The 55,720-nt window shown below is 73.2% G+C and carries 50 protein-coding genes and 1 pseudogene (1 of these 51 running past the window's edge); 23 read left to right on the plus strand and 28 right to left on the minus strand.

Annotated elements, in window-relative coordinates; translation table 11 throughout:
• Nucleotides 1–248 precede the first annotated feature (248 nt).
• The 10 genes and pseudogenes from IEJ02_RS18960 to IEJ02_RS19000 all read left to right on the plus strand — a co-directional run bounded on the left by IEJ02_RS18960 (nt 249) and on the right by IEJ02_RS19000 (nt 12,967).
• A complete protein-coding gene (locus IEJ02_RS18960; protein WP_191065960.1) occupies nt 249–2,783 on the plus strand; it encodes a SpoIIE family protein phosphatase in 2,535 nt (844 codons plus the stop codon).
• Nucleotides 2,783–3,502 carry a class I SAM-dependent methyltransferase gene (locus tag IEJ02_RS18965; protein ID WP_191065961.1) on the plus strand — a complete coding sequence of 240 codons (720 nt, stop codon included), beginning with the start codon at nt 2,783–2,785 and terminating at the stop codon, nt 3,500–3,502. The genes IEJ02_RS18960 and IEJ02_RS18965 overlap by 1 nt, the downstream gene beginning before the upstream one ends.
• 106 nt (nt 3,503–3,608) lie before the next feature.
• On the plus strand, nt 3,609–4,442 hold the full coding sequence (locus tag IEJ02_RS18970) for a M55 family metallopeptidase (protein WP_137980054.1): 834 nt from the start codon (nt 3,609–3,611) through the stop codon (nt 4,440–4,442).
• A complete protein-coding gene (locus IEJ02_RS18975) occupies nt 4,435–5,775 on the plus strand; it encodes a M20/M25/M40 family metallo-hydrolase (protein WP_191065962.1) in 1,341 nt (446 codons plus the stop codon). The genes IEJ02_RS18970 and IEJ02_RS18975 overlap by 8 nt, the downstream gene beginning before the upstream one ends.
• 22 nt (nt 5,776–5,797) lie before the next feature.
• Nucleotides 5,798–5,980: pseudogene (locus tag IEJ02_RS48640) on the plus strand (M20/M25/M40 family metallo-hydrolase); the annotation flags it as partial.
• A gap of 8 nt (nt 5,981–5,988) precedes the next feature.
• Nucleotides 5,989–8,055: a S9 family peptidase gene (locus IEJ02_RS18980; protein ID WP_191065963.1), complete on the plus strand. Its 2,067-nt coding sequence runs from the start codon at nt 5,989–5,991 to the stop codon at nt 8,053–8,055.
• Nucleotides 8,052–8,795 carry a 4'-phosphopantetheinyl transferase family protein gene (locus IEJ02_RS18985; RefSeq protein WP_191065964.1) on the plus strand — a complete coding sequence of 248 codons (744 nt, stop codon included), beginning with the start codon at nt 8,052–8,054 and terminating at the stop codon, nt 8,793–8,795. The genes IEJ02_RS18980 and IEJ02_RS18985 overlap by 4 nt, the downstream gene beginning before the upstream one ends.
• The gene (locus tag IEJ02_RS18990; RefSeq protein ID WP_191065965.1) at nt 8,788–9,345 is read left to right on the plus strand and encodes a GNAT family N-acetyltransferase; all 558 of its coding nucleotides are present in this window, start codon (nt 8,788–8,790) and stop codon (nt 9,343–9,345) included. The genes IEJ02_RS18985 and IEJ02_RS18990 overlap by 8 nt, the downstream gene beginning before the upstream one ends.
• 223 nt (nt 9,346–9,568) lie before the next feature.
• Nucleotides 9,569–11,770, plus strand: a complete 2,202-nt coding sequence (locus IEJ02_RS18995) for a DUF5107 domain-containing protein (RefSeq protein ID WP_191065966.1) — start codon at nt 9,569–9,571, stop codon at nt 11,768–11,770.
• 753 nt (nt 11,771–12,523) lie between these two features.
• Nucleotides 12,524–12,967, plus strand: coding sequence for a hypothetical protein (locus IEJ02_RS19000; protein WP_191065967.1), 444 nt, complete (start codon nt 12,524–12,526; stop codon nt 12,965–12,967).
• Between the two features lie 32 nt (nt 12,968–12,999).
• Here IEJ02_RS19000 and IEJ02_RS19005 read toward each other — a convergent pair whose 3' ends face one another.
• From IEJ02_RS19005 to IEJ02_RS19025, 5 genes are all read right to left on the minus strand, one after another.
• Nucleotides 13,000–13,353 (minus strand): VOC family protein, encoded by a 354-nt coding sequence (locus IEJ02_RS19005; RefSeq protein WP_137980058.1) that lies wholly within the window; start codon nt 13,351–13,353, stop codon nt 13,000–13,002.
• Between the two features lie 23 nt (nt 13,354–13,376).
• A complete protein-coding gene (locus IEJ02_RS19010; RefSeq protein ID WP_191065968.1) occupies nt 13,377–14,186 on the minus strand; it encodes a class I SAM-dependent methyltransferase in 810 nt (269 codons plus the stop codon).
• A 212-nt stretch (nt 14,187–14,398) separates the two neighbouring features.
• Nucleotides 14,399–14,746, minus strand: coding sequence for a CBS domain-containing protein (locus tag IEJ02_RS19015; RefSeq protein WP_223864064.1), 348 nt, complete (start codon nt 14,744–14,746; stop codon nt 14,399–14,401).
• A gap of 171 nt (nt 14,747–14,917) precedes the next feature.
• Nucleotides 14,918–15,301 (minus strand): DUF2795 domain-containing protein, encoded by a 384-nt coding sequence (locus IEJ02_RS19020; RefSeq protein WP_137980061.1) that lies wholly within the window; start codon nt 15,299–15,301, stop codon nt 14,918–14,920.
• A gap of 100 nt (nt 15,302–15,401) precedes the next feature.
• Nucleotides 15,402–16,583: a baeRF2 domain-containing protein gene (locus IEJ02_RS19025; protein ID WP_191065970.1), complete on the minus strand. Its 1,182-nt coding sequence runs from the start codon at nt 16,581–16,583 to the stop codon at nt 15,402–15,404.
• Between the two features lie 347 nt (nt 16,584–16,930).
• Between IEJ02_RS19025 and IEJ02_RS50780 the strand changes: the two genes are divergently transcribed.
• On the plus strand, nt 16,931–17,593 hold the full coding sequence (locus IEJ02_RS50780) for a phage holin family protein (protein ID WP_191065971.1): 663 nt from the start codon (nt 16,931–16,933) through the stop codon (nt 17,591–17,593).
• A gap of 6 nt (nt 17,594–17,599) precedes the next feature.
• A complete protein-coding gene (locus IEJ02_RS19035) occupies nt 17,600–18,175 on the plus strand; it encodes a TIGR03086 family metal-binding protein (protein WP_191065972.1) in 576 nt (191 codons plus the stop codon).
• Between the two features lie 1,526 nt (nt 18,176–19,701).
• Here the strand turns inward: IEJ02_RS19035 and IEJ02_RS19040 are convergent.
• The 4 genes from IEJ02_RS19040 to IEJ02_RS19055 form a co-directional block, all read right to left on the minus strand.
• Nucleotides 19,702–21,801: a catalase gene (locus IEJ02_RS19040; RefSeq protein WP_191065973.1), complete on the minus strand. Its 2,100-nt coding sequence runs from the start codon at nt 21,799–21,801 to the stop codon at nt 19,702–19,704.
• Nucleotides 21,798–22,352 (minus strand): type 1 glutamine amidotransferase domain-containing protein, encoded by a 555-nt coding sequence (locus tag IEJ02_RS19045; RefSeq protein ID WP_191065974.1) that lies wholly within the window; start codon nt 22,350–22,352, stop codon nt 21,798–21,800. The genes IEJ02_RS19040 and IEJ02_RS19045 overlap by 4 nt, the downstream gene beginning before the upstream one ends.
• Nucleotides 22,353–22,478: 126 nt before the next feature.
• Nucleotides 22,479–24,284, minus strand: coding sequence for a thiamine pyrophosphate-requiring protein (locus IEJ02_RS19050; RefSeq protein ID WP_191065975.1), 1,806 nt, complete (start codon nt 24,282–24,284; stop codon nt 22,479–22,481).
• A gap of 74 nt (nt 24,285–24,358) precedes the next feature.
• Nucleotides 24,359–25,324 (minus strand): TIGR03557 family F420-dependent LLM class oxidoreductase, encoded by a 966-nt coding sequence (locus tag IEJ02_RS19055; RefSeq protein ID WP_191065976.1) that lies wholly within the window; start codon nt 25,322–25,324, stop codon nt 24,359–24,361.
• A 228-nt stretch (nt 25,325–25,552) separates the two neighbouring features.
• Between IEJ02_RS19055 and IEJ02_RS48645 the strand changes: the two genes are divergently transcribed.
• Nucleotides 25,553–25,735: a hypothetical protein gene (locus tag IEJ02_RS48645; protein ID WP_223864065.1), complete on the plus strand. Its 183-nt coding sequence runs from the start codon at nt 25,553–25,555 to the stop codon at nt 25,733–25,735.
• Nucleotides 25,736–25,747: 12 nt separating this feature from the next.
• Here IEJ02_RS48645 and IEJ02_RS19065 read toward each other — a convergent pair whose 3' ends face one another.
• Nucleotides 25,748–26,941: a PAS domain-containing protein gene (locus IEJ02_RS19065; RefSeq protein WP_191065977.1), complete on the minus strand. Its 1,194-nt coding sequence runs from the start codon at nt 26,939–26,941 to the stop codon at nt 25,748–25,750.
• Between the two features lie 144 nt (nt 26,942–27,085).
• Here IEJ02_RS19065 and IEJ02_RS19070 point away from each other — a divergent pair, with 144 nt between their 5' ends.
• Nucleotides 27,086–27,874, plus strand: coding sequence for an ANTAR domain-containing response regulator (locus IEJ02_RS19070; protein ID WP_191065978.1), 789 nt, complete (start codon nt 27,086–27,088; stop codon nt 27,872–27,874).
• Here the strand turns inward: IEJ02_RS19070 and IEJ02_RS19075 are convergent.
• Nucleotides 27,798–28,340: a hemerythrin domain-containing protein gene (locus IEJ02_RS19075; RefSeq protein WP_191065979.1), complete on the minus strand. Its 543-nt coding sequence runs from the start codon at nt 28,338–28,340 to the stop codon at nt 27,798–27,800. The two genes, IEJ02_RS19070 and IEJ02_RS19075, sit on opposite strands and share 77 nt — an antisense overlap.
• Nucleotides 28,341–28,554: 214 nt before the next feature.
• On the opposite strand from IEJ02_RS19075, the gene IEJ02_RS19080 reads away from it, so the two are divergent.
• From IEJ02_RS19080 to IEJ02_RS19095, 4 genes are all read left to right on the plus strand, one after another.
• A complete protein-coding gene (locus tag IEJ02_RS19080) occupies nt 28,555–29,778 on the plus strand; it encodes an aminotransferase class I/II-fold pyridoxal phosphate-dependent enzyme (RefSeq protein WP_191065980.1) in 1,224 nt (407 codons plus the stop codon).
• A 78-nt stretch (nt 29,779–29,856) separates the two neighbouring features.
• A complete protein-coding gene (locus IEJ02_RS19085; protein ID WP_223864066.1) occupies nt 29,857–31,095 on the plus strand; it encodes an MBL fold metallo-hydrolase in 1,239 nt (412 codons plus the stop codon).
• A gap of 231 nt (nt 31,096–31,326) precedes the next feature.
• The gene (locus IEJ02_RS19090) at nt 31,327–32,403 is read left to right on the plus strand and encodes a right-handed parallel beta-helix repeat-containing protein (protein ID WP_191065981.1); all 1,077 of its coding nucleotides are present in this window, start codon (nt 31,327–31,329) and stop codon (nt 32,401–32,403) included.
• A gap of 11 nt (nt 32,404–32,414) precedes the next feature.
• Nucleotides 32,415–33,485 carry a methyltransferase gene (locus IEJ02_RS19095; RefSeq protein WP_191065982.1) on the plus strand — a complete coding sequence of 357 codons (1,071 nt, stop codon included), beginning with the start codon at nt 32,415–32,417 and terminating at the stop codon, nt 33,483–33,485.
• Between the two features lie 1,078 nt (nt 33,486–34,563).
• Here IEJ02_RS19095 and IEJ02_RS19100 read toward each other — a convergent pair.
• The 9 genes from IEJ02_RS19100 to IEJ02_RS19140 all read right to left on the minus strand — a co-directional run bounded on the left by IEJ02_RS19100 (nt 34,564) and on the right by IEJ02_RS19140 (nt 41,649).
• Entirely contained in the window at nt 34,564–35,286 is a 723-nt protein-coding gene (locus IEJ02_RS19100) for a class F sortase (protein WP_191065983.1), read from the minus strand.
• A gap of 153 nt (nt 35,287–35,439) precedes the next feature.
• On the minus strand, nt 35,440–36,015 hold the full coding sequence (locus tag IEJ02_RS19105) for a hypothetical protein (RefSeq protein ID WP_191065984.1): 576 nt from the start codon (nt 36,013–36,015) through the stop codon (nt 35,440–35,442).
• 408 nt (nt 36,016–36,423) lie between these two features.
• Nucleotides 36,424–36,753, minus strand: coding sequence for a TcmI family type II polyketide cyclase (locus tag IEJ02_RS19110; protein WP_137981005.1), 330 nt, complete (start codon nt 36,751–36,753; stop codon nt 36,424–36,426).
• A 2-nt stretch (nt 36,754–36,755) separates the two neighbouring features.
• Nucleotides 36,756–37,220: an SRPBCC family protein gene (locus IEJ02_RS19115; RefSeq protein ID WP_137980071.1), complete on the minus strand. Its 465-nt coding sequence runs from the start codon at nt 37,218–37,220 to the stop codon at nt 36,756–36,758.
• Nucleotides 37,221–37,222: 2 nt separating this feature from the next.
• A complete protein-coding gene (locus IEJ02_RS19120) occupies nt 37,223–37,480 on the minus strand; it encodes an acyl carrier protein (protein ID WP_191065985.1) in 258 nt (85 codons plus the stop codon).
• Nucleotides 37,480–38,730 carry a ketosynthase chain-length factor gene (locus tag IEJ02_RS19125; protein WP_191065986.1) on the minus strand — a complete coding sequence of 417 codons (1,251 nt, stop codon included), beginning with the start codon at nt 38,728–38,730 and terminating at the stop codon, nt 37,480–37,482. Before IEJ02_RS19125 ends, IEJ02_RS19120 begins: the two co-directional genes overlap by 1 nt.
• Nucleotides 38,727–39,995 carry a beta-ketoacyl-[acyl-carrier-protein] synthase family protein gene (locus IEJ02_RS19130; RefSeq protein WP_191065987.1) on the minus strand — a complete coding sequence of 423 codons (1,269 nt, stop codon included), beginning with the start codon at nt 39,993–39,995 and terminating at the stop codon, nt 38,727–38,729. Before IEJ02_RS19130 ends, IEJ02_RS19125 begins: the two co-directional genes overlap by 4 nt.
• Nucleotides 39,992–40,399: a cupin domain-containing protein gene (locus IEJ02_RS19135; protein ID WP_137980075.1), complete on the minus strand. Its 408-nt coding sequence runs from the start codon at nt 40,397–40,399 to the stop codon at nt 39,992–39,994. Before IEJ02_RS19135 ends, IEJ02_RS19130 begins: the two co-directional genes overlap by 4 nt.
• 71 nt (nt 40,400–40,470) lie before the next feature.
• The gene (locus IEJ02_RS19140; protein ID WP_191065988.1) at nt 40,471–41,649 is read right to left on the minus strand and encodes a SchA/CurD-like domain-containing protein; all 1,179 of its coding nucleotides are present in this window, start codon (nt 41,647–41,649) and stop codon (nt 40,471–40,473) included.
• Nucleotides 41,650–41,814: 165 nt separating this feature from the next.
• Between IEJ02_RS19140 and IEJ02_RS19145 the strand changes: the two genes are divergently transcribed.
• On the plus strand, nt 41,815–43,458 hold the full coding sequence (locus IEJ02_RS19145; RefSeq protein WP_191065989.1) for an FAD-dependent oxidoreductase: 1,644 nt from the start codon (nt 41,815–41,817) through the stop codon (nt 43,456–43,458).
• Nucleotides 43,459–44,496: 1,038 nt separating this feature from the next.
• On the opposite strand, the gene IEJ02_RS19150 is transcribed toward IEJ02_RS19145, so the two are convergent.
• Together IEJ02_RS19150 and IEJ02_RS19155 are read right to left on the minus strand one after the other, a co-directional pair.
• A complete protein-coding gene (locus IEJ02_RS19150; RefSeq protein WP_191066047.1) occupies nt 44,497–45,159 on the minus strand; it encodes a DedA family protein in 663 nt (220 codons plus the stop codon).
• Nucleotides 45,159–45,941, minus strand: coding sequence for an MBL fold metallo-hydrolase (locus tag IEJ02_RS19155; protein WP_191065990.1), 783 nt, complete (start codon nt 45,939–45,941; stop codon nt 45,159–45,161). Before IEJ02_RS19155 ends, IEJ02_RS19150 begins: the two co-directional genes overlap by 1 nt.
• Before the next feature lie 91 nt (nt 45,942–46,032).
• Between IEJ02_RS19155 and IEJ02_RS19160 the strand changes: the two genes are divergently transcribed.
• The 3 genes from IEJ02_RS19160 (at nt 46,033) to IEJ02_RS19170 (ending at nt 49,928) form a co-directional block, all read left to right on the plus strand.
• On the plus strand, nt 46,033–46,626 hold the full coding sequence (locus IEJ02_RS19160) for a MarR family winged helix-turn-helix transcriptional regulator (RefSeq protein WP_191065991.1): 594 nt from the start codon (nt 46,033–46,035) through the stop codon (nt 46,624–46,626).
• A complete protein-coding gene (locus tag IEJ02_RS19165; protein WP_191065992.1) occupies nt 46,619–47,524 on the plus strand; it encodes a DMT family transporter in 906 nt (301 codons plus the stop codon). The genes IEJ02_RS19160 and IEJ02_RS19165 overlap by 8 nt, the downstream gene beginning before the upstream one ends.
• 1,378 nt (nt 47,525–48,902) lie before the next feature.
• On the plus strand, nt 48,903–49,928 hold the full coding sequence (locus tag IEJ02_RS19170; RefSeq protein ID WP_191065993.1) for a dipeptidase: 1,026 nt from the start codon (nt 48,903–48,905) through the stop codon (nt 49,926–49,928).
• Nucleotides 49,929–49,931: 3 nt separating this feature from the next.
• On the opposite strand, the gene IEJ02_RS19175 is transcribed toward IEJ02_RS19170, so the two are convergent.
• A complete protein-coding gene (locus IEJ02_RS19175; RefSeq protein WP_191065994.1) occupies nt 49,932–50,897 on the minus strand; it encodes an alpha/beta fold hydrolase in 966 nt (321 codons plus the stop codon).
• Entirely contained in the window at nt 50,894–52,102 is a 1,209-nt protein-coding gene (locus IEJ02_RS19180; RefSeq protein WP_191065995.1) for an FAD-dependent oxidoreductase, read from the minus strand. Before IEJ02_RS19180 ends, IEJ02_RS19175 begins: the two co-directional genes overlap by 4 nt.
• Before the next feature lie 140 nt (nt 52,103–52,242).
• Between IEJ02_RS19180 and IEJ02_RS19185 the strand changes: the two genes are divergently transcribed.
• Nucleotides 52,243–53,088 (plus strand): TetR/AcrR family transcriptional regulator, encoded by an 846-nt coding sequence (locus IEJ02_RS19185; protein ID WP_317985840.1) that lies wholly within the window; start codon nt 52,243–52,245, stop codon nt 53,086–53,088.
• 11 nt (nt 53,089–53,099) lie between these two features.
• Here IEJ02_RS19185 and IEJ02_RS19190 read toward each other — a convergent pair whose 3' ends face one another.
• The 4 genes from IEJ02_RS19190 to IEJ02_RS19205 form a co-directional block, all read right to left on the minus strand.
• Entirely contained in the window at nt 53,100–53,861 is a 762-nt protein-coding gene (locus IEJ02_RS19190; protein ID WP_317985841.1) for a fibronectin type III domain-containing protein, read from the minus strand.
• A complete protein-coding gene (locus IEJ02_RS19195) occupies nt 53,858–54,466 on the minus strand; it encodes a hypothetical protein (protein WP_191065996.1) in 609 nt (202 codons plus the stop codon). Before IEJ02_RS19195 ends, IEJ02_RS19190 begins: the two co-directional genes overlap by 4 nt.
• Before the next feature lie 12 nt (nt 54,467–54,478).
• Nucleotides 54,479–55,192: a polysaccharide lyase family protein gene (locus IEJ02_RS19200; RefSeq protein ID WP_191065997.1), complete on the minus strand. Its 714-nt coding sequence runs from the start codon at nt 55,190–55,192 to the stop codon at nt 54,479–54,481.
• A 169-nt stretch (nt 55,193–55,361) separates the two neighbouring features.
• Nucleotides 55,362–55,720, minus strand: partial view of a GNAT family N-acetyltransferase gene (locus IEJ02_RS19205; RefSeq protein WP_191065998.1) — the 3' portion only. The gene runs 160 nt beyond the window's last position; 359 of the gene's 519 nt are visible here — the last part of the coding sequence; the start codon falls outside the window, past its right edge; it ends in the stop codon at nt 55,362–55,364.

Here is a 55,720-nt window from a genome sequence, read left to right on the forward strand (position 1 = left end):
ATGGCGATCAGCCCGTTGGTGCGGGTGTTCACGGCGGCGATGGTCGGCTCCCGGGGTCCGGGGGCGGAGCCCCTGGTAGCGGGAAGGGGCGGGGAGGGGAAAGATCCGCCGGGAGGCGCGCTGCGGCGACTCCCTCGCACGTACCCGCACATGACACCTATTCGGGTATTGCCTCCCGCAGCCGCCCGCAACAGCCGTACCGTGGGTAGCGCTGTCGCAGATCCTGCGTGCGAAGGAGTCTTCCGCCTATGGAGTACGGCACGTCGCGCTGCGACGACGGCCGGGGCGTGCCGCCCGCGGTGCCGGAGCAGCGCAGGGGTGTCCACGGGAGGATGCCGCTCGCGGTCGTCGTCATCGATGCCGAGGGGCGGGTCACGCACTGGAGTTCGGGGGCGCGCAGGCTCTTCGGGCCCACGCGCCAACAGGCCATCGGCCGTCCCGCCGTCGACCTGATGCCGGTCTCGGGGGCGTTACGCGGCGCCGAGGTGCGCACCGACGCGACGGGCAGCCCGGAGCTCGACGACTCACCGCTCGGCACCGTGTACTACCCCACCGCGGGGCGGGCCCGTATGGCGGAGCCGGGCCACGGCCGGGTGGACGTCCTGTGGTGGGCGTATCCGCTGGTGGGCCCCGGGCCGGAGCGGCTGCTGGTGCTGGCGGCGGACGCCCAGGGGGTGGGCGGCGACGCGCTGGGGCGCGACGAGCGGATCGGGCCCGGATTCGCGCTGCACACCGAGTTCCCCGGCGCCGAGCGGCTGGCCGGCCGACTGCCGGACATCCTGCCCAACATGGGCCCGGCCACGGCCGGCCGGATCGTCGCCCAGGTGCTGGAACTGGGCTACCCGGTCCTGGAGATCAGCCACCACGAGCGCGTCCCGGTGACGCCGGACTGGGGGATGCCCCGCTACCGCGAGCGCCGGGCGCGCCAGGAGGCCGTACGCCGGCGCGCGATCGCGACGGACGGCGCACCGGATCGGGCGGCGCACGCCCCGGAGCGTTCGCCGGACCCCGATGAGGTGGACCTGGAGTACGCGGCGGTCCGTGAGCGGCTGGAGTTCCTCAATGAGGTCAGCGGCCGCATCGGCACCTCCCTGGACCTCGCCCGTACCATCCGCGAGGTGACCAGCGCCGCCGTCCCGCGCTTCGCGGACTTCGCCGGGACCCATCTGCGCGCCCAGGTCCTGGCGGGCGAGGGGTTCCCCGACGGCCCGCCCGACGTCACCACCGTCTGGCACCGCGTCTGGGTCGAGCACAACGACGAACCGGGCCGCTGGGACGACACCGTGCCGGTCGGGGAGAGCATCGCGTTCCCCGAGCACACCCCGTTCTTCCAGTGCATGGTCACGGGCGAGCCGGTGCTGATCCCGCACATCAGCGACGAGGTGGGCGACCGGATCGCCGGGCAGTTCGAGAAGCGCGACCTCAGACCGCTGATCAACGGCCGGTCGATCCTGATCGTGCCGCTCAAGGCGCGCGATGTGGTGCTGGGCTTCATGGTGCTGCTGCGGCGCCCGGGGCGGGAGCCGTTCGACGACATGGACCGGACGACCGGCGCCGAACTGGCCGCCCGCGCCGGGCTCGTGCTCGACAACGCCCGGATGTACACCTACCAGGAGAACGTCGCCGAGACGCTCCAGGACAGCATGCTGCCCCAGGTGACCCCGCGCATGGCGGGCTGCGACACCGCCACCCGCTATCTGCCCGGGACGCGGCTGGGCCGGGTCGGCGGGGACTGGTTCGACACCATCAAGCTGCCCGGGTCGCGCACCGCGCTGGTGGTCGGCGACGTCATGGGGCACGGGCTCACCTCGGCGGCGATGATGGGGCAGCTGCGCACCGCCGTGCAGACCATGGCCGCGCTCGATCTGCCGCCCGCCCAACTGCTGCGCAACCTCGACGATCTGGCCCAGCGGCTCGGCGAGCACTATCTGGCCACCTGTCTGTACGCCGTCTACGACCCCGTCTCCTCCGAGCTGGTGGTCTCCAACGCGGGCCACATCCCACCCGTGCTGGTGCGCGCCCGGGACGGCCGCAGCGAGCTGCTGGACCTGCCGACCGGGGCGCCGATCGGGGTGGGCGGGGTGCCCTTCGAGACGGTGACGGTACGGGTGGCACCCGGCGACCGGCTGGTGCTGTGCACGGACGGCCTGGTCGAGGTGCGGGGCCAGGACATCGGCGCCGGGATCGCCGCGCTGTGCGAATCGGCGGCGCATCCGGCGGCGTCCATGGACGACGCGTGCGACACCATCATCCAGGCGCTGGCCGCCGCCTCCCGGGACACGGACGGCCGTGGCGGCCGTAAGGACGACGTGGCGCTTTTGATGGCGCGGCTGAACGGCCTACCGGCCGAGCATGTCGCCCAGTGGCGGCTCGCGTTGGACCCCAGCGAGGTCGGGCGGGCGCGCCGGCTCGTCCGCGAGCGGCTGCTGCGGTGGGGGCTGCCGGAGTCCGTGGAGACCGCCGAGCTCCTGGTGAGCGAGGCGGTGACCAATGCGATACGGCACGCCCACACCCACCATGTGCGGCTGCGCCTGGTGCGCACCGACGCCCTGCTGTGCGAGGTCACCGACGACGACCACGAACTGCCGACGCTGCTGAGCGCGGACCGCGACGACGAGAGCGGGCGCGGGCTGCGGGTGATCAGCGAACTGGCGCGCGAGTGGGGGACGAGCCGCACGGGGCGCGGTAAAACGGTGTGGTTCGAGCAGGCGTTGGCACATCCGGCAGCCCAGGCGTTGGCACATTCGGCCGATCACGCAGTGGCACACCCAGGGGAGCGGTGATGAGCGTCTCGGAGCGCTACCGGCAGGCGTGGGAGAGCTACTGGCGGGAGACCTCGGACGCCCCGGGGGAGGCCATCTGGGACGCGGACCCCTCGCTGAGCGCCGCCCCGCACCTGGACCTGCTCGCCCCGCACGCCGACACCTCGCTGCCGATAGCCGACCTGGGCTGTGGCAACGGCACCCAGACCCGCTATCTGGCCGCCCGCTTCCGACAGGCGGTGGGCGTCGACCTGTCCCAGGCAGCGGTGGAGCACGCGCGGCGCGCCGACCCGGCGGGCGCGGCGGAATACCGGCGGCTGAGCCTGACGGACGCGGCCGCGGTGGCGGACCTGGCCCGGCGGCTCGGCGACGCCAACGTGTACATGCGGGCCGTCCTCCACCAGAGCGACGCCGCCGACCGGCGTCCGGTCGCGGAGGCGGTGGCCACGCTGCTGGGGCGGCGCGGGCGGGGTTTCGTCGTGGAGCTGACGGCCCGGTCCAAGGCCGTGCTGGGGGAGTTGGCGGCGGGCCCGGGCGGTCCGCCGCCGAAGCTGCGCCGGGTCCTGGACCACGGGCTGCGGCCCGCCGACGCGGCGGACAAGGAGGTTCCGCAGGCGCTGGCGGAGGCCGGTCTTGAGATCCTGGCCGACGGCCCGACGGCGCTGGCCCAAACGGAGCAGTGGCCGGACGGCTCCCGGGTCGAGCTGCCGGCCCGCTGGTTCGTGGTCTCGCGGGCGTAGTCCGGCGCGGCGGACGCACCCCGCGCCCCGCAGGCCGGAACGGTGGACTGGACCAGTTATCCACAGGGGTGGTTCGGGTCGGTCGCGGCGCGTAACGTGACGAGGCATGAAGATCCTCATCAGCGCCGACATGGAGGGCGCCACCGGCGTGACCTGGCCGGCTGATGTGCTGCCCGGCACGCCGCAGTGGGAGCGCTGCCGCCGTCTGTTCACCTCCGATGTGAGCGCGGCCGTCGCCGGGTTCCTCGACGGCGGCGCCGACGAGGTGCTCATCAACGAGGCGCATTGGAGCATGCGCAATCTGCTGCTGGAGGAGCTGGACGATCGCGCGCAGATGCTCACCGGGCGGCACAAGAGCCTGAGCATGGTCGAGGGCGTGCAGCACGGTGATGTGGACGGGGTGGCGTTCGTCGGCTATCACACCGGCGCGGGCACCGAGGGCGTCCTCGCCCACACCTACCTGGCCAACTCCATCACCGGCGTGTGGGTGAACGGCGCGCGGGCGAGCGAAGGCCGGCTCAACGCACTGGTGGTCGCCGAGTACGGGGTGCCGGTGGTGCTGGTCACCGGGGACGACAAGACCTGCGAGGACGCCAGGGACTATGTGCCCGACGCCCGGTGCGTCGCGGTCAAGGACTATGTCTCGCGCTATGCGGCGGTGTGCCGCACCCCCGCCCGCACGGCCGCGGACATCCGGGAGGCGGCGCGGGAGGCGGCGGTGCTGGCGGTGCGCCACGAGCCCACCAGCGGCGGGCCGTTCACGGTGGAGCTGGAATTCGACGCCGAGCATCTGGTGGGGGCGGCGAGCGTCGTGCCGGGCGTGGAGCGCAGCGGCGAGCGTCGCGTCGCGTACACCTCACCGACCATGTACGAGGGGATCCGCTGCTTCAAGGCCGTCACGACGGTCGTCTCGGCCGCGGTGGAGGAGCAATATGGCTGACACGGACCGCCCCGAGGCGATCGACGCCCAGGCGCTGGAGGAGGTGGTGCGGTTCACCTCCGATCTGATCAGGATCGACACCACCAACCGCGGCGGCGGCGACTGCTCGGAGCGCCCGGCCGCCGAGTACGTGGCGGAGATGCTCGGCGACGTGGAGATCGAGCCCACCCTGCTGGAGCGGTCGCCGGGGCGCACCAATGTCGTGGCCCGGATCGAGGGCACCGATCCGTCCGCGCCCGCGCTGCTGGTCCACGGCCACCTGGACGTGGTGCCCGCCGAGCCCGCCGACTGGACCGTGCACCCCTTCTCCGGGGAGGTGCGCGACGGGGTCGTCTGGGGCCGGGGCGCCATCGACATGAAGGACATGGACGCGATGGTGCTCGCCGTCGTCCGGGCCTGGGCGCGGACGGGCGTGCGGCCGCGCCGGGACATCGTGCTGGCCTTCACCGCCGACGAGGAGGACAGCGCCGCCTGGGGCGCCGGCTTCCTCGCCGACCGTCACGCCGAGCTCTTCGAGGGCTGCACCGAGGGCATCAGCGAGTCCGGAGCCTTCACCTTCCACGCCGGGTCCGGGACGCGGATCTACCCGATCGCGGCGGGGGAGCGCGGCACGGCCTGGCTGAAGCTCACCGCACACGGCCGCGCCGGACACGGTTCCAAGGTCAACCGGGACAACGCGGTCAGCCGGCTGGCCGCCGCCGTCGCCCGCATCGGTGAGCACAGCTGGCCGGTCCGGCTGACGCCCACGGTGAAGTCCGCGCTCACCGAACTGGCCGCGCTCCAGGGCGTCCCGGCCGAGGTGGACGCCCCGGACTTCGACGTCGACGCCCTGCTGGCCAAGCTGGGGCCCGCCGCCGCCCTGGTCGAGCCCACCGTGCGCAACAGCGCCAACCCCACGGTGCTGGAGGCCGGTTACAAGGTCAATGTGATCCCCGGCAGCGCGACCGCCTATGTGGACGGACGGATGCTGCCCGGCGGCGAGGAGGAGTTCCACGACACCCTCGACCGGCTCACCGGCCCGGATGTGGAGTGGGAGTTCCACCACCGGGAGCGTCCGCTGGAGGCGCCGATCGACACGCCCACGTACCGGGCTATGCGCGCCGCCGTCGAGCACTTCGACCCGGGCGCCCGCGCCGTGCCGTACTGCATGTCGGGCGGCACCGACGCCAAGCAGTTCTCCCGGCTCGGCATCGCCGGATACGGCTTCTCGCCGCTGCGCCTGCCCGAGGGCTTCGACTATCAGGCGCTCTACCACGCCGTGGACGAGCGGGTGCCGGTGGAGGCACTGCACTTCGGCGTCCGCGTGCTCGACCACTTCCTGCAGAGGGCGTGAGGAACACGGTGCAGCAGCAGNGTCGGGCGGCACCGACGCCAAGCAGTTCTCCCGGCTCGGCATCGCCGGATACGGCTTCTCGCCGCTGCGCCTGCCCGAGGGCTTCGACTATCAGGCGCTCTACCACGCCGTGGACGAGCGGGTGCCGGTGGAGGCACTGCACTTCGGCGTCCGCGTGCTCGACCACTTCCTGCAGAGGGCGTGAGGAACACGGTGCAGCAGCAGACGGCCGTCACGGCCTCTTACGGCCACTGGCCCTCTCCGATCGACGCCGCGCTCGTCGCCTCCCACGACGGCCATCCGGAGTATGTGGGCACGGTCGGCGAGGAGGTGTGGTGGACCGCGCCGCGCCCCGGCGAGGGCGGCCGCCGCGCCCTGATCCGGCGGCGTACCGACGGCGCCGAGGTCCCGGTGCTGGCCCCGCCGTGGAACGTGCGCAGCAAGCTGATGGGGTACGGCGGAATGCCCTGGGCCGCGGTGGACCGCGCGAGCGGCAGCCCGCTGGTGGTCTTCGTCCACTTCGCCGACCAGCGGCTGTACGTCCATGAGCCGGACGCCCCGGCCGGGGCCGCGCCGCGCCCGCTGACCCCGCTGTCGGCGGTGGGGGAGGGGCTGCGCTGGGCCGACCCGGTGCTCCACCCGGAGCGCGGCGAGGTGTGGTGTGTGCTGGAGGAGTTCACCGGCGCGGGGCCGACGGATGTGCGGCGGGTGATCGCCGCCGTGCCGCTGGACGGTTCGGCCGCCGGGGACCGTGCGGCGGTGCGCGAGCTGACCGACGACCGCCATCGCTTCCTCACCGGGCCCCGGCTCTCGCCCGACGGCCGGCGGGCCGCCTGGATCGTCTGGGACCACCCCCGGATGCCCTGGGACGGCACGGAGGTGATGCTGGCCGATGTCGCGGAGGACGGCTCCCTCACCGGCGCTCGGGCGGTGCTGGGCGGGCCCGAGGAGTCGGTCGCCCAGATCGAGTGGGCCGAGGACGGCGCGCTGCTCGCGGCCACCGACCGCACCGGCTGGTGGAATCTGCACCGTCTCCAGCCGCCGGAGGAGGCGTCCGGTGCGCGGGAACGGACCACGGCCGGGCGGCCGGTGGAGCTGTGCCCGCGCCAGGAGGAGTTCGCCGGGCCGCTGTGGAAGCTGGGCCACCGCTGGTTCGCCCCGCTGACCGGCGGTCTGATCGCGGTGCTGCACGGCCGGGGCGCGGCGGCCCTCGGCATCCTCGACCCACGGACCGGCGAACTGGCCGATGTGCCCGGCCCCTGGACCGAATGGGAGCCCACGCTGGCCGTGAACGGCACCCGCGTGGTCGGCGTCGCGGCCGGCCCGCACAGCGGCCATGAGGTGGTGGAGCTGGACGTGTGCACCGGGCGCTCCCGGGTCATCGGCAGCGCCCACAGCGACCCCGTGGACCCCGCGTACTACCCCCGGCCGGAGGCCCGCACCTTCACCGGACCGGACGGCCGGGAGATCCACGCCCAGCTCTACCCACCGCACCATCCCGGCCACACCGCACCGGATGGTGAGCTTCCGCCGTATGTCATCTGGGCCCACGGCGGGCCCACCGGCCGTGCCCCGCTCGTGCTCGACCTGGAGATCGCCTACTTCACCTCGCGCGGCATCGGCGTCGCCGAGGTCAACTACGGGGGCTCCACCGGCTATGGCCGCGCCTACCGCGAGCGGCTGCGTGAGCGATGGGGCGTGGTCGACGTCCAGGACTGCGCCGCCGTCGCGGAGGCGCTCGCCGACGAGGGCATCGCCGACCGCGCCCGGCTCGCGATCCGCGGCGGCAGCGCGGGCGGCTGGACGGCGGCGGCCTCCCTCACCGCCACGGACCTCTACGCCTGCGCCACCGTCAGCTACCCCATCCTCGACCTGGTCTCCTGGGCCACCGGCGGCACCCATGACTTCGAGTCGCGCTACACCGAATCGCTGGTCGGCCCGCTCGATGAGGTGGCCGACCGCTACCGCGAGCGCTCCCCGCTGCACCGGGCCGACCGCGTCGGCTCGCCCTTCGTACTGCTCCAGGGGCTGGACGACACCATCTGCCCGCCCGAGCAGTGCGAGCGGTTCCTGGAGGCGGTCGCCGGGCGCGGCGTCCCGCACGCGTATCTCACCTTCGAGGGCGAGGGCCATGGATTCCGCCGCGCCGATACGATGATCCGCGCCCTGGAGGCCGAATTGTCGCTGTACATCCAGACCTTCGGGCTGATCAGATCCGATGTGCCCACCCTGGAGCTGCTGAAGTCAGCGGCTCCTGACTCCACTGGAGGAGCGAGTTGACACCCCCACCGGCCCCGCGCATCGTCGGCCGTGACCCGCTGCCCACCGCCGTCGCCGATGCCTGGCCGCAGGGCGGCGAGCCCGAGACCTGGCTGCTCAGCGTCTCGCGGTACACCGCGGCCATGGACGCGGGCGCGCCCGGCACGATCCTGGACGCCGAGGAGCGGGAGCGGGCCTCGAAGTTCCTGCGGGCGGAGGACCGCGAGCGCTATACGGCGGCCCACCTGGGGCTGCGGGAGCTGCTCGGCGCCTATCTGGGCATGGCCCCGGCCGATGTGCCGTTCACCCGCGAGGCGTGCCCCGGCTGCGGCGGCCCGCACGGCCGCCCCGCCGTGTCCGGCACCCCGCTGCACTTCAACATGTCGCACGCGGGTGATCTGGTGCTCTTCGCCTTCGCGGGCTCCCCGGTCGGCGTGGACGTGGAGAAGCTCCAGCCCGCCTCGGTGGTCGAGCAGGTCGCCGAGAGCCTGCATCCCAAGGAGCGCGCCGAGCTGGACGCGCTGACGGCGGCCGACCGGCCCGCCGCCTTCGCCCGCTGCTGGACCCGCAAGGAGGCCTACCTCAAGGGCCTGGGCACCGGCCTGTCGCGGGACCCGGCGGTCAACTATGTCGGCACCGGGCTCTCCGCCGTGCCGGTCGGCCCGTGGGCGATGACCGACATCCCCGTGGACGGGGCCATATCCGGCGGTTCCGGCTATGCGGCGGCCATGGCGCTGCTGACATCATTGCCGCATGCCTGACGTCCGGTATGTCGCCGAGGGAACCCGGGCCGCCATCCGCCACACCCGCCGCGAGGACGGTGCGGAGTTCACCAGGCGTGCCCGGGAGAGCATGGCGTTCCACCGCCCCTGGCTCACCCTCCCCACCACCGAGTCGGCCTTCCAGCACTACATCGCCCAGCTGGAGCGCGAGGACCGCGAGGGCTTCCTGGTCTGTGTCAGGGAGACCGGTGACATGGCCGGATTCATCAACATCAACAACATCGTGCGCGGCGCCTTCCAGTGCGGCTCGATCGGCTACGGCGCCTTTCCGCCCGGCGCCGGGCAGGGCTATATGTCCGAGGGGCTCGGGCTCGTGCTGCGCCATGCCTTCGGGCCGCTGGGGCTGCACCGCGTCGAGGTCAACATCCAGCCGGGCAACAAGGCGTCGATCGGGCTGGTGAAGCGTCATGGCTTCCGGCTGGAGGGGTTCTCCCCCGACTTCCTCTACATCGAGGGAGCCTGGCGCGACCACGAGCGATGGGCCATGACCAGCGACATGCTGAACCAGCAGCGGACCGACCCCGGCTGACGGTGCGGGGTGTCGTCCGACGGTGCGGGGTGTCGTCCGACGGTGCCGGGGGCCGGGTGCCAGGGGCCGGACGACGGTGCCGGGCGCAGGCCGACGGTGCGGCTGACGGGCCACCATGATCGGTCCGAAGCCGCTCTGTTCAGCGGGCCCGTCGGCGTTGTTCCATGGTCACCGGACGGTCGCCGCACCGAGGTGACCCAAGGCAGTCGGAACGAGGCAGCCCGTGGCCACGAGCCTGCGACGTACCACTCTGACCCTCCCCACCGCCCCCGTGGGGCCCGACAACCCCCTGCCCGCGCTGCGCCCCCTCGACGAGGTGCACCGCGTGGACGACCACACCCGGGCCACCCTCCCCGCCGACATGGCCCGTCAGGTCGCCTACGCACCCCTGCGGTCGGTGCTGCCGGTGCGGCTGCGCGACGGCTACGGCCGCGACCGGGCCCCCGCCGCGCTCGACGCCATCGTCCTGGAGAACGACCAGCTGCGCGCCACCGTGCTGCCCGGGCTCGGCGGCCGGGTCCACTCACTGGTCCACAAGCCGACCGGCCGCGAGCTGCTGTACCGCAACCCGGTGCTCCAGCCCGCCGACTTCGCCCTCAACGGCGCCTGGTTCTCCGGCGGGATCGAGTGGAACATCGGCGCCACCGGCCACACCACGCTCTCCTGCGCGCCCCTGCACGCCGCCCGCGTCCCCGCGCCCGACGCCGCCGACGGGGGCGCGATGGTGCGGCTGTGGGAGTGGGAGCGGCTGCGCGATCTGCCCTTCCAGGTGGATCTGTGGCTGCCCGCCGACTCCGCGTTCCTCTACGTGGGCGTCCGGATCCGCAACCCCCACCACCTCCCCGCCCCCGTCTACTGGTGGTCCAACATCGCCGTCCCCGAGGACGAGCACACCCGCGTCCTCGCCCCCGCCGACGAGGCCTGGCACTTCGGCTACGCCCGCACCCTCAGCAAGGTGCCGGTCCCGGAGTGGGACGGCGCCGACCGCACCTATCCGCTGCGCGGCGCCTATCCCGCCGACTACTTCTACGAGGTGCCCGACGGCGCCCGCCGCTGGATCGCCTCGCTTGACGCCGACGGGGGCGGTCTCGTCCAGACCTCGACCGATCTGCTGCGCGGCCGCAAGCTCTTCGTCTGGGGCGCGGGCCCCGGCGGACGGCGCTGGCAGGAGTGGCTGACCGAGCCCGGCACCGGCGGCTACGCCGAGATCCAGGCCGGGCTCGCCCGCACCCAGCTGGAGCACATCCCGCTGGAGGCGGGGGAGGAGTTCGCCTGGCTGGAGGCGTACGGCCCGCTCACCGCCGACCCGGCGGCCGTCCACGGCGCGGACTGGGCCGCCGCCCGCCGCGAGACCGAGACCCGGCTGGAGGCGGCGCTGCCGCGCGCCGCCGTCGACGCGGCCTACGCCGCCTGGCGCCCGTACGCCGACGCGGAACCGGTGGAGCGGCTCGCGACCGGCTCCGGCTGGGGCGCGCTGGAGATCGAGCGCGGCGGATTCCAGTTGCCCGGGACGCCGTTCGACCCGGACACGCTGGGGGAGGAGCAGGAGCCATGGCGCCGGTTGCTGCGCACCGGCGCCCTCCCCGACTGGGAGCCGGGCTCCTCCCAGGCCGACCCCGGCTCCTCCGTGGTCGCGCCCGCCTGGCGCGACCTCCTCGAAGCGGCGCCCTCGACCGCCGCCGCCGAGTACCACCTGGGCGTCGCCCAGTGGCACGCGGGCGACCGCGCCCAGGCCGAGCGCAGCTGGGAGCGGTCGCTGCGGTGCGCGGAGACGCCCTGGGCGCTGCGCTGTCTGGCCGTCGCCGACGCCACCTCCGGCCATCCGGCGCGCGCGGCGGAACGGCTGCTGCGCGCCGTACGGCTCCTCCTCGCTTCGGCCGCCGCCCCGGAGCCCGAGGCGCCCCCGGTCCTCGAAGCGGCGGGTACGGGGCAGGGCGTGGCGCCGCGGAGGGAGGGCGCTGGGCAGGGGGCGGCCGTCTCGCCGGCCGAGGGCGTTGGGCAGGGGGTGGCCGTCTCGCTGGCCGCGCCGCCCGTCGCCGCCGATCCGGCCGCCCTGGAGACGGCCGAGGCGGCGCTCGGCCGGGAGGCGATCCTCGCGCTGCTCGCGGCCGACCGCGCCGACGACGCACGAGCGGTCCTCGACGGGCTCCGCCCCGCCATCCGCGCGCGCGGCCGCTTCCGGCTGCTGCGCGCCCAGGTCCTGCTGGCCCAGGGCGACGCCCTGGCCGCGCGCGCCGTCTTCGACGAGGGCTTCGAGGTCTGCGATCTGCGCGAGGGCGACGAGGCGTTGAGCGACACCTGGTACGCGATCGTGGAACGGCTGGCGACCGGCAGCGAGGACCCACTCACCGAGGAGGCCCGCGCCCGGACGCACGCCGAGCACCCCCTCCCCGCCCAGTACGAATTCCGCATGCGCCCCGCCTAGCGGACCCACGGCCCGCAGGTGGCCTGCCGGGTCGCGTCCACCTAAGCGCTCCGCTGGAAGTGCCGCGATGCGTCGTCGGCCGTCTGCGGCGCCGTCGTAGCTGGTCGCGCCCGCGTGGGCGCGGCGGAGCCGCACATCGACACAGCCCCGCGCCCCTTCGGGGTGCTGCCGAACCAGAGCGGACTTCCTCCGACCTGCTCAGTGCCGCGTCAGCCAAGGTTTGCCCCGCTCGCCGCCCTGGCACGGCCGCCCCCGGCTACCGCTGGGAGATGCCCCCGGCGGCGTTGCCGAACCGGCCGAGTGGGCCCCCCGGACTTCGTCCGGGGGGTGCCCCTCGAGGCCGGTTCGGCGCCTTGCGGCTGACCGCACCAGGGCGCCTCGCTACCGGGCAATCCTTGACTGACGCGGCACTGGCGAGCGGTTTGACCGGGGTGCGCCGCATACGCCCCGCGTCCAGCAAGTGGCCTGGCTTGTGCGGCGGCTTGACCGGGGTGCGCCCGCAGGTGGCCTCGTACGGAGGCGGGCCGACCCGGGGCGCGCCCGCTGCGTCCTGCGGCCTGCACGTGCTCTGCGGCCCGCATCACTGACCGCTGTGCGCCCGCGTAGCGGGCCCGGTTGCGCCGTCGGCGGCCTGCGTTCTGCCGGGCGTCGCGGCCTGATCGGCATGGCGGTGCCCCATGGCGGGCACCCGGGCACGGGCATGGCGCGTCAATGGCGCATCAGTGGCGCATCAGCGGAAAGGAGCCGCGTACCGTGAAGAGACCGCATGATCCTGGGGCGGATCCGGAGGATGAGGGGATTCCCGATCTGCAGGACGGGACGCCCGAGCAGCAGTGGGCCGAGGATCCTGAGCAGTTGCCCGTGGCCGGGGACGAGCCGACGATCGCCGAGTACCGGGACACCACGAGCGCGGAGACGCGTGAGCGGGAGTCGCTCGACGAGCGGTTGACGGACGAGGAGCCGGAGGCGGGGGAGCCGGTCGGCAGCGTGCCGGAACCGGCGGGGCTGCTGTACGACGAGCCGGACCCCGACCTCCCACGTGAGCAGGACGTCTACTCCCAGGAGGGCTCGACCAGCGGGCTCTCCGCCGAGGAGGAGGCGGTCCGGATCAAGAGCGATGAGCTCCGGGATGTGGACGATCTCTACGAGGAGGTCGACGACGAGGAGGTCATCGTGGATCCGGGACCGCCCTCCTGACGGGTCTGCCGGACGGTGTGTTCACGGGCGGGTCACGCGGTCGGGTTCCGGTCGACGTACTCGAAGATCGAGCCGTCGGGGTGGCGCGCCACCAGGGTGCGGCCCACGGGGGCGGGCAGCGGACCGGCGACGATCTGCCCGCCGACCGCCGTGAGATCGGCGATCGCCTCGTCCACGTCCTGCACCGCGATCGTCGCCGTGATCTTGCGGAGGATCGACATCTCCGACTCCGGCCCGCTCATCAGGAAGAAGCAGCCGACCGCCGCGACCGCGACGGGACCGCGCTGGAAGCGCACCGCCTCGGCTCCCGTCAGCTTCTCGTAGACGGCGATCGCCGAGTCCAGGTCGTCGACGCACACGCGGAGTGAAGTCCCCAGAATATCCATGTGGGCGAGCCTAGTTGAACTGCTCAGACGCGGCAGAGGATCTCACCGTGCAGGACGGCGAACCAACCGTCCGGGGCCTCGCCCCACGTCCGCCACGCCTCCGCGATCGACCGCAGCTCCTCCTCCGTGGCGTGGCCGCCGTCCACCGCGAGCCGGGCGTAGGAGGAGGCGACCGTGCGTTCCGCCCACAGACCGCTCCACCACGCCCGCTCCTCCTCGGTGGCGTAAGCCCACGCCGTGGCGGTCGAGGTAATGTCGGTGAACCCCGCCTCCAGGGCCCAGGAGCGCAGCCTGCGACCGGCGTCCGGCTCACCGCCGTTGGCCCGTGCGACCCGGCGGTAGAGGTCCAGCCAGCCGTCCAGTCCTGGGACGGACGGATACCAGGTCATGGTGGCGTAGTCGGAGTCGCGCACCGCCACGATGCCGCCCGGCGCGCACACCCGTCGCATCTCGCGCAGCGCCCCCACCGGGTCGCCGACGTGCTGCAGCACCTGATGGGCGTGGACCACGCAGAAGGAGTCGTCGGGGTGGTCCAGCGCGTGGACGTCGGCGACCGCGAAGGAGACGTTGGTCAGCCCGCGCTCGTCGGCCACCGCCCGGGCCCGCTCCAGGATGGCGCCCTCCGCGTCGACGCCCGTGACCTGCCCCTGGGGGACCAGCTCCGCCAGGTCCGCGGTGATGGTGCCGGGGCCGCAGCCGATGTCCAGGATCCGCATATGGGGCCGCAGATGGCCGGTCAGATACGCGGCGGAGTTGGCCGCCGTGCGCCAGGTGTGCGAGCGCAGCACCGACTCGTGGTGGCCGTGGGTGTAGACGGCGGTGTCCTTCGGCATGGCGGAACTCCCCCTTCGGGACCGGTGAACGGGTGGCTCCACCGTAGAAAACATCTCGCATCACGAGAAGAACCGTCTCGACATGCGAACGATCGGCATCGCGGCGAAGGGGCGGTGGGAGACGAACCCCACCGCCCCTTCGGGGGACCGTGATGCGGACCTTCGACGGACTGTGATGCGGAACGGTGATGCGGGAACCGTGTCGCGGCAATTCAGGGCGGCCCCGTCACATCGCCCCGGCTGATCACGCCCAGCGTGCGCCCCGCCTCGACCACCGGGAGCCGCCCCACCGCATGCCGCCGCATCAGCGCCAGCGCCTCGGCCACCTCCTCGTCCGGTCCGATCGTCACCGGATCCGGGGTGCATATGGCATGGCAGGTGACGGCGAGCGGGTCGACGCCCTCGGCGACCGCGCGGAGGGTGATGTCGCGGTCGGTGAGGACGCCGAGTACCTCCCCGTCGCTGGCGACCAGCACATCGCCGATGTCCTGTGCGCGCATCAGCTGAGCGGCCTCCACCAGCGAGGCGTCGGGGCGCACCCAGATCGCGGGCCGCGTCATGACCTCCCGCACGGGACGCGTCGGGTCGTGAGGTGGGTCGTGGGGCATCTGTCCACCTCCCCTTCGTGGGTTGACGTGCTGCCCGCAGTACCCAGGCGGGGCGGGACATATGCGCGACGATACGCGCCGTCCGCGATCCCTGAGCGATCCCCTACCTGCTCGGGCGCGGCCCTACGTGCTCGGGCGCAGCCCCAGCGCCGAGACCACCTCCTGCACCGTGTGGAACGTCCGGTCCGCGGGCAGTTCCTCGGCCAGAGCGATCAGCCCGTCCGGCGCGTGCCGGTCCTCCAGGACGCGCAGCAGCTCCTCACGATCGGCCGGGAACGACGTACGTCCCAGCCGGCGGGCGAACTCGAACCGCACCGCCTCGGCCTCACCGGTCGTCCCCCGCGCCGGGACCGGCCCCAGGGCGACGTCCGGGTCGTCGTCGGCGGCCGGCTCCGGGTCGTGCCACTCCTCGGCACGGGTCGGGTGCCCGGAGCGGATCAGCCCCTGGAGCTCGTGCTTCATCTCATCGTCCTTGTGGACGCTCAGCCGGTCGCTGCCTCGCTGCATGTCGGTCCCCTTCCTCAGCGGGTCCGTATGTCTCCGGGTCGGTCATCTCCCGGGATATGTCCATCGGCTCCCGGGACGGCCACTTCCGCTCCCGGGATGTTCAGTCCGCGCCGCCGTCCGCGCCGCCCTCGTACGGCCAGCGCAGCAGTGCGCCGAGGCCGCCCACCGGGATGTCGTCGCCGTTCGGCTCCCCCTCGGCCGGTGCCACCGTCAGCGCTTCGGCGCCGGTGGCCACGACCGAACGGATCAGCGCGTCGTCGGCGCGGGCCGGGAACGGCCGGGTGTCGCCCAGGTACTGGACATCGGTACGGCGCAATGCCAGCTGGTCGGGTTCGGTGCCCACCCATACCTCGCGGTACAGATCGGGCCCGTCCGGACGTATCAGCAACGAGCCTATGCGGTGCTCACGCGCCGCGTCGACCAGCGCCGGAACTCCCTCGGCGGCCTCCACGCGCCCGCCGGAGGGCATCCGGCCGGCCCGGAACCGCTCCAGCGCCTCCTCGCCGCGCTCATGGGCGTACCGGGCGCGCGCCTCGTCCAGCTCCTGGTCCAGCAGCCGGGCGGCGTGGCTGCCCGGCGGGGTGGAACCGGGGGCGCGGCCCCCGCGCGAGGTCTCCACCGCCGCCGAGCGCAGCTCCTTGGGCAGCCGCTCGTGGACCGCGCGCCGCTCGCGCGGGTCCCCGGCCAGCACCACCAGGTCCGCGCCGGTCTCCTTCTGGCAGGTGCCCAGCTCATCGGCGATCAGCGCCGCGTTCTGATCCCAGGTGTTCTCGGTCTTGAGCTGGAAGTGGCGCTCCGACCAGTCGGCGGTGGCGGTCCGGTGCACCGGCCACTGCCGGCCCTCCATGGAGCCGACCCGGTCGCCGCCGCGCGCGTCGCGCAGCTCGACGTCCGCGCCGGTGCGGTCGATGTACGCCACCAGGCAGGACGGGTCCTCGCCGGTCAGCTCCAGCAGCGGTCCCACATGCGGAAGCGCCGACCAGCACGGGGGCTCGCCCATCGGCGGCGGCGTCAGCAGCGGGGTGTCGAGGACCACCTCACCGGCCGTGGCGAAGACGGCCCACCCGGCCGGGCCGGCGGCGGGCGGCAGCGCGGTCAGCCTCTCGTACACCGCACGGCAGGTGGCCTGATCGGCGCCCTGCCCTTCCAGCCGGCGGCTCGCCTCGCGGGCGGCGCGTTCCTGCTCCTCGGCCGCGGACTCGTCGGGGTGCGAGGTGTCGAAGTAGACGCTGGCCCAGGGGCCCGGGCGGTCGTAGAGCGGTTGGAGATGTGCGAGTCGCATGTACTCCCTCCAGGTTTCGCGTCCCCCACGCGTACCCATGACGGCGGCATCGACACGAGGTCGTCGGGGTGATCGGGGCCGAGGTTCTCAGCCGATGTTTGGGGCTCGTGGGGGAGGGGGACCCGTCGATCGGCCGAGCGGCCCGTAGGGAGTGAGGAGCGGCGTCGGACGCGGGATATCAGGGGCCGGGTCCGGCGTCGTGCCCTGCGGAAACGCGGTTGCGCAACGCGTTGCGGAAACGCGCTGAAATGCCCTGCGGAAGTGCCCGCGTACCCGTGGTCTGTCCGTGTTGACGAGGACGGTGTGCGGACTGTTAACGAGGGTGGGGCACGGGTACCCGGCGGCACATGACTGATAAATCGGCCTATCCGAAGGCGGGCATCCCCTCGGCCGGTGACCTGGCGGAGCCGGTCGCACGGGCCGTCCGCGAAGAAGTCCGCCGGGAGCTGCGGGAGCAGTCCGGGCGGCGCGCGGTCCGCCTCTACGGTGGCGCGGCGGCGGCCGCGCTCTACGCGGGGGGTGCGCTGACGGCGTGCCTGGTGCTGCTGTTCGCGCTGGCGCTTCCGGGGTGGGCGGCGGCGCTGGTCGTCTTCGCGCTGTTGCTGGTGGTGGCGGGGTGGCTGAGGAACGCGGCGGGGCAGGGGGTGGGGTGGCGGTCCGGTGCGCCTTCTGGGCCGACCGCGCCCTCGGCGCCATCGGCCCCTTCGGGGCCCGCGGCTCCTCCTGGTCCCGGTGGTCCTGCCGGGCCTGCTGCTCCTCCCGGTCCCGGTGATTCTGCTGGGCCCGCTGCTCCTCCCGGTCCCGGTGATTCTGCTGGGCCCGCTGCTCCTCCCGGTCCCGGTGGTTCTGCTGGGCCCGCTGCTCCTCCTGGGACTTCTGGTGGTCCTGCCGGTCCTAGTAGTCCCGCCGGTCCCGCGGGTCCTGCCGGGCCCGGCGCGCCTCCGACGCCCCCGGGGACGCCGGGGCCCGGGGCGCCTCCTCAGCCCCCTCATCCTCCTCACACGGGGTGATCGCCCATGGCGGAGAATCCTCTGCTGGCCAGGCACGGCGAGGCGCTGGACCTCTTCACCGAACGGGTGCACGCGATCCGGCCCGATCAGTGGGACGACCCGACGCCCTGCACCGAGTGGACCGTACGCGACCTGGTGAACCATCTCGCGGTCGAGCAGATGTGGGTGCCGCCGCTGGTCCGGGAGGGGGCGAGCGTCGGCGACCAGAGCGATGTGCTGGAGGGCGATCTGCTGGGTGACGACCCTGTCGCCACATGGGACGTGGTGGCGGCCGCGGCGCGGGAGGCCTTCCGCGAGCCGGGGGCGCTCGACCGGACGGTCGACCTCTCGTACGGGGAGAGCCCCGCGACGCACTACTGCGCGCAGATGACGGCTGACGCGGCGGTGCACGCGTGGGATCTGGCCCGGGCGATCGGGGCGGATGAGCGCATTCCCAAGCCGCTGGTGGACTTTTCGGTGCGGGAGGTCGCGCCGTATGCGGCGGACTTGGAGGAGAGTGGGCTGTTTGCGGCGCCGGTTGAGCCGCCGGCGGGGGCGGATGCGCAGGCGCGGCTCCTGGCTCTGCTGGGGCGTGAGCCGTAGGCGGTTTCCCCACCCCGCCCCTTCCCGAAAGAGGGGGCTCCGCCCCCTCACCCCCACCGGGGCTCCGCCCCGAACCCCGCTCCTCAAACTCCCCCAGCTACCGCTGGGAGGTGCTTCCTGGAGGGGGCTGGATTGGTGGCACCGCCCGGGCGGCCACTACCCGGACGGGTCCCCAGACCGGACGCGCCGAACGCCACGTAACCCGCGCTCGAGTGCGCCCACGCGCGGGCGGGCCCCAGACACGCGCGAACGCGGCCCGGGCGTGCCGACTCACGGGGGACCGCAGGGTTGGACGTGCTTGCGTGGGGGCGAGGCCTGGCCCGGATGGGGCCCAACACGCGAGCGTGGCCCGGGCCTGGGCGTGCCGACTCACGGGGGACCGCAGGGCTGGACGTGCTTGCGTGGGGGGCGAGGCCTGGCCCGGATGGGGCCCAACACGCGAGCGTGGCCCGGGCCTGGGCGTGCCGACTCACGGGGGACCGCAGGGCTGGACGTGCTTGCGTGGGGGGCGAGGCCTGGCCCGGATGGGGCCCAACACGCGAGCGTGGCCCGGGCCTGGGCGTGCCGACTCACGGGGGACCGCAGGGCTGGACGTGCTTGCGTGGGGGGCGAGGCCTGGCCCGGATGGGGCCCAACACGCGAGCGTGGCCCGGGCCTGGGCGTGCCGACTCACGGGGGACCGCAGGGCTGGACGTGCTTGCGTGGGGGGCGAGGCCTGGCCCGGATGGGGCCCAACACGCGAGCGTGGCCCGGGCCTGGGCGTGCCGACTCACGGGGGACCGCAGGGCTGGACGTGCTTGCGTGGGGGGCGAGGCCTGGCCCGGATGGGGCCCAACACGCGAGCGTGGCCCGGGCCTGGGCGTGCCGACTCACGGGGGACCGCAGGGCTGGACGTGCTTGCGTGGGGGGCGAGGCCTGGCCCGGATGGGGCCCAACGCGCGAGCGTGGCCCGGGCCCGGGCGTACCGGAAACGAGCGAACGCGATCCGAGCTCGGGCGGGCCCACACGCGAGCGCGGCCCGGCCGGGCGTGCCCGAATGCGCGGACATGACCCCAATGCGGGTGTGCCCACGCGGCGGGCGGGGTCCCGCCCCGACGGCCCCGCCCGGGCAAGCCCTGCCGTCCCCGACGGCCCCCGCGCGCGAGCGCTGCCCGGGCCCACCCGTGCTAACGGCCCGGGCCCACCCCTACCAACGACCCGGACCGACACGTACCAACGGCCCGGGCCACCCGTACCAACGACCCAGACCGACACGTGTCAACGGCCTGGACTCACCCGTGTCAACAGCCCGGGCGCTCCCCACCCGTGCCCACGACCCTGGCGCCGCCCACCCGTACCAACAGCCCGGGCGCCGCCCACCCGTGCCCACGGCCCGGGCGCCGCCCACCCGTGCCCACGGCCCGGGCGCCGCCCACCCGCGCCCACGGCCCGGGCCCACCCGTGCCAACGGGTGGGGGGTTGCGGGCGGAGGCGAACTCCGCCCGCAACCCCCCACCCGCATATCGGCCCACCGCGCCCCGCGGAATTCAGCAGCGGATTCGTGGGCGGTCCCAGTGGCGGTGGGCGGCTATGGCTTCGGTGAAGGCTTGGGTGAATTCCTCGCTCGCCGCACCCGTCGTGGTGTCCGTGACGACGCCGCGGTCGGTGCAGACGTGGCCGTGGCCGGAGGCGATGTGGAGGCCCTCCGGGTCCAGGGAGGAGAGGATGCCGACGCCGGAGCCGAGGGCCGCGATGGGTTTGCCGTGGCGGTAGGCGTCACGGACGAAGCGCATGGCCTCGCTGTCGGAGGCCAGGCCGGGGGTGCCGGTGGGGCCGCCGGGAAGGAGGACGGCGTCGTAGAGGACGGAGGCGACCGTGGGGAGGGCGCGGTCCACCGCGTAGCCGTTGCCGTCGGCGCCGAGCACCTTGCCGTCGTGCGGGGCGAGGGCCTCGACGACGGCGCCCTGGGCGGTGAGGGCCTCCTGGGCCTGGGTGAGCTGGCCGGTGTCCACGCCGTCCATGACCAGTACCGCGATCTGGCGGGTGCGGATCGAGCCGTCGCCCTGGAGGTTGTCCAGGCTCAGGGCGGGTGAGGCCTGCGGCTTGTGGTTGTTGGCGCCCGGCTCCGGCAGTGCCACGCCGATGCCCTGGGCCACCTGCGAGGCCAGGTCGTAGTCGACGTGGGCCAGTTGCTCGACCGTGCGCTCCCGTACGTGCACCGCGCCGACCTTGCCCAGCTCGAAGCGGAAGGCGTCCACGATGTGGCGCTTCTCCCAGTCGCTCATGCTGTTCCAGAACAGCGCGGCCTGGCTGTAGAAGTCCTTGAAGGACTCGCTCCGCTTGCGGATCTTGTGGCCGTCGACCCGCTCCGCGTAGTGGGAGAAGGCATAGCCGTCCGCCCCCGCGAGGGCCGGGCAGCCGCCGCCGAGGGAGTTGGGGGAGTAGTTGGTGCCGCGGTGGATCGCGGTCTGGTGGTAGCCGTCCCGGTGGTTGGTCCGGGCCGGGGCGACCGGCTGGTTGACCGGGAGCTGCGAGAAGTTGGGGCCGCCCAGCCGGATCAGCTGGGTGTCCAGGTACGAGAAGTTCCGGGCCTGGAGCAGCGGGTCATTGGTGAAGTCGATCCCGGGGACCACGTTCGCGGTGTGGAAGGCCACCTGCTCGGTCTCCGCGAAGAAGTTGTCCGGGTTGCGGTTCAGGACCATGTGGCCGATCGGCCGCACCGGCACCTGCTCCTCCGGAATGATCTTCGTGGCGTCGAGCAGATCGACGTCGAAGTTGAACTCGTCCTCCTCCGGGATCAGCTGCACCCCCAGTTCGTACTCGGGGTACTGACCCGCCTCGATCGCCTCCCACAGATCGCGCCGGTTGAAGTCCGGGTCGCGGCCCTGGCACTCCTGCGCCTCGTCCCACACCAGCGAGTGGACGCCCAGCTTCGGCTTCCAGTGGAACTTCACGAAGGTGCCGCGGCCCTGGGCGTCCACGAAGCGGAAGGTGTGCACCCCGAAGCCCTGCATCATCCGGTAGCTACGCGGAATCGCCCGGTCCGACATCAGCCACATCATCATGTGCATGGTCTCGGGCTGGAGCGAGACGAAGTCCCACAGGGTGTCATGGGCGGAGGCGCCGGTCGGGATGTCGTTCTGCGGCTCCGGCTTGAGCGCGTGCACGAAGTCGGGGAACTTGATCCCGTCCTGGATGAAGAAGACCGGCATGTTGTTGCCGACCAGGTCGTAGTTGCCCTCCGAGGTGTAGAACTTCGTCGCGAAGCCCCGCACGTCCCGCACCGTGTCCGCCGAGCCCCGGGGCCCCTGCACGGTGGAGAACCGCACGAAGACCGGGGTGCGCACGGACGGGTCCTGGAGGAAGGCGGCGCGGGTGAACTCCGCGCAGGACTCGTACGGCTCGAAGTAGCCGTACGCGCCCGCGCCCCGCGCGTGCACCACCCGCTCCGGGATGCGCTCATGGTCGAAATGGGTCAGCTTCTCGCGGAAGTGGAAGTCCTCCATCAGGGTCGGGCCGCGTTCGCCCACGGTGAGGGCGTCATCGGTGTGGTCGACGGCCACGCCCTGGTCGGTGGTCAGCGGCCCCTCGGCGGGGTCGGGCGCGCGGTACCTGTCGCGCTGCCGCTCCTTGCGGTCCTCCGTCATCGTGCCGATCCCTTCGTCGTCTTCGCGAACTCCTCCAGGAACGCCTCGCGGAACGCCTTGAGATCATCCGGCTTACGGCTGGTGATCAGGGTGTTGGGGCCGCCGGTGCAGACCTTGACCTGCTCGTCCACCCATGTCCCGCCGGCGTTGGTGATGTCGGTGCGCAGACTCGGCCAGGAGGTGAGGGTGCGGCCGCGTACGACGTCGGCCTCCACCAGCGTCCAGGGGGCGTGGCAGATCGCGGCCACCGGCTTGCCCGCGTCGAAGAAGCCCCCGGCGAAGGCGACCGCCTTGTCGTCCAGGCGCAGGAAGTCGGGGTTGGCCACCCCGCCGGGCAGCACCAGGGCGTCGTACTCCTCGACCGTCGCGTCCTTCACGACCTGGTCGACCTCGAAGGTGTCCGCCTTGTCGAGGTGGTTGAACGCCTGGATGCGGCCGGGCTTGGTGGACACCAGACGGGGAGTGCCCCCGGCGTCCCGGACCGCCTGCCAGGGGTCGGTCAGCTCGACCTGTTCCACGCCTTCCGGGGCGACGAGAAAGGCGACCTTCATTGCTGCTCACGTCCTTCCGGTCTCTTCCGGTCCGGGTATCGCATCCGTCCGGTGCGGGGGTCCCGCATCCGTCCGGTGCGGCGGGTAGCCAGCGCGGACGGGGTCGAAACGGGAACATCAGGTGCATCAGTCGTCGTCCGACGTCTTCTTCCGGTGCGGCAGGAACTCCTGCACCTTCGCCTTCAGGCCCTGGCGGACCATGCCCGCCCGGTCCGCGTCGCCCTTGATGATCGACTCGGCCGTGGCCTCCATCTGCTCCCAGGTGGCGTGCGGCGGGATCGGGGGGACGTCCGGGTCGGTGAGGAACTCCACGACCACCGGTCCTTCCGCGCTCAGCGCCTCGCGCCACGCCCCCTCGACCTGCTCGGGCTTCTCCACCCGGATGCCGGTCATGCCGAGCGATTCGGCGAACCGCGCGTAGGAGACATCGGGGATCGCCTGCGAGGGCAGGAACTGCGGCGCCCCGCCCATCGCCCGCATCTCCCAGGTGACCTGGTTGAGGTCCTGGTTGTTCCAGATGGCGATCACCAGCCGGGGGTCCTCCCACAGCTGGCGGTACTTGGCCACGGTGATCAGCTCCGCCAGGCCGTTCATCTGCATCGCGCCGTCCCCGACCAGCGCCACCGCGGGCCGGTCCGGACGGGCGAACTTGGCGCCGATCGCGTACGGCACCCCGCAGCCCATCGTGGCCAGCGTGCCCGACAGGGAGCCGCGCATCTCGCCGCGCATCCGCACATGGCGGGCGTACCAGTTGGCGACGGAGCCGGAGTCGCAGGTGACGATGGAGTCCGAGGGCAGCAGCGGGTCCAGGCAGTGGGCCACGTACTCGGGGTTGATCGGGTCGGCGGACACCTCCGCGCGGGCGCCCATCACCTCGCGCCAGCGCCGTACGCCCGCGACGATCTCCTCCTGCCAGTCCCGCGCCTCCTTGCGCTCCAGCAGCGGCAGCAGCCGCAGCAGGGTCTCGCGCGCGTCGCCGACCAGGTTGACCTCGTACGGATAGCGCATCCCGATCATGTGCGGATCGAGATCGATCTGGACCCCGCGCGCCTTGCCGAACTCCGGCAGGAACTGGCTGTACGGAAAGCTGGAGCCGATGGTCAGCAGGGTGTCGCAGTCCCGCATCAGCTCGTACGAGGGACGGGTGCCCAGCAGCCCGGTGGAGCCGGTGACATAGGGCAGTTCATCGCTGAGCACATCCAGGCCGAGCAGCGCCTTGGCCACCCCGGCGCCGAGGGTCTCGGCGGCCCGCTGGACCTCCTTGCGCGCCCCGGCCGCGCCCTGGCCGACCAGGATCGCCACCCGCTCGCCCGCGTTCAGCACCTCCGCGGCCCGCTCCACCGCGCTGCTGGAGGGCACCGCGGACCAGCCGCTGCGGTCCAGGCTGGAGGGCACCATCTTGAAGTCATGGGTGGGCGCCGAGTAGTCGAGGTCCTGCACATCCGCCGGGATGATCACGGCGGTGGGGGCGCGGCGGGCGTAGGCGGTGCGGATGGCCCGGTCCAGGACGTTGGGCAGCTGCTCGGGGACGGTGACCGTCTCCAGGAAGTCGGAGGCCACGTCCTTGAAGAGGCTGTGCAGATCCACCTCCTGCTGGTACGAGCCGCCCATCGCGCTGCGGTGGGTCTGGCCGACCAGCGCCACCACCGGGACGTGGTCCATCTTGGCGTCGTACAGGCCGTTCAGCAGGTGGATCGCGCCGGGGCCCGAGGTGGCCGCGCAGACGCCGAGGCGGCCGCTGAACTTGGCGTAGCCGACGGCCTGGAACGCGGCCATCTCCTCGTGCCGGGCCTGGATGAACCGGGGCTCGTTCTCGGCCCGCCCCCATGCGGCGAGCAGGCCGTTGATTCCATCCCCCGGGTAGCCGAACACATGCTCGACACCCCACTCCGATAGTCGGGCGAGGATGTAGTCGGCCACTTTCATGCTCATGGTGGGTCATCGCTCCTCTCGGCGATCGCTCTTCCCGGTGATCGCTGTCAGCCGGCCGCTCTCGGTGACCGCTGTCAGCCGGCCACCTGCGGCAGCACCTTGGTGCGGTAGAAGTCGAAGAAGCCGCGCTGGTCGGGGCCGATCTGATTGACGTAGACGGTGTCGAACCCGGCCTCCGCGTACGCGTTCAGCGCGGCCACGTGCGCGTCCGCGTCATCCCCGCAGACCACTTCATCGGCCACCCGCTCGGGGGTGACGAGCTGGGCGGCCTGCTCGAACTGGCCCGGGCTGGTCAGCGTCGACAGCAGCTCACCGGGCAGCGCCTCGGTCGGCCACAGCCGGTGGGCGGTGCGCAGCGCCTCGTCGGGGTCCGGGCCGTAAGCCACCTTCAGGCCGCCGCGGGCCGGTTTGCTGTTGCCCCCGGCGCCGCTGCCGCGCCGGAACCGCGCCACCAGCTCCGCGTCCGGGGTCATGGTGATGAAGCCGTCGCCGACCCGTCCGGCCAGCGCGGCGGCGGCCGATCCGAAGGCTGCGATGTCGATGGGCACCGGCTCCTCGGGCACGGTGTACAGCCGCGCGTTCTCCACCGTGTAGTGCTTGCCGTGATGGGTGACGCGGCGCCCCTCGAACAGCTGGCGCATCACCATCACGGCCTCCTCCAGCATCTCCAGCCGGATCGGCGCGGGGGGCCAGCGGTCGCCCAGTACGTGCTCGTTCAGCGCCTCGCCGCTGCCCACCCCCAGCCGGAAGCGGCCCTCCAGGAGCACCGCGCTGGTCGCGGCGGCCTGGGCCACGATGGCCGGGTGGATACGCATGGTGGGGCAGGTCACCGCGGTCTGCACGGGCAGGCTGGTGGCGTGCGCGAGGGCGCCGATCACCGACCAGACGAAGGAGCTCTGGCCCTGGGCGGCGTTCCAGGGGTGGTAGTGGTCCGAGATCCACAAATGACTGAAACCTGCCTGCTCCGCCATCCGGGCCTGCTCGACGAGGTCCGCGGGCCCGTGTTCTTCGGCGGCCAGGAAGTAGCCGTACTCGGTCATGGGGCCCTCCTCGAGCGCGGATGCCGGCAGATGCGACGGGTAACCGGGGCCCGGGGAAGGAAACCTCGTTTGATACGGCCCGGGGCGGGCACGCGCGACTAAAGCGCTTCGGACCGGAGGCACGCCACGGAGCGGCCCCGCTGCCAGAGGCGTGACCACCGGATCACCCTTTTCGTCCGGTTCCGCCTCCGTGGTGAGAGCGACGACAGCTCAAGGGAGATACGGCGTATGACGTCCGTACGAGCACATCTCCGAGCACACCCCAGGCATCCGCACGACGACGCCCCGGACACCTCCGCGGAGTTCCGCCGGATCGCCGACCGGCTCGGCATCTCCCAGACGCGGGTCTCCCGCCTGCTCGGCGACACCTGCGCCCGCCTGGGCGGGCAGGCAGGCTCCGGTGCCGCCTGAGCGGGTGCGAGCTCACGCCCCGGGGGCCGGGGCGCGCTCGGCCGTGTGCTCCATGGCCAGGGCGACATGGCGGGCGATCCGGTCCGCCACCCCCGCCTCCGCCATCTCGAAGGCCCCGCGCCCGCCCGTACGGAAGAGCGTGAGCGCCCCCAGGACCGGGCCCGCGCCGGAGCGCAGGGGCATGCACAGCAGCGAGGTGACCTCCTCCCGCACCAGCACCGGAGCGCCCGTCGCGTCCCGGCCGAAGGCCTCGGCGTCGACCGGGCTCACCCGCAGCGCGGAGGCCCCGTCGTACAGCGCGTCCACCACCAGGGGGCAGTCGGCCGGATCCTGCTCGGCCAGGGGCGCCGTACGGTCGCCCACCTCCTCCCGCGGGCCGAGCGCCAGCACCCGGCGCGGGTTGCCGGGACCGGCCTCCGGGGCCAGGTCGGCGATCACCCAGTCCGCGAACCGGCCGTGCAGCACCTCCGCGGCCGCGGCCAGCACCGCCTCCGGGCCGCCCCCGGCCGGGGCCGCCCTCAGCAGCGCCGCCGCCGTGTCGTCCACCAGGTCCAGCAGCTCGGCATGGCGGGACACCTCGCCCAGGTCCGGCCGCGACTCCTGGGGCCACCCACCGGCCGCCCCCTCGCCCGCCGACGGGGCGGCCATCCCGGGCTGGAACGCCGCCAGCACCGCCGGATGCGGCTCGCCCGGCGGCCGCAGCGCGGCCAGGGTCACCCGCACCTCACCGTGGACGGGCGGCTGCGACAGCCACACCGTCAGGCTGCGGTCGCCCTCGCCGCGCGCGACCGCGGCGACCTGCGAGCGCAGCGCCGCCTGCCCGTCGCGCCGCAGCGCCGCGGTGAGCGGGCGACCGGTGGCGTATCCGGCCCGGGTGTGGAACAACTGGGTGGCGGTGAAGTTCATGCGCCGCACCACGGCATCGCGGTCCAGCAGTACCGTGGCGATCGGCAGCCGCTGGAACAGTGCCCGCAGCAGCTGCTGCTCCTGCGGGTCGCCCCGGCCGCCGCCGGGGCTCCAGGACGAGGCGGCCGCCAGCTCCTCGTACTGAGGCCACAGCACATCCACCACATGCTGGAGCTCGAAGAGAGCGGCGTCCAGCAGAGACGGCCGCTCCTGCGGCGGCAGTGCCCGCGCGGTGCGCAGCTCCTCAACCCGTTTGCGGAAGTCGATGAGTTCCGCACCAAACTCCTGTGCGCTTGGCATGGGCTCACAGTAGCCTGACCGGCCGCGTAGGGCCGCATGGGCGGTGTTTTCCACTCAAGGATGTGGAGACCCGAAAAAATCGGGGTCCCGGAAGGACGGGGCCGGACAGTACATCGCACCGGAGCGAAAGGAGTGAACTCGGCGATGCCCGACCGCACGCACATCCGCGCGGCCTTCCAGACCGACGCACCCTCCCTCGGGCGCAACCTGGCCGAACTCGCGGAGCAGGCCGCCGCGGGCACGCCCGACAGCTGCGGTGCCACCGCCACCGCCGTACTCGACGAGGAGTCCCCCGGCGCCGTGGACGCCGACCGGACCACGGCGGCCACCCACCCCGACCTGTCCGCCCTGGTGTCGGTCCAGCTGAGCGCCGGGGAGGGCCCGATCCTCGCGGCGCTGGACACCGGCCGCCCGGCGGGCGCCGACGATCTGCTCCACGACGACCGCTGGCCGCGCTACCGGGCCCGGGCGCTGGACGCGGGCGTACGGTCCTCCGCCTCCCTGCCCTTCGCCTGCGACGGGCTCACCGTCACCGTCTCGGTCTACGGGCTGCGCCCGGGGCCCCTGAGGAGGGCCGCCCAGGGCGCCACCGGGCTGCTCGGCGACCTGGCCACCGAGAGCATGGCCCGCGACCGGCTCTACCGCGCCGCCCTGGTCCAGGTCGACCAGCTGGACACGGCGCTGCGCAGCCGGCCGGTGGTGGACCAGGCGTGCGGAATCGTCATGTACGTCCTGGGCTGCGACCCGGACCAGGCGTTCGACCTGCTGCGCCGGCTCTCCCAGCGGACCAACCGCAAGCTGGCGGAGCTCGCCGAGACCGTGGTGCGCACCCGCGGCCGCGGCCTGGAGCGTGACCTCATCGCGTTCGGCCGGTCAGCAGCTCCCGAACCCGATCGGCCAGCGTCCGGCCCGGACCGGGACCCTCCGGGCTGACCGGGGGCACGCTGTGCACGGCGGCCGTCGCCTCGCCGACCCGCAGGCCCAGCGCCATCCGCTCCTCGGGGGTGAGCCGCTCCCGCAGCTCGGGGAAGACCAGGTCCTCCTCGCCGCGGATGTGCATGGACACCACGTCCATCAGCTCCCGGACCAGCGGGTCGAACCGCTGGTCCCGGGGGTCCACGGCGTCCAGGTCGGACAGGATCCGCTCGGCCTCGGTCAGCTCCTCGATCTCCTCGTCGGCGATCCGGTCGCCGTTCGGCAGCGCCTTGCGGACCGTGGGGTACAGATGGACCTCCTCGGCCACGGAGTGCCGCACCACCTCCACCGTCATCCGGTCGACCAGCTGCCGCCGCTGCTCGGGGTCGGTGGCGGCGCGGTAGCCCTCGAAGAGATGGCGCACCGCGCGGTGGTCCGCGGTGAGCAGGTCCACCACATCGTGTTGTTCCGGCATCGCTGTCATGGCGCCCGGGTCCCCCGGGCCCCTTCCGCGAAACGGCGCCGGAGATCTGCGAAGGTGGACATACGTGGGCGGTGACGCGCCGGACACGGACGGAGGTCCCGATACGGACGGAGGTCCGGACACGGGCAGAGGTCCGGACACGGGCAGAGGTCCGGACACGGGCAGAGGTCCGGACACGGGCAGAGGTCCGGACACGGGCGGAGGTGTGGACGGAATGCAGCGGCAGTGGACCGCCCCGGCGCCGGCGGACCGGGACGACGGCGGACTGCCGGTCCTCCCGGAGCTGCTCGACAGCTTCGTCGCGGCGGCCGGCCACACCGCGCCGGAGCCGGTCGGCGGCTCGCCGGGGCTGCGCTCGGCGGCCTGCGGCTACTGGTCGCGGCGCGGGCTGTGGACCGACCCTGAGCACGTCGTGGTCGCCCCCGGCGCCGAACCGCTGCTGCTGGCGCTGCTCGCCTCGGCCCCCGGCGGCGATGTGCTGCTGCCCCGCCCCTGCGCCGCCTGGTACGCGCCGCTGGTGCGACTGGTGGACCGGCGCGCCCACCACGCGCCCGTCCCGGCCGAATCCGGTGGGCTGCCCGATCCGTTCGCCCTGCTGGAGATCGTCCGCAGGATCCGCGCCGAGGGCGGGGTGCCCCGGGTCCTGCTGCTGTCGGCGGCCGACGACCCCACCGGCACCGTGGCCCCGCCCGAGCTGCTGCACGAGGTGTGCGAGGCGGCCGTGGCCGAGGGGCTGCTGATCGTCAGCGACGAGACCTGGCGGGACACCGTCCACCATCCGCGGGGCACGGTGCTGCTCAGCCCCGCCGAGATGTCCCCCGAGAACGTGATCGTGCTCTCCGATCTGGCGGGTGCCTTCACCCCGGCGGGCTGGCCCGCCGCGATCGCCCGGTTCCCGGCCACCGAGCGCGGGGCGGAGCTGCGCGGCCGGGTGCTGTCGCTGCTCACCGCCGTACGGTCCGGGCTGCCCGCGCCCACCGCGGCGGCCGCCGCGTACGCCCTCGGCGAGCCCGAGCCGGTCCGGGACCGGATGGCCGCGGCGGCCCGGGCGCACGGGGCCGTGGCCGCGGCCGCCTACCGCGCGCTGACCGCCGTCGGGGCACTGGCCCGCCCGCCGCAGGCCGGCCGGCACCTCTACGCCGATCTGGACGAGCTGCGCGGGGTGCTCGCGGCCCGTGGCATCACCGACTCGGTGGAGCTGGAGCGCGAGCTGGTGCGGCGGATCGGCCGGAGTGTGGCCGGGGGCCACCGCTTCGGCGACCCCCCGCACACCCTGCGGCTCCGGCTGGCGACCCTGCCGCTGCTCGGCGCGGCGGAGGAGTCGCGGCTACGGGCGCTCCAGACGCCGGATCCGCTGGAACTGCCCCATGTGGCCACGGCGTTGGGCGCCTTCGAGGCGGCCTTCCGCGACCTGATCGAAAGCAGTCCGGTGACCTGAGCCGCCCCGGACCCCCATGGCGCGCCGGCACCGAAGGACCGGCCCGGACACGGCCCAGACACGGAAGGGAGCCAGGCCATGACCGACCACGCCGAGCAGGCGGAACCGGCGGAGCCGGCGGAACCGGCCGGGCGGCGTCGCGCTCGGCCCGGCGCCGTCGCCCGCCACCGCCTGGCCCCGTCCGCCCCCGAGCCGACCGCCGTCGAGCCGACCGCCGTCGAGCCGACCGCCGTCGAGCCGGGCGCCCCCGAGCCGGGCGCCCCCGGACAAGCTGCCCTCGGGCCGACCGGTCCTGCGCCGACCGGCCCCGAGCCCACCGGCCCCGAACCCGTCGTCCCCGAGCCGGGCGCCCCGCGTCCCCCGGGGGAGATCCGCAGCTGGCCGCCGTCGTTCGCCGACCGGCTCACCTCCCCGCTGCCGGGGGTGCGGGCGCTGGCCCGGCTGGCCCGGGAGGGACGGCTCAGACCGCCCGTGGAGTCCCTGCGCGAGATCCCCGAGCTGCCCTTCGAACCGGGGCCGCTGCCGCTCATCGGCCCCGGCCGGACCGCGCTCACCTGGGCCGGGCACGCCAGTTGGGTGGTGCGGATCGGCGGGCTCACCGTGCTCACCGACCCGGTCTGGGCCCGCAAGATCCTCGGCACCCCGGCCCGGGTCACGCCGGTGGGGGTCCGCTGGGAGGACCTGCCGCCCGTGGACGCGGTCGTCATCAGCCACAACCACTACGACCACCTGGACGCGCCCACGGTCAAACGGCTGCCGAAGGGGACGCCGGTCTTCGTGCCCGCCGGGCTCGCCCGCTGGTTCCGGGCGCGCGGATTCACCCGGGTGACCGAGCTGGACTGGTGGGAGGCGGCCGAACTGCCCGGCGAGGACGGCCCGGTCCGCTTCGACTTCGTCCCGGCCCACCACTGGAGCAAGCGCACCCTCACCGACACCTGCCGCTCGCTGTGGGGCGGATGGGTCATCACCGCGCCCGACGGACAGCGGGTGTACTTCGCCGGGGACACCGGCTACGGCCACTGGTTCCAGCGGATCGGCCGCCGCTACCCGGGCATCGATGTGGCGCTGCTGCCCATCGGCGCGTACGAGCCGCGCTGGATGCTGGACGGGGTGCACACCGATCCGGAGGAGGCCGTACGGGCGCATCTGGACCTGGGGGCGCGGGTGCTGGCGCCCATGCACTGGTCCACCTTCCTGCTCTCGGCCGAGCCGCCCCTGGAGCCGCTGCGCCGGATCCGCGCGGCCTGGGAGGCCACCGGGCGTCCGCGCGAGGAGCTGTGGGATCTGCCGGTCGGGGCATCCCGGGTACTCGAATAGGCCCGCGTCGCGGTCGTGGGGGAGCGCGCGGGGGTCGGTCGGCCCGTCCGCCGCGAGCCGGGCGCCCGCCACCGCCGAGAGCGCGGCCCCCGCGCGGGGCGGCCCCGCCGCGCCCATCCCGGTACCGACCTCCGGCCGGGCCATAAGGCAGCCAAGTGGGTTAATCCAGTGCATAAGTGACGAGTGGAACATAAGTGGCGAGCGGTGCGGAGCGCACCTAACTTCCTTTTCATGCGCACACCTAAACTTCGCCACCTCGCCGGCCTCACGGCGGTCCTCGTCATCGAACTCGCCCAGCTCCCCGGAGCCCACGCCGCCCCCGCCGACCAGGCCGCGACCCGCCATGTGGTCCAGCCCGGCCAGTCCATCCAGGCCGCCGTGGACGCCGCCGAGCCCGGCGACACCATCGAGATCCGGCCCGGCACCTACCGGGAGAACATCCAGATCACCACCGACCGGCTGACCCTGATCGGCGCGGGCGAGTCCACCGTGCTCTCCCCGGCCGCGAAGCCGTCGGCCAACGCCTGTGGCGAGGCCGGGCACGGCATCTGCGTCACCGGGACGGCCGAAGACCCCGTCTCGGATGTCCGGATCGCCTCACTGAAGGTCACCGGCTTCGCCAAGAACGGCATCTGGGGCTCCGGCACCGACCGGATGACCGTACGGAACACCACCACCGAGGACAACGGCCAGCAGGGCATGGGCCAGGAGATGTCCACTCGCGGCACCTTCGTCGACAACGTCTCGCGCGACAACAAGCAGTCCGGCGTCTTCCTGGCCAACACCATCGACGCCGAGGGCGGCGCCACCGACGCCCTGGGCACCCTGGTGGCCGGGAACCGGCTCAGCGGCAACCGGACCGGTGTCGTCGTCCGCCGGCTGCGCGACCTCTCGGTCGAGGGGAACACCATCACCGCCAACTGCGCCGGCGTGTTCATCGTCGGCGACGAGTCGACCCCGCGCGCCGGGGACCTGAACGTCCGCAACAACACCGTCTACGAGAACAACGCCTACTGCGCGGCCACCGACCGGCTCCCCTTCATCCAGGGCGCCGGCATCGTGCTCACCGGCGCCGAGTCCACCCGGGTGACGGGCAACCAGGTGAGCGACAACGTGGGCACCTCGCCCATGTCCGGCGGGATCGTGCTCTACACCAGCGTCGTCGGCGCCCCCAACGCCAAGAACGCCATCAGCCGCAACGTGATGAGCGGCAACAAGCCCGCCGACCTCGCCGACCGCGACAACGGCCCCGACAACACCTTCACCGACAACGTCTGTGAGCTGTCCGCGCCCACGGGCCGGTGCTGAGAGGTGGCGACATGACCACTGTGGACACCACCCCCGCGGCCGCGGCGCAGCCCCCACCGGGCGCGCTCCCGCCGCCCATGCGGCTGCGCGAGATCGTCTTCGGCGCCGCACGGGCGGCCTCGGTGCGCGCCGCGGTCCGGCTGCGGATCGCCGACGCGCTGGGCGACCGGCCCGCCTCCATCGGCGAGCTGGCCTCCGCCGTGGACGTCGAGCCCGACCCGCTGCGCCGGCTGCTGCGCTCCCTGGCCTGCTGTCAGATCTTCGCCGAGACCGACGACGGCCGCTTCCGGCACACCGAGATGTCCCGGCTGCTGCGCGAGGACACCCCGGGCAGCCTGCGGAACATCGCCCTGTGGTGCACCGAGCCGTGGACCTGGGAGGCGTGGCCGCTGCTTGACCGGGCGGTGCGCACCGGCGGCTGTGTCGTCAACGAGATCTACGGCAAGGACTTCTTCGCCTATCTCCACGAGGACGCGCCCGAGTCGGCCCGGGTGTTCGACGCCGCGATGACCACCTCCAGCCGGCAGTCCGCCGCCGACGTCGCCGCCTTCCTCGACCTCGACGGGGTCAAGGAGGTGGTGGACATCGGCGGCGGCCAGGGGCATGTGCTGGCCAGCCTGCTGGAGAAGCACCCGGCGCTGCACGGCGCGCTGCTGGACCTGCCGCAGGTGGTGGCGCACGCCGATCCGCGGCTGCGGGACGGCGGGGCGCTGGCCTCACGGGCCACGCTCGTGCCCGGCGACTGCCGGCGCGAGGTCCCCGTCGAGGCCGACCTCTACATCATCAAGAACATCCTCGAATGGGACGACGAGAGCACCCGCCGGACACTCGCCAACGTGGTCGCGGCGGCGCGGCCCGGCGCCAGGGTGGTCGTCATCGAGAACCTCGTCGACAACAGCCCGTCCTCCTTCACCACGGCGATGGACCTGTTCCTGCTGCTCAATGTGGGCGGCCGGAAGCACACCCAGGAGAGCATGGTGGCGCGGATGACCGAGGCCGGTCTGAACGTGACCGACATCCGGCCCGTCAACGGCGCTCTGCACGCTTTCGACTCCACGGTGGGGGTGCCCGGCGCACCGTGACGCCTGCGGGAGGCTGTCCCCCTCCCCACCCCTTCCCAAATCCGGGGCTCCGCCCCGGCCCCCGGCCCGGGGCTCCGCCCCAGCCCCCGGCCCGGGGCTCCGCCCCGGCCCCCGGCCCGGGGCTCCGCCCCAGCCCCCGGCCCGGGGCTCCGCCCCAGCCCCCGGCCGGGGGTTCTGCCCCGGCCCCCGGGGCCGGGGCTCTGCCTCAGACCCCGGGGCCGGGGGTTCTGCCTCAGACCCCGGGGCCGGGGGTTCTGCCTCAGCCCCCGGGGCCGGGGCTCTGCCTCAGACCCCGGGGCCGGGGGTTCTGCCTCAGACCCCGGGGCCGGGGGTTCTGCCTCAGACCCCGGGGCCGGGGGTTCTGCCTCAGCCCCCGGGGCCGGGGTTCCGCCCCAGACCCCGGGGCCGGGGCACTGCCCCAGCCCTGGGACCGGGGCTTCGCCTCAGACCCTGACCGGGGTTCTGCCTCAGACCCCCGGGCCGGGGTTCTGCCTCAGACCTCGGGGCCGGGACTTCGCCCTAGACCTCGGGGCCGGGGTTCTGCCTCAGACCCCGGGCCGGGGTTCCGCCTCAGACCCCGGGCCGGGGTTCCGCCTCAGACCCCGGGGCCGGGGCTCTGCCTCAGCCCCCGGGGCCGGGGTTCTGCCTCAGCCCCCCGGGCCGGGGTCCTGCCCCAGCCCCCGGGGCCGGGGTTCCGCCCCAGCCCCCGGGGCCGGGGTTCCGCCCCAGCCCCCGGGGCCGGGGTTCTGCCTCAGACCCCGGGCCGGGGTTCCGCCTCAGCCCCCGGGGCCGGGGTTCTGCCCCAGCCCCCGGGGCCGGGGCTTCGCCCTAGACCTCGGGGCCGGGGTTCCGCCTCAGCCCTCGGGGCCGGGGCTCTGCCCCAGACCTCGGGACCGGGGTTCCGCCTTTCCCCGCGGCATTGATATGCCGCTCCGCCGCGCGGTTGGGGCTCCGCCCCGGATCCTGGGGTCTGGGGCGGAGCCCCAGTTGAGGGAAGGGGCGGGGAGGGGAAAGCACAAACACCACGGTGCCCGCGTCGTCCGTCCTCGACGACGCGGGCACCGCTCGGTTTGTCGCGTCAGCTGTACCGGTACGAGGACAGGTGCGCGAACACCACCACATTCGCCGTGTAGTCCTTGGCCGTGTGGTCATAGACCCCGCCGCAGGTGATCAGCCGCAGCTGGGCGTTGGGGGTGTCCCCGTACACCTGCTCATCCGGGAAGGCGTTCTTCTTGAACGTCTTGATCTTGTCGACCACGAAGGTCGCGACGATCCCGTCCTCGCGCGTGATGGCCACCTTGCTCCTCGGCTTGAGCTGGCTGAGGGGGTAGAACACCGCCGGGCCGACCTTGGTGTCCACATGCCCGGCCACGATGGCGTTGCCGCGCTCACCGGGCGAGGGGCCGCCCTCGTACCAGCCCACCAGGTTCTGGTCGGTGTCCGGGGGCGGGACCAGCACGCCCGCGGCGTCCAGCGACAGCGGGATGAAGGGCGCGCTCACGCCGATCGAGGGGATGTCCAGATGGGAGGCGGGGGAGCGCGGCAGCGCGGGCCCCGGGCGGGACTCGGGGGCGGTCGTCGACTCCGGGGAATCCGCGTACTGGTCCTCGTTGGAGGTGTCGCTCTCCGGTTCGGAGACGGACGCGGGTGAGCTGGCCGCGGGCCGGGCCGACGGCGTGTTCTGAGAGGCGGCGTCGACGGAATTGTAGATGAGGAATACGCCGATGAGGGCCGACGCGGCGGCCCAGCGGAGAGTTCGGGTGTTGCCATCGGCAGCGCCCTGCTTGGCCGGCTTTCCCATGGGGGTGTTCGCCTTTCTTACAGCGCCTTGTCTCATGGCGCCTCAGCTCAAGACGCCTTATCCACGGGCGCTTTCTCACAGCGCTCGTGGAACTGCCGTGGCACCACCGCTCGGCGGAGGTGCCACGGCAGCACGGAATGCGAAGAGTCAGGCTCAGATCGCGGTGCCGGTCGGCTTGCGGCGACGCAGGGCGTAGGCGCCGGCGCCGAGGCCACCGAGGAGCAGGACCGAGCCGGCGGCCATGCCGCTGCCCGTGGTGGCCATGCCGCCACCACCGGTGTGGACGCCACCGCGCGGCTTCTCGCCCTTCTCGTGGTCCTTCCAGGAGCCACCGGACCAGTCGTCGTGGTCCTTCTTACCGGACCACTCGTGCTCCCGCTCCTTGCCGGACCACTCGTGCTCCTCCTTGCCCTCCTCCTTGCCCTCCTCCTTGCCCCGGCCGGACCAGTCGCCCTCTTCCTTGCCCTTCATCTCTTCCTTGCCGTGCTCTTCTTCCTTGCCCTGCTCTTCTTCTTCCTTGCCGTGCTCTTCCTTGCCCTGCTCTTCCTTTTCCTTGTCCCAGGAGCTGCCGCCCTGGCCGTAGCCGTCCTCGGAGGACTCCTGGCTGCTCGAGTACCCACCGTGACCGCCCGGGTCCGAGACGTCGGCGGCGAACGCGGCGGCGGGGGCGCCCAGGGTCAGGGTGGCGGCAATCGCCGCCCCGGTGAAGAGTGCGCGAGTAGATCGCATGAGTCATTCCTTCCGGCGCCGTCGCGATACTGACTATTTGCCAGATAAAGGGATCGCATCGGCGTCTCATCCACCGTCAGCGAAGTGGGCTTCCCCTGCCACTCGGCGCGGCCTGCGATCTGCTGTGTTGTAAGCCCTCTGGGTGGAGATAAGCGCAATGATCACTCATTTGCCGCGCGAATGGGCTGACACCCTTTCCCCCTTTCGGCAGGCATCATTCCGATGAGCCCAGTAGTGTGAGATTTCGCGACCGGTGCATAACCCACTCGCGGCGCCATACGAAAGACCCCACACCGAAGACCCCACACCGAAGACGCCACACGAAAGACGCCGTACGCAAGACGCCATACGAAAAGGGCCGCCGGGAGGTGAACTCCGTCGGCGGCCCCGTGCGGCGCGACACATGCGCTAGCCCTGGTCGCGGTCCCAGCGGTAGAACTCATGGGCCATGGCGTCCTTGGGCTCGCGCCAGGTCTCCGGGTCGTACGCCCGCATATACGGCTGGAGGCGCGCGCTGACATCCCGGAACTCCGGGTGTTTGGAGTACTTGGTGACCTCCGTGGCCGGCGGCCGCTCCGCCTCGATCAGATGCAGATACACCTCGCCGAACTGGAAGAGGCTGCGGCCGGTGACGCCGATCAGCTTGGGCAGTTCGCCGCGGTCGGACTCCGCGAAGATCTTGGCGACCTGCGGCGCCGCGTCCCGCTGCATCTTGGCGACGATCATGGTGCGGTACATGGTCATGCCCCCACCGTCTCCCGGGCCCGCTGCTCGATCTTGTCCCGGATCAGATCCATCTGGATACGGGAGTTGCGGTTGATGTGGTCCGTCATCGTGGGGTCGTCGACCGGCGCGTCGGGCCGCATCTCGAAGTCCTGGGTCCAGCGCATGCGGGTGCCCTCGGACTCCTCCTCGTACTCCCAGCGGATGTTCATGTAGGCGAAGGGGCCGGGCTCCACACGGCGCGCCCATACCGTGCGCACATCGCGGGCCGTCTCCCGCTCGGAGACCCAGGACCAGACCTTGCCGTCCTCGTCGGGGTGCATGGTCAGGCGGAAGGTGGTGGTGTCCCCGGTCCGCTGGAGCACCTCGACCGAGGCGTACTCGCTGAACAGCTGCGGCCAGTTCTCCAGGTCGTTGGTCATGTCCCAGACGAGGTCGAACGGCGCCTTGATCATGACCTCGTTGTCGGTGTGGCCTGCCATCTTCATGCTCCTGAGGTAAGTGAGGTGTTGATGACGTCGAGGAAGTCACCGGGGGTCTTGCAGCTCTCGGCCCCCGGTTCGATCGGGGTGCCGTACTGGTTCTCCAGCTCGCCGACGATGGCGAGCAGACCGAGCGAGTCCAGGCCGTACTCCTCGAAGGTGGAGTCCGGCCGGGCCTGCATCGTGTCCGGGTCGACGGTGAGTCCGGCGCACCGCTTCATCAGCGTGGCCAGTTCCCCGTAGGACAGTTGACTGGGCATCAGTAATCTCCTTCCGGTCCGCGGAGCACGAGCGCCGCGTTGCAACCCATGAGTCCTCGGCTGAGCACCAGCGCCGTCCGCGGCTCGGCCGGGCGGGAGCTGCGGGTGACGAGGTCGAGGTCATGGCAGACGTCGGTGACGTACGGGGTCGGAGGCACCACGCGGTGCTCCATGGAGAGCAGCGCGGCCGCCACGTCCAGCGTGGGAGCCGCGCAGTGCACCCGGCCGAAGCCGGTCTTCGGCGCGGTCACCGGGACCCGGGTGCCGTGCGGCCCGAGCGCGTCGGCGATCGCCAGCGCCTCGGCGCGGTCCGCCTCGGGCACCCCGAGCGCGTCGGCGAAGACCACGTCGATCTCCTCCGGCGCGCACTCCGCGTCCTCCAGGGCCACGCGGATGGCCTGGGCGAGCCCCTCCCGGGACCGCTCCCACCGGGACGCCCCGGTGAAGGTCGAGCCATAGCCGGCGAGAAAGCCCCGGATCCGCACCCCGCGGCGCCGGGCGGCCCCCTCCTCCTCCACGACCAGCATCGCCCCGCCCTCCCCGGGCGCGAATCCGCAGGCGTCCTCGGTGAACGGCAGATAGGCCCGGCCCGCGTCGCGGGCCCGGCTGAGCTCGTCCCAGCCGAGCATGCAGACGATGGAGTACGGCGCCAGCGACGCCTCGGAGGCGCCCGCCACCACCGCGTCCGCCCCCCGTCGGATGGACCGGCGGGCGTGCGCCAGCGCGTCCAGACCGCCGGCCTCGTCGTTCGCCACCACCCCACAGGGGCCCTTGAACCCGCCGCGGATGGAGACCTGGCCGGTGCTGGCCGCGTAGAACCACGCGATGGACTGGTACGGGCCCACATAGCGCGGCCCCTTGCCGTACAGCTGCTGCAGCTCGCGCTGGCCGAACTCACCGCCGCCGGAACCGGCGGCGGTCACCACGCCCACGGCGAACGGCGACATGTCGTCCACCGGCAGCCGGGCGTCGTCCAGCGCGAGATCGGCCGAGGCCATCGCGAAGTGGGTGAAGCGGTCGGTCTGGACGAGGAACCGCTCCTCGATCATCGAACCCGGATCGAAGCCGCGGACCTGGCCGCCGATCCGGACCGGGAAGTGCTCACTGCCCTCGCGGGAGATCCGGTCCAGGGAGGTGATCCCCTCCCGGGTGGCCTTCCAGAAGGCGTCGGTGCCCACTCCGCCCGGGGCGATCACACCGAGGCCCGTGACGGCCGCGCCCCGGTTCCGGGCGCTCTTCGCGGATGTCATGCCGCACTCCCGTCCGCCCGGCTCAGCACCACCGCGGACTGGAAGCCGCCGAACCCGCTGCCGACCGACAGCACATGGCGCAGCGGGAGGGCGCGGGCGGTGCGCGGGACATAGTCGAGGTCGCATTCGGGGTCGGGGGTCTCGTAGTTGGCCGTCGGCGGCACCACGCCATGGGCGAGGGCCATGGCGCAGGCGACCACCTCGATGGCGCCGATCGCCCCCAGGGAATGGCCCACCATGGACTTGATCGAGCTCATGGGGGTCTTGTACGCGTGCTCGCCCAGGGACCGCTTCACGGCCGCCGTCTCATGCCGGTCGTTCTGCTTGGTGCCCGAGCCGTGCGCGTTGACGTAGTCGACCTCGGAGCTGTTGACGCGGGCGTGGCCGAGCGCGTGGTCGATCGCCTCGGACATCTCAAGACCCTCACGGGTCAGACCGGTCATGTGGTAGGCGTTGCCGTAGGTGGCGAACCCCCGGAACTCGCAGTAGACCCGCGCCCCTCGGGCCCGGGCGTGCTCCAGCTCCTCCAGGACCAGTACGGCGGCGCCCTCGCCGAGGACGAAGCCGTCCCGGTGGGCGTCGAACGGCCGGGACGCGGTGGCCGCGTTGTCGTTGTTCGCCGAGGTCGCCTTGATCGAGTCGAAGCAGGCCACGGTCAGCGGAGTGATCGGCGAGTCCGCCGCCCCGGCGATGCACACATCGGCCCGCCGCTCCTCGATCGCCTGGAAGGCGTACCCGATCGCGTCCAGACCGGAGGTGCAGCCGGTGGAGACCGACTGCACCGGGCCCTGCGCCCCGGTCAGCTCCGCCACCCCGGAGGACAGCGCGCTCGGCGAGAACGCGTGCTGAAGGTGTGGACCCGCCTTGCGGTGGTCCACATCCCAGTGCTCACCGGCGTCGCTGACCTTGACGTAGTCCTGTTCGAGACGGGTGGACGCGGCGACGGCGCTGCCCAGCGAAACCCCTATCCGCCAGGGGTTGAGCGCCTGGAGGTCGAGACCGGAGTCCCGTACCGCCTCCTGCGCCGCCACCAGCGCGAACTGCACATAGCGGTCGGAGCGTTCGATCTGCTCGAAGCTCAGACCGCAGGCCAGCGGGTCGAAGTCGCATTCGGCGGCGATCCGGGACCGGAACCGCTCCGCGTCGAAGAGCGTGATGTTGCGGGTGGCCGTACGGCCCGCGGTGAGCATGTCCCAGAAGGCCGGGACCCCCACACCCCCGGGGGCGACGACACCGAGCCCGGTGACCACCACCCGTCGGGTCACGACGTCGCCTCGGCGGGTTCGTTGGCCTCCGTGTCCACGTGGCCGAGCTCGGGGCGCGGCGCCAGGGGCCCGAGGTGGAAGACCATCCGGGCCTCGGTGCTCCCCACATTGCGGAACCGGTGCCGCATGTTGATGGGGATCAGGATGGCCTGGTCGGGGCGGAGCGGATGCGCCTCGCCGTCCAGGTCCACCTCCATGTCGCCGCTGACGACGTACACGAACTCCTCGGAGTACGGGTGGTAGTGCTCGGCGACCCGTTCACCGGGCCCCACGATGGCCATCCCCATGAAGCCGCTCGTGGCGCCCACCAGGGTCGGTGTGAGCATGGCGCGCACATCGCCACCGCGCCGGCGGTTGGGGGCGACCGCGGCGAGGTCGACGACGAGAGGGGACTGCGTGGTCATGATGAGTTCCTCCAGGTAGCGTTGCGCGGTCCGCGCCACGGGGTGAAAAGGTGCGAGAGGGAGAGACGTCGTCAGTGGTCCGCCGACTTGCGGTCGGTGACCGGGGTCATGTCGCAGTCGGCGAGGAAGCGGCGCAGCCCGTCGTCCATGGACAGGTCGATCACCGCACCGTCCGCCCCGAGGTCCAGCAGGCGGCCCAGCACGGCGGCGGCCCGCCGACCGCTCACACCGGCCGCCGTGGCGGGGTTCCGGTCCAGCGGCCCGGCCAGGTCCACCAGACGCACCACGATGTCGTCACGCTGGAAGATGGTGCTGCTCAGCAGGGTCTTGGCGGTCTGCTCCGCGGCCATCTCCTTGTTCACCGCCAGCTCGTCCTGCCGGGCCAGCAGACTGGCCACCGCCGGGCCGGAGCCGGTCTTGACCGGGTAGAGCAGGGCGTGCCGGTGGACGCCCTCGGCGGGGCGCGGCCCGCCGGCCGTCATGTGGTGGACCACCGGAAGGGAGGCGCGGGCGAAGAACTCCCGTGCCGAGCTGGGGTCGTCGAGGTTGCGGTCCTCCTCCAGATACGGATTGAGGGCCTCCTCGGCGGCCCTGATCTCCGGCTGCCGGGCCACGAAGCGCAGCGCCGCGGTGAGATCGCCCTTGACCTCCACGGCCCGCACCACCCGGTTGCCGCTCATGAACACCGAGGTGCGGTAGAGCCGGGTGGTCTCGTCGACGCGGGCCTGGGGCGAGGCGTAGTCGGCCAGGATCTTGGCGACGGCGTCCTCGCTGCCGGGCTTCACGGTGAAGGTGAGCGCCTGCCGGACCAGCCCGTCACCGATCCGCAGCGCGGCGTCGACGCCCCGGGTGGTGACATCGACCGGCGCGGACCCGGCGGTCAGGGTCTCCCGCAGGATGCTGAACCGCAGTGAGCGGGTGTCCTCCACACAGCCGTGGAAGGGCTTGACCATCTCCCGGTGCGCGGGCGAGTCCACCCAGGCGAGGAACGGAGGGGCGCTTTCCCATTCGCTGGTGATCAGCCACTGCGAGGGGTTCTCGATCGACTGGCACAGCTGGTCGCTGATGTGCCCGGGTACCGCGGCCACCTGCTGGGACAGCTGATCGTAGGCACGCAGAAAGCGCTGCTCGGCACCGCTGTTGACCTGCACCAGCAACACGACGCGCAATCTGGTGTCGGTGAGAGCGGATTCCACGGTCGTCGGCGATGGGTCCACCGTGGTCTCCGGAACGTCGGACAGGGTGCTCATATTCCACTCCTTATTTCGCGGACGCGTCCTTCCGGGCATCGAGGACACCCGCCCGTTAGACGATCGTGAAGTGCTCCCACCAATGGCGCGAGATATGTGAGCCATCCGAGCGAACGCCTGGTCAGCGCCCCGGAGCGGCCCGGAATCACCGGGCATAGCAGCAAAATGAACCGTCTTGCCGACAATGCTGAGCGTGTGCCCGTCCTCATCGTGGGCGGCTCCCTGGTGGGCCTGTCCGCCTCGCTGTTCCTGGGCCGACTGGGGATCGGTCATCTGCTGGTCGAAAAACACCCGCGCACCTCGCACCACCCGCGCGGACGGGGGAACAACATCCGGACGATGGAACTGTTCCGCACCGCCGGAGTGGAGCCCGCGATCCGCGAGGCCGCGTCCGTCCTGGCCGACAACCACGGAATCCTGCAGACCCCGTCCCTCACCGGTACGGAGGGCAACTGGCTCTTCCGGGAGTTGGACCCGGGTGGCAAGGCCGCCCGGATCAGCCCCGCCGGATGGTGCCTGTGCAGCCAGAACGACCTGGAGCCGGTGCTGCTGAACGCGGCCCGGGGGCTCGGTGGCGATCTGCGGTTCTCCACCGAGCTGATCTCCTTCGAGCAGGACCCGGACGGCGTCACCGCCACCCTCCTGGACCGCAGGTCCGAGCGGCGCTCCACGGTCCGCGCCGACTACCTCATCGCCGCCGACGGCCCCCGCAGCCCGGTGCGCGAGGCCCTTGGCATCGGGCAGAGCGGACGCGGTGAGCTGTTCCACAACGTGTCCATCACCTTCCGCGCCAAGCGGCTCGCGGACGCGGTCGGGGACCGCCACTTCATCGCCTGCTACCTCACCAACCCCGAGGCCGACGGGGCGCTGCTGCCCGTCGACAACCAGGAACAGTGGGTCTTCCACGCCCCCTGGCACCCCGAACACGGCGAACCGCTGGAGGCGTTCACCGACGAGCGCTGCGCCCAGCACATCCGCACCGCCGTCGGCATGCCCGACCTGGAGGTCGAGGTCACCGGAAAGGCGCCCTGGCACGCGGCCGAGCGGGTGGCGGACCACTACTCCGACGGCCGGGTCTTCCTCGCCGGGGACTCCGCGCACGAGATGTCGCCCACCGGCGCCTTCGGCTCCAACACCGGTATCCAGGACGCCCACAACCTGGCGTGGAAGCTCGCCGCCGTCATGGGCGGCTGGGCGGGCCCCGCGCTGCTGGAGACCTACGGCATGGAGCGGCGGCCGGTCGCCCAGGCCACCAGCGCCCGCGCCGCCGCCCGTTCGGCCGAGCACAGCCACCCCGGCTACTCGTCACCGGCCGCCGAGGGCCGGGGCCCGCAGTCCAATGTCATGGCGGTCGCCATGGGCTACCGCTATGTGCGGGGCGCGGTCGCGGGCGCCGACCCCTCCGCCCCCGCGGTGCCCGACCACTTCACGGTCTCGGCCGAGCCCGGCAGCCGCGCCCCCCACATGTGGGTGCACCGCTGCGGGGTGCGGCTGTCCACCCTCGATCTGTACGAGCGCACCTGTGTGCTGCTCACCGGGCCGGGCGGCGCCACCTGGCACGAGGCGGGCCGCCGCGCCGCCGACGCCCTCGGCGTACCGCTGGACTGCTACCGGGTGGGCGAGGGCCCGGACCACGAACTCGCCCCCGAGCCGGGCACGGACTGGGCCGAACTCCACGGCACCGCCCCCGACGGCGCGGTCCTGGTCCGCCCCGACGGCTTCGTCGCCTGGCGAGCGGAGCGCTCGGTCCCCGACCCGGAGGCGGCGTTGACGCGTGCGCTGCGAGAGGTTCTGCGACTGGACGGCTGACGCGCCTGCGCCGGGTGTCGCTTCGCCGGGTATCGCTTCGCCGGGTGTCCCTTTCCCGGCTGCCCCCGGCCCGCGGTCGGTCGCGACGCATGCTGTTCCCCTCCCCGCCCCTCCCCAAAACTGGTGCTCCGCCCCAGCCCCCGAAACCGGTGCTCCGCCCCGGGACCCCGGATCGGGGCTCCGCCCCAGCCCCCGACCCGGGGCTCGGCCGCAGCCCCCGTAACTGGGTGCTCCGCCCCGGGATCCCGGATCGGTGCTCCGCCTCATGCCCCGGATCGGGGCTCGGCCTCAGGCTCGGGATCGGGGCTCGGCTTCAGGCTCCGGGATCGGGGCTCGGCTTCAGGCTCCGGGATCGGGGCTCGGCTCCAGAGTGCGGGCCGACGCTTGGCCCCGGGCTCCGGGGATTGGGGCTCGGCCGCGGGCTCCGGCAGAGGTCTGTCGCCAGGCCCTCGGGCACTGGGGCTGTGTTTCAGGTCCGGCACCGGTGCTCCGTGCCGGAGCCTGGGTCGGGGTCCCGCCCCAGGCTCCGGATCGGGCTTCGCTTCAGGCTCCGGGGATTGGGGCTCGGCCGCGGGCTCCGGCAGAGGTCTGTCGCCAGGCCCTCGGGCACTGGGGCTGTGTTTCAGGTCCGGCACCGGTGCTCCGTGCCGGAGCCTGGGTCGGGGTCCCGCCCCAGGCTCCGGATCGGGCTTCGCTTCAGGCTCCGGGGATTGGGGCTCGGCCCCAGACCTCGGGCCGGGGTTTGGCCCCAGATCCCGGGCCGGGGTTTGGCTCCTTCCCGGAGCGTTGGTGTGCGGTTCCGCCGCGTGGCGGGGCTTCGCCCCGGGCGCCGGGGTCCAGGGGCGGAGCTCCTGGTATCGGGAAGGGGCGGGGAGGGGAAAGCATCCATAGGCCGCTCCACCGCGTGGTCCGCCGGACGCCCCCGCAAGGGGCCGACGTCGGGCGGCGGCGAGCCCGCCGCGGAAGGTGCGGAAGGCGCGCGCCGGGCGGGCCGGTGCGGCAGGGGCGCTGCCCGAGCGGCCCGGGGCCGAGGGGGCGTCAGCCCGCGGCCTCGCTCTGGGCGTCGCGAGCGGTACGGCGGCGCAGGCGCCGCCACACCGCGGGGGCCGTGCTGATCACGACCGTCAGGACCACGGCCGCCGCCACGCCCTCCCACGGCTCGGGGAAGAGCGAGCCGCCCAGGATCCCGATCAGCTGATACGTCACCGCCCAGGCCAGCGCCGCGGGCCCGGCCCCGCGCGCGAACCTCCGCAGCGGCCAGCGCGCCAGCAGACAGGCCAGCATCACCGGTATCCGCCCCGCCGGGATCAGCCGGGACAGCACCAGAACCGCCACCCCGTGCTCGTCCAGCCGCGCCTGTGCCTGGTCCAGCCGTTCCGGCGCCGCGTGGTCGTGGATCCGCTCCAGCCACCGCGAGCCGTTCTTCGAGCGCACCCCGCGCCGCCCGAGCCAGTACAGCATCACATCGCCGGAGAAGGCCGCCAGCGAGGCCACCCCGAAGACCACCAGCAGCGACAGCGGGGGAGCGGTCTGGTGGATGGCGACCACCGCCGCCGAGGAGACCACCGCCCCGGTGGGCACCACCGGCACCAGCGACCCGAACACCACCAGCAGGAACAGCGAGGGGTACCCCACCGCCTGCTGCGTCGACTCGGACGGCACGCTCCGCGCCAGATCCGCCAGGTCCGCCAGATCCCCTATCACCTGGCGGGCTCCAGCCGCACGCACTCCCCGTGCCCCAGCCGGTGCACCACCGCGTCGGGGGCCAGCCGCCCGGCGTGGCGCACGAAGTCGTCGCCCGGGGCGTGGAATTCATGCGGACGGATCGCGTCCATCCCGATCGGCCAGTACGTCCCGTAGTGCACCGGCACCGCGCAGCGCGCCCCCAGCCGCGCCAGCGCCTGTGCCGCGCGGCCCGCGTCGAGATGGCCGGGGCCGAGGTACGGCCCCCAGCCGCCCACCGGAAGCAGCGCCACATCGCAGGCGCCCACCGCCTCCGCCATCCGGTCGAACAGCCCGGTGTCCCCCGCGAAATACGTGGTCGACTCGCCACTCAGCACGTACCCCAGCGCGGGCACCCGGCTCGGCCCGTACGGCAGCCGCCGCCCGTCGTGCGCGGCCGGTACCGCCCGGATGCGCACCTCGCCGACCGTGCACACGTCCCCCGGCGCCACCTCGGTCACCCGCAGCTCCCGCGCCGCGACCACCCGCCGCAGCCCGGGCACCGCCCGCCCGGCCCCGCGTGGCACCACCAGCCGGGTGCCGGGCAGCAGCTTGGCCAGCGAGCCGAGGTGCAGATGGTCGGCGTGCAGATGCGAGACCAGCGCCACGTCCGCCACCGCCGCGGCGGCCGGTGGCACGGCTCCCCGGCGGCGCCGCAGATGGGCCAGCCGCCGTACGAAGAGGGGGTCGGTCAGCACCCGCACACCGGAGTCCCGCACGGTCGCGGTGGCATGCCCCCACCAGGTGATCTCCACCGACATCTCCCGCCTCCTCCCTCGGGCCGTCCCGCTCCGATCCTCTCACCCCGCCGGGTGGCGCATGGAATGAGCCCGGCACGGGTATGCATGACTCATGCATGGTGAGAGGGAACGCGTAGCGAATCTGCTGGGGGCCACGGCGCTGGCGATCACGGACGATCTGCTCAGCGCCCCGGCCGCCGCGTCCCGCCTGAGCATGAGCGCGGCCGCCGCGCTGATCGTGCTCCGCGCCGATCCCGGCGTGAGCGTGACCGAGCTCGGCCGCCGGGTCGGGCTGACCCAGTCCGCGGCGGTGCGGATGGTGGACGGGCTGGAGCGGGACGCCCTGGTCGAGCGGCGGCGCGGAATCGGCAACTGGACCGGGGTCCACCCCACCGCCAAGGGCCGCCGGACCGCGGGCCAGTTGCTGACCTCGCGGACCTCCCGGCTCACCGGGGTGCTGGACGGCCTCGGCGAGGCGGAGGTCCGCGACCTCGGTGCACTGCTGGCCACGCTGCTCGACGGGCTCTACCAGGGCAGTGGTTCGGCCGACCGGATGTGCCGGCTGTGCGACCGGATCGCCTGCACCCCGGACGGCGTGGAGTGCCCGGTCGGGGCCGCGGACCGGGCGGCCGTGCGGGCGGTGGCCGAGGACGGGGCGGGCGCGCGGGCGGCGGCCGAGGGCGGGGCCCGTACGGACCATGGGTGAGCTGCTGGCCGTCGCCTCGGCGCTCTGCTTCGGCACCACCCACTTCCTGAGCGGCCTGGTCTCCCGCCACCGGCACGGGGTGACGGTCGCGGCCTGCGCCCAGGCGGGCGGCACGGTGGTCAGCCTGGTCCCGGTGCTGCTCACCCAGGATGCCAACGCCCCGCCGTCGGCGCTGGGCTGGGGTGCGCTCTCGGGGCTCGGCACCGGGGTGGGCGTGGCGTGCCTCTACTGGTCGATGAACCAGGGGCCGATGAGCGTCGTGGTGCCGGTCAGCGATGTCACGGCGGTGGGCCTGCCGGTGCTGGCCGGTATCGCCCTCCTCGGCGACCGGCCCTCGCCCCCGGCCCTCACCGGGATCGCGCTCGGGCTGCCCGCGCTCTGGCTGGTCTCGCGCGGCGAGTCGCGTGGGCCGCGTGGGCCGCGTGGGCCGTGCGAGCCGCGTGAGCCGCGCGAGTCGCGACTGGGGCACGGGCAGGGCGCCGACCGGTCGCGCTCGGCCGTCGTCATGGCGCTGGTCGCCGGAGTGGGCCTGGCCGTGCACTTCTTCGCGCTCGCCCGGATACCGGCCTCGGCCGGATGGTGGCCGGTGGTGGTCAGCCGGGCCGTGTCGGTGGCCGTCATCCTGGCGCTGTTCCCCGCGACCGGCGCCTCCTTGCGGCTGCCCCGCCGGGCGGCCGCCGTGGCGGCGGTGGCGGGCGCGCTCGGCACCCTGGCGACCATCCTCTATCTGCTCGCCACCCGGCAGGAGTTGCTGTCCGTCGCCGTGGTGCTGTCCGCGCTCTATCCGGCGGTGCCGGTGCTGCTCGCGCTGACGTTCCTACGGGAGCGGATCACCCGGCCCCAGGCCGTCGGGCTGCTCGGCGCGGGGCTGGCCATCGGGCTGATCGCCCTCAACTGACGGCGTACCGCACGCGGTCTCAGGGGATGCCGGCGGATCGTGACGCCTGCGGCGGGCTGCTCCCCTCCCCGCCCCTTCCCGAAACTGGGGCCCGGCCCCAGCCCCCGAAACCGGGGCTCCGCCCCTGCCCCCGGGCTGACGCCCGGCCCCAGCCCCCGGAACCGGGGCTCCGCCCCTGATCCCGGGCTGACGCTCCGCCCCTGATCTCGGGCTGATGCTTGGTCCCTGGCTTCGGGGCCGGGGTTTGGCCCTTGGCCTCGGGCTGACGCTTGGCCCCTGGCTCCGGAACCGGGGCTCCGCCCCTGATCCCGGGCTGACGCTCCGCCCCTGATCTCGGGTTGATGCTTGGTCCCTGGCTTCGGGGCCGGGGTTTGGCCCTTGGCCTCGGGCTGACGCTTGGCCCCTGGCTCCGGAACCGGGGCTCCGCCCCTGACCCTGGGCTGACGCTTGGCCCCTGATCTTGGGCTGATGTTTGGTCCCTGGCTTCGGGGCCGGGGTTTGGCCCTTGGCCTCGGGTTGATGCTTGGCCCCTGGCTCCGGAGCCGGGGCTCCGCCCGTGGCCCTGGGCTGACGCTTGGCCCCTGATCTTGGGCTGATGTTTGGTCCCTGGCTTCGGGGCCGGGGTTTGGCCCTTGGCCTCGGGTTGATGCTTGGCCCCTGGCTCCGGAGCCGGGGCTCCGCCCGTGGCCCTGGGCTGACGCTTGGCCCCTGATCTTGGGCTGATGTTTGGTCCCTGGCTTCGGGGCCGGGGTTTGGCCCTTGGCCTCGGGCCGACGCTTGGCCCCTGATCCCGGGCTGACGCTCCGCCCCTGACCTTGGGCTGACGCTTGGCTCCTGGCTCTGGGGCCGGGGCTTGGCCCCTGGCTTCGGGTTGATGTTTGGTCCCTGGCTTCGGGGCCGGGGCTTGGCCGTTGACCTCGGGCTGACGCTTGGCCCCTGGCTCCGGAACCGGGGCTCCGCCCGTGGCCCTGGGCTGACGCTTGGCCCCTGGTCTCGGGTTGATGTTTGGTCCCTGGCTTCGGGGCCGGGGCTCGGCCCCAGACCTCGGGCCGGGGTTTGGCCCCTGATCCCGGGCCGGGGATTCGCTCCTTCCCGGAGCGTCGGTATGCGGTTCCGCCGCGTGGCAGGGCTCTGCCCCAGATCCCGGGGTCCAGGGGCGGAGCCCCTGGTATCGGGAAGGGGCGGGGAGGGGAAAGAGACCTGCCGGACACCAACGCGTCCACGGCCAGACCGTGGGAGCCGTACCGTTCGCGCGGCGGCACGATCCCCGTCCGCCGGTCGAAAATCCGTGGACCGGCGGGCGCCCCCTACGTCACGATGACCGCCGCCAACCCCGGCTCCCGGGGCCCCGGTCTCACGAAAGGCCACCGTCGTCCGTATGAGCCGTGCACTCCACCAGCGTGCCGTCGTCGCCGACGCCCACAACGACCTGCTGATCGCCGTCACCGCCCGTCCGCCGCACCGCTGGGCGGGCTACTTCCGGGAGCGCTGGCTGCCACAGCTGCGCGAGGGCGGGGTGGATCTTCAGGTGCTGCCGGTCTTCATCGACGACCGGTTCCGCCCCGAGGGCGCGCTGCGCGAGACGCTGCGTATGATCGAATGCGCCCACACCCTCGCCGAGGGCAACGCCGACGAGGTACGGCTGTGCCTGGACGGCGACGACATCGACGCCGCGCTCGCCGACGGCCGGATCGCCCTGGTGCTCGCGCTGGAGAGCGCCCCCGGGCTGGACGCCAACGTCGAGCTCCTCCCGACCCTCCACCGCCTCGGGGTGCGCATCGCCTCGCTCGCCCACTGGGGCCGTACCGCCCTGGCCGACGGCAGTGGTGAGGACGCCACCGGAAGCCGGCTCACCGAGGCCGGGGTCCTGGCGCTGCGGGAGATGGAGCGCCTGGGCATCCTCTTCGACGTCTCCCACCTCGGCGCCTCCGGGGTGGCCCATGTGCTGGAGCTGGCCACCCGCCCGGTGATGGCCACCCACTCCTCCGCCCGCGCGCTGCTGGACCACCACCGCAACCTCACCGACGAGCAGCTGCGCGGGATCGCGGCCACCGGCGGCACGGTGTGCGTCAACTTCCTCGGCGAGTTCCTGGCCACCGACCCGGCCGACCGCACGGTGGACCGGCTGGTCGATCACATCGTCCACATCGCCGACGTGATCGGCGTCGAACGTGTGGGTCTGGGGCCCGACTTCATCAAGGAGGTCAGCGCGGACACCACCCCGCCCTGCTGCGAGGACGCCGCGTACGCCCGGCTGGTGGTCCCCGGCCTCGAAGGCCCCCGCGGACTGCCTCTGGTGACCGAGGCGCTGGTCCGAAGGGGCCTTCCCGAGGCGGACGTCGAGAAGATCCTCGGCGGCAATGTGCTGGAGCTCTTCCGCAAGGAGCTGGGCCGCCCCAACTGAGATTTATCGCCCGGTGGCGGCCACGAACGCGTCGATCACGGCGAACGTGGCCTCCGGGGCCTCCCGGGTGGGGAGGTGGCCCGCGCCCGGGATCAGCGCGAAGCGCGCCCCGGGGATGGCGGCGGCGTACGCGCGGCCGTAGTCGGGCGGGACGACGGTGTCGTTCTCGCCCCACACCGCGAGGGCGGGCACCGTCACCCGGGCGAGCCGGTGCAGCAGCTTCGGGTCGGACTTCGTCGGCCCGGCGTAGGCGGCCAGCGCCTGAAGCGCCGCGGGTGAGGGCCCCCGACGCGACACCGGCGCCTCGGAGCCTTTCCCGGCCCCGGGCCCCTGGGCGTGCTCGGGTCCCTGGGCGCGCTCGGGCTCCTGGGCGCGCTCGGGTCCCTCAGCGGTCCCAGGGCCCTGAGCGGTCCCGGTCTCCTGGGCGGTCCCGGGCCCCTGGGCGGTCCGGGACCCCTGGGCTGGCCCGGTGCCCTGAGCCGTCCCGGGGCCGTAACCGGTCCCGGGTCCCTGAGCTGGTCCGGAGCCCTCACCGGGCGGTGGGCCGGGCGGGGCCGTGGGGAAGCGGACCTCGTGTCCCTCGAGCCGTGGCCCGAACGCGCCCATGATGACCAGCCCGCCGATGCGGCGGCCCCGGTCGCGTACGGCCATCTCCGCGGCGATCCAGCCGCCGAACGAGCTGCCGAGGACCAGGACATCGCGCAGATCGCGGTCGTCCAGCAGATCCAGATACGTCTCGACGAGGTCGCCCACGTCCGAGAACCACTCGGGCCGCGGGGTGTCCTCCCAGCCCGGGTGGGTCGGCGCCAGCACCCGGGAGGTGGCGGCGAAGTGGTCCACCACGCCGCTCACGCTCGCCGGTCCGCCGCCGCCGTGCAGGACGAGCACGGGGCGGCCCGCGCCCACGTCCCGCACCGTCAGGGGCAGACCGGGGTAGGGCTCAACAAGGAATTCGGTGGGCGTGGTCATCGGTCCGCACCTCCGGCGGTCAGCGCGGTGAAGGAGTCCCGCATGATCCGCAGGGCGTCCGGCTGGAAGAAGTCGACGAGGTGGTCGGCCGATTGCCTGGCCGCCTCCTCGGCGCGCGGGAACATGGCTGTCTCGTAGGCGTTCAGCGCCGTCTCCAGGTCGTCGTGGGCGGCCAGGGCGAGGGCGAGTTCCGCGCCGTCGAGCATGGCGAGGTTGGCGCCCGCCCCGGCGAAGGGGGACATCAGATGGGCGGCGTCGCCCAGGAGCGTGACGCCGGGCACCCGGTTCCAGCGGTGGCCGATGGGCAGGGCGTGGATGGGCCGGGGGACGAGCGGGCCGTCGCTGTCGGCGATCAGTGCGCGCAGCCCCTCGTCCCAGTCGGGGAAGAGGTCCAGCAGCCGCTTCCTGATCGCCGCCGGGTCCGCAGGGTCCGCCGGGTCCGCCGGGCCCCCCGGATCCGCCGGGTCGACCAGGCACGAACGGCTCCACTCCTCCGGCGCCTTGACCGCGGTGTAGACGCGGATCCGGCCGCCACCGTTGCGCTGGGCGAACAGCCCCTTCTCGTCCGCGAGGGCGAACATCGAGCCCCGGCCCACGAGTTCGGCCACAGCAGGGTGCCGGGTGTCCACGTCGTTCAGGAGACCGTCGACGAACGACACCCCGGTGTAGACCGGATCGGCGCCGGACAGCAGGGGCCGGACCCGGGACCACGCCCCGTCCGCGCCGACCACCACATCCGCCGCGACGGCCGTGCCGTCGGTCAGGGTGAGCTCGGGCCGCCCTGCCGCGCCGAGGGCGACCGCCCTCACCTTCTGGCCCCAGCGGACCGTCCCCTCCGGCAGTGACCCCAGCAGCAGCTCCTTCAGCACCCTGCGGTCGATCTCGGGGCGGTCGTAGCCGTCACCGTCTCGCGGCGGGGGGATGTGGAAGCCCACCTCGGCGTCCTTGCCGAGCAGACGCAGCTCCCCGCCCTCGGGGCGGCTCAGCGGCCGGAACTCGTCGAGCAGCCCGGCGTGCAGCAGCGCCCGCTGGCCGGACTCCTCGTCCAGGTCGAGCGTGCCGCCCTGGTCGCGTGCGGTCGCCGACGCGTCCAGTTCGTAAACGGTCGAGGGGATGCCGTGCACGTGCAGTACGCGCGCCAGCGTCAACCCTCCCGGCCCTGCTCCGACGATGGCGATACGGCGTTCACGGCGTTGTGTGGACATGGCGATGGATGCCTCCCTGGCTCGGCGCGGGGGTGCGCCGCGGATGGGAGGAGCGTAGGGCGACGAACGCGTTCGTGGCAAACGTGTTCGTGGCGAATGCGTTCGTGACGAACGCGATCGCCCGCCGGTACGATGGCGCCATGACAGCGCACCCCACCGCCCCGCGGAGCCGCCGGGAACGTCCGGCGAAACCAGCCCTGACCCGGGAAGGCATCATCGCCACCACGGTCGACCTCATGCGTGCCGAGGGCCTGGAGCGGGTGACGATGCGCCGCCTGGCCAAGGAGCTGGACACCGGGCCGGCGTCGCTCTACGTCTACGTCCGCAACATGGCCGAGCTGCACGCGGCCGTCCTGGACGAGCTCCTCGGCGCCGTCGACCTGAGCCCGGCGACGGCGGACGGTGAGTGGCGCGACCGGCTGGTGCGGATCCTCACCTCGTACACCTCGGTGCTCTTCGAGTACCCCGGCCTCGCCCAGTCCGCCCTGGTGGCACGCCCCTTCGGCAAGCACTATCTGAAGCTGCTGGAGGCGCTGCTGGCGCTGCTGAACGAGGGCGGCATCGAGCCCGACCGGGCCGCGTGGCTGCTCGATCTGCTGCTCCAGTTCGCCACCGCGACCGCGGCCGAGCACGCCCACCGGGCCCCCGGCGACACCCCCCAGAGCGAGGCGGACTGGCAGGCGCTCGCCACGGTGGTGCGGGACGTCTCACCGCGGACCCATCCGCATATCGCCGCGCTGGGCACACGGCTGCTGTCCGGGTCCCCCAAGGACCGGCTGGCCTGGGGCTTCGACGTCCTCATCGCCGGGGCGCGGCACACCCCGCTGCCGGAGGTGCTCGCCCCGTCCCCGGTGGACACCCGGGGCGCCGGGGAGACCGGGAGCGCCGGGGAGACCGGGAGCGCCGGGGACACCCGGGGCGCCCAGGGCACCCGAGGCACCCGGGCCACCGGGGCCACCCGGGCCACCCGGGCCACCGGGGACTGAGGCGGTGGCGCTCAGCCGCGCCCGGCGGGCCGCTCGCCCGTCGTGATCCGGGCGATGTTGGAGCGTTCGCCGTAGACGAAGGGCCGGACCCGGTAGGAGGCCCGCTTCTCGTTCGGCAGCGTGATCAGCCCGAAGGAGTTGATGTCCGGGTCGAGCACGGCGACGGGGCGGAAGGAGCCGCCGCCCCGGGGCCGGTCCTCCAGCAGATAGCCCCGCTCGCCCGCGGCGTGGTCGGTCCAGGTGAACCGGATGCCGTTGGCGTGCATGACGGTCGCCCGCAGATCGGTCGGGGTCGCCGACGGCCGCCGGACGGGGCTGGTGCGCACCCCCGCCCGCCGGATGGTGCGCGGCGGCGCCCATGTGTGCTCCTGGCGCTGCTCCGCCTTGGTGAACGCCCCCTTGGGCAGGGTGACGTCGACCGGCCGGGACGCGGGTCCGTAGTACGGCCGCACCCGGTAGGAGAAGTGGGTCTTCGGTATCAGATCCGGGTGCCGGTAGGTGGTCTGGCCGAGCGGGGCGTAGGTGAGGATCGTCCAGGGCCCGCCGGGCTCGGTCGCGAACTCCACGATCCGCCCGGCGGCGCCCGGCGCCTTTCCGTGCCAGCTCAGCTCGGCGTCGACGGGGGAGACCCGGGTGACGCTGAGCACGGTCCCGGTCGTCCGGGTCTCGCGGGAGGCTCCGGACGCCTCCGTGGACGCCGCACACCCGCCGATTCCGGAAAGCCCGGCGGCGACGAGAACCGCCGCCCCCAGGGCGCGTACCGAGCCGCTCACTTGCGCCAGAACCTCACGTTGCTCCACTCCACGGTGGCCGGGCCGTTGCCGCTGCCGGTGCGGTACGCCCCGAACTTGTCGTAGAAGCTGCCGCCGGGGCTGTCCACGGTGTGCTTGAGCGAGCCGTTGATGTACGTACGGTGCTCCTTGCCCACCTGGTGCACCGTATTGACGCGCACCGTGGCCCCGACCGTCCCCGCGTTGGACAGGGTGTCCCCGCCGTGCACGGCGTACAGCCGCCCGCCGCGCTCGACCGCGAGCATGAAGTACGGACCGGCGTCGCCGTCGGTGTCGTTGAACGTCTGCTTCAGGCTGATCCGGGTGCCGCCCATGCTGGTGACCCGGAAGTAGCCCTCGAACTGATGGGTCCCGCCGGTGTAGGTGTCATAGCGCCGCTCGGCCCGCTGGTCACCGCTCGCGGTGGAGCAGGTGAGCTTGAAGGTGAGGCCGTCGACCTCCCCGCACCCCCGCTCCTGCACCTTGAACCCCGGGGACTCGGACGACCAGCCGCCCGGTTCGACCTCGGCGTGCGCGACGCCCGACGCCGCCAGCAGCAGTCCGCAGGCGGCGGACACACCGGCGATCACACGGTGTTTCCTGGACACGGTCCCACCCCTCTACTTCACCCAATGGCGGATGTTGCGGAACCGGGCCTCGGCCCGGCCACTGCCGTGGTGATAGACGCCGTTCTTGAAATAGCGCGTCGCCGGTCCCCGGTCGTCGACCGTCAGCACCAGCTTGTCGTCGGCGTAGACCTGGATCTTTCCGGCGTCCGCGTCATGGGCGACCTTCAGGTTCCACCACTTGTTGTAGATACCGGTCTTGATGACGGCATCCGTATAGCGCGTGAGCGTCCCGCCGTTCGCGCTGGACGCCCGCAGCATGATGTCGGTGGCCGGTGTTCCGCTGGGGTGCTTGCCCCGCAGGATCTGCATGATGTCCGCGCCGTTGGTCCCGGACGGCACATACACATCGGCGTCCCACATGTGCTTCCCCGAGGAGTACTCCTGCTTCCACCGCATTTCGGTGCGCGGATCGGTGTCGCTGCCCTCTTCGAGCGGCTCGTCGGTGGAGTTGACCCACATGGTGTGGGTCTTCGTGCTCGAGTTGTAGCTGTAGCGCTCGCTCAGGTCGAGATTCCACGGCTTGTGCATCGAGTATGTGAACGACGTCTGCGTCCATCCATCGGTCGGCGACGCCGCGGCCTCCTTCGCCGTGGCCGTCCCCCCGGCCGCGACCCCCGCCGACAGGATCCCGAGGAGCGCGGCGAACGCCAGGGCCGCCCTGGCGCGGGAGGAGCGTCTGGTGCGTGTGGTGCGTAATGCGGGCATATGGGCCCACCTCCGGTCTGTTCCGTTCCTGTGTGGATCATGGTCTAGACCAAGAGTCAAGGTAGGGCAGAGTTGATGGCCTGTCCATATCAATGAACGGAATTCACGATTGTGGCGGCGGGCGTGGCACCGCCTCGACGGCGGCTCCGACGCCTGCGGCCGGGTCGGATCAACTCCGCCGGAGTGCCTTCACCATGACCAGCTCCCTGGTCACGCCGTCGGCCAGCAGATCCCCCGGCTCCCGCGTGGCGGCGAAGCCATGCCGCTCGTAGAGGGCGATCGCCGGCGCGTTGCCCGGGAGCACCGCCAGCCGCAGCGCCGTGGCGCCCCTCCGCAGGGCCCAGGTCTCGACCGCCGCGATCAGCAGGCCGCCGACGCCGTGGCCGCGCGCCTCGGGACTGACCCAGACCGACCTCAGCTCCGGCGGCCGCCCGGCCCCGTCCCCGTCTCCGTCCCCGGCCCCGTCCCCTGGCATGCCGCTCGCCATCCCCACCGCCCGGCCGTCCAGCAGGGCCACGACGTGGTACG

Origin of the sequence: Streptomyces sp. 5-10 (assembly GCF_014712245.1) — a bacterium.
GTDB classification, from domain to species: Bacteria; Actinomycetota; Actinomycetes; order Streptomycetales; family Streptomycetaceae; genus Streptomyces; species Streptomyces violaceusniger.

Excerpts from the sequence above, each read along its gene's own strand:
- IEJ02_RS19200 (WP_191065997.1), bottom strand. The coding sequence starts at position 55,192 with ATGCCCGCATTACGCACCACACGCACCAGACGCTCCTCCCGCGCCAGG.
- IEJ02_RS19085 (WP_223864066.1), top strand. The coding sequence starts at position 29,857 with ATGACCGACCACGCCGAGCAGGCGGAACCGGCGGAGCCGGCGGAACCG.
- IEJ02_RS19090 (WP_191065981.1), top strand. The coding sequence starts at position 31,327 with ATGCGCACACCTAAACTTCGCCACCTCGCCGGCCTCACGGCGGTCCTC.
- IEJ02_RS19010 (WP_191065968.1), bottom strand. The coding sequence starts at position 14,186 with ATGCCGAAGGACACCGCCGTCTACACCCACGGCCACCACGAGTCGGTG.
- IEJ02_RS19100 (WP_191065983.1), bottom strand. The coding sequence starts at position 35,286 with ATGGGAAAGCCGGCCAAGCAGGGCGCTGCCGATGGCAACACCCGAACT.
- IEJ02_RS19075 (WP_191065979.1), bottom strand. The coding sequence starts at position 28,340 with ATGACAGCGATGCCGGAACAACACGATGTGGTGGACCTGCTCACCGCG.
- IEJ02_RS19140 (WP_191065988.1), bottom strand. The coding sequence starts at position 41,649 with ATGAGCACCCTGTCCGACGTTCCGGAGACCACGGTGGACCCATCGCCG.
- IEJ02_RS18960 (WP_191065960.1), top strand. The coding sequence starts at position 249 with ATGGAGTACGGCACGTCGCGCTGCGACGACGGCCGGGGCGTGCCGCCC.
- IEJ02_RS19175 (WP_191065994.1), bottom strand. The coding sequence starts at position 50,897 with ATGACCACGCCCACCGAATTCCTTGTTGAGCCCTACCCCGGTCTGCCC.
- IEJ02_RS19155 (WP_191065990.1), bottom strand. The coding sequence starts at position 45,941 with ATGTCGGTGGAGATCACCTGGTGGGGGCATGCCACCGCGACCGTGCGG.
- IEJ02_RS19105 (WP_191065984.1), bottom strand. The coding sequence starts at position 36,015 with ATGCGATCTACTCGCGCACTCTTCACCGGGGCGGCGATTGCCGCCACC.
- IEJ02_RS19135 (WP_137980075.1), bottom strand. The coding sequence starts at position 40,399 with ATGACCACGCAGTCCCCTCTCGTCGTCGACCTCGCCGCGGTCGCCCCC.
- IEJ02_RS19020 (WP_137980061.1), bottom strand. The coding sequence starts at position 15,301 with ATGCAGCGAGGCAGCGACCGGCTGAGCGTCCACAAGGACGATGAGATG.
- IEJ02_RS19095 (WP_191065982.1), top strand. The coding sequence starts at position 32,415 with ATGACCACTGTGGACACCACCCCCGCGGCCGCGGCGCAGCCCCCACCG.
- IEJ02_RS19180 (WP_191065995.1), bottom strand. The coding sequence starts at position 52,102 with ATGTCCACACAACGCCGTGAACGCCGTATCGCCATCGTCGGAGCAGGG.
- IEJ02_RS19055 (WP_191065976.1), bottom strand. The coding sequence starts at position 25,324 with ATGACCGAGTACGGCTACTTCCTGGCCGCCGAAGAACACGGGCCCGCG.
- IEJ02_RS19015 (WP_223864064.1), bottom strand. The coding sequence starts at position 14,746 with ATGACGCGGCCCGCGATCTGGGTGCGCCCCGACGCCTCGCTGGTGGAG.
- IEJ02_RS50780 (WP_191065971.1), top strand. The coding sequence starts at position 16,931 with ATGACTGATAAATCGGCCTATCCGAAGGCGGGCATCCCCTCGGCCGGT.
- IEJ02_RS19035 (WP_191065972.1), top strand. The coding sequence starts at position 17,600 with ATGGCGGAGAATCCTCTGCTGGCCAGGCACGGCGAGGCGCTGGACCTC.
- IEJ02_RS19160 (WP_191065991.1), top strand. The coding sequence starts at position 46,033 with ATGCATGGTGAGAGGGAACGCGTAGCGAATCTGCTGGGGGCCACGGCG.
- IEJ02_RS19065 (WP_191065977.1), bottom strand. The coding sequence starts at position 26,941 with ATGCCAAGCGCACAGGAGTTTGGTGCGGAACTCATCGACTTCCGCAAA.
- IEJ02_RS18975 (WP_191065962.1), top strand. The coding sequence starts at position 4,435 with ATGGCTGACACGGACCGCCCCGAGGCGATCGACGCCCAGGCGCTGGAG.
- IEJ02_RS19110 (WP_137981005.1), bottom strand. The coding sequence starts at position 36,753 with ATGTACCGCACCATGATCGTCGCCAAGATGCAGCGGGACGCGGCGCCG.
- IEJ02_RS19165 (WP_191065992.1), top strand. The coding sequence starts at position 46,619 with ATGGGTGAGCTGCTGGCCGTCGCCTCGGCGCTCTGCTTCGGCACCACC.
- IEJ02_RS19070 (WP_191065978.1), top strand. The coding sequence starts at position 27,086 with ATGCCCGACCGCACGCACATCCGCGCGGCCTTCCAGACCGACGCACCC.
- IEJ02_RS19025 (WP_191065970.1), bottom strand. The coding sequence starts at position 16,583 with ATGCGACTCGCACATCTCCAACCGCTCTACGACCGCCCGGGCCCCTGG.
- IEJ02_RS19045 (WP_191065974.1), bottom strand. The coding sequence starts at position 22,352 with ATGAAGGTCGCCTTTCTCGTCGCCCCGGAAGGCGTGGAACAGGTCGAG.
- IEJ02_RS19040 (WP_191065973.1), bottom strand. The coding sequence starts at position 21,801 with ATGACGGAGGACCGCAAGGAGCGGCAGCGCGACAGGTACCGCGCGCCC.
- IEJ02_RS19050 (WP_191065975.1), bottom strand. The coding sequence starts at position 24,284 with ATGAGCATGAAAGTGGCCGACTACATCCTCGCCCGACTATCGGAGTGG.
- IEJ02_RS19125 (WP_191065986.1), bottom strand. The coding sequence starts at position 38,730 with ATGACATCCGCGAAGAGCGCCCGGAACCGGGGCGCGGCCGTCACGGGC.
- IEJ02_RS19170 (WP_191065993.1), top strand. The coding sequence starts at position 48,903 with ATGAGCCGTGCACTCCACCAGCGTGCCGTCGTCGCCGACGCCCACAAC.
- IEJ02_RS18965 (WP_191065961.1), top strand. The coding sequence starts at position 2,783 with ATGAGCGTCTCGGAGCGCTACCGGCAGGCGTGGGAGAGCTACTGGCGG.
- IEJ02_RS19120 (WP_191065985.1), bottom strand. The coding sequence starts at position 37,480 with ATGCCCAGTCAACTGTCCTACGGGGAACTGGCCACGCTGATGAAGCGG.
- IEJ02_RS19145 (WP_191065989.1), top strand. The coding sequence starts at position 41,815 with ATGAACCGTCTTGCCGACAATGCTGAGCGTGTGCCCGTCCTCATCGTG.
- IEJ02_RS19005 (WP_137980058.1), bottom strand. The coding sequence starts at position 13,353 with ATGGATATTCTGGGGACTTCACTCCGCGTGTGCGTCGACGACCTGGAC.
- IEJ02_RS48645 (WP_223864065.1), top strand. The coding sequence starts at position 25,553 with ATGACGTCCGTACGAGCACATCTCCGAGCACACCCCAGGCATCCGCAC.
- IEJ02_RS19080 (WP_191065980.1), top strand. The coding sequence starts at position 28,555 with ATGCAGCGGCAGTGGACCGCCCCGGCGCCGGCGGACCGGGACGACGGC.
- IEJ02_RS19185 (WP_317985840.1), top strand. The coding sequence starts at position 52,243 with ATGACAGCGCACCCCACCGCCCCGCGGAGCCGCCGGGAACGTCCGGCG.
- IEJ02_RS18970 (WP_137980054.1), top strand. The coding sequence starts at position 3,609 with ATGAAGATCCTCATCAGCGCCGACATGGAGGGCGCCACCGGCGTGACC.
- IEJ02_RS18990 (WP_191065965.1), top strand. The coding sequence starts at position 8,788 with ATGCCTGACGTCCGGTATGTCGCCGAGGGAACCCGGGCCGCCATCCGC.
- IEJ02_RS19115 (WP_137980071.1), bottom strand. The coding sequence starts at position 37,220 with ATGGCAGGCCACACCGACAACGAGGTCATGATCAAGGCGCCGTTCGAC.